The organism is Pantoea sp. X-Soil-YNGN-785, assembly GCF_059730585.1.
In genome coordinates, this window is the sequence record NZ_AP035944.1 from 115,343 (window position 1) to 173,013 (window position 57,671).

The 57,671-nt window shown below is 52.7% G+C and carries 50 protein-coding genes and 1 pseudogene (1 of these 51 cut by a window edge); 24 read left to right on the plus strand and 27 right to left on the minus strand.

Annotated features, from left to right (window positions below; genetic code table 11):
* The 4 genes from AC6I8E_RS22215 to AC6I8E_RS22230 form a co-directional block, all read left to right on the plus strand.
* Nucleotides 1–408, plus strand: partial view of an FAD/NAD(P)-binding protein gene (locus AC6I8E_RS22215; protein ID WP_497824922.1) — the 3' portion only. The gene continues 1,005 nt to the left of window position 1, outside the view; 408 of the gene's 1,413 nt are visible here — the last part of the coding sequence; its start codon lies off the left edge, out of view; the stop codon is at nt 406–408.
* Between the two features lie 68 nt (nt 409–476).
* Nucleotides 477–1,889 carry an LLM class flavin-dependent oxidoreductase gene (locus AC6I8E_RS22220; protein ID WP_497824923.1) on the plus strand — a complete coding sequence of 471 codons (1,413 nt, stop codon included), beginning with the start codon at nt 477–479 and terminating at the stop codon, nt 1,887–1,889.
* 263 nt (nt 1,890–2,152) lie between these two features.
* The gene (locus AC6I8E_RS22225; protein ID WP_147789929.1) at nt 2,153–3,613 is read left to right on the plus strand and encodes an MFS transporter; all 1,461 of its coding nucleotides are present in this window, start codon (nt 2,153–2,155) and stop codon (nt 3,611–3,613) included.
* Nucleotides 3,606–4,823: an acyl-CoA dehydrogenase family protein gene (locus tag AC6I8E_RS22230; protein WP_497824924.1), complete on the plus strand. Its 1,218-nt coding sequence runs from the start codon at nt 3,606–3,608 to the stop codon at nt 4,821–4,823. The genes AC6I8E_RS22225 and AC6I8E_RS22230 overlap by 8 nt, the downstream gene beginning before the upstream one ends.
* 34 nt (nt 4,824–4,857) lie before the next feature.
* On the opposite strand, the gene AC6I8E_RS22235 is transcribed toward AC6I8E_RS22230, so the two are convergent.
* The 7 genes from AC6I8E_RS22235 to AC6I8E_RS22265 all read right to left on the minus strand — a co-directional run bounded on the left by AC6I8E_RS22235 (nt 4,858) and on the right by AC6I8E_RS22265 (nt 11,934).
* Nucleotides 4,858–5,508: a methionine ABC transporter permease gene (locus AC6I8E_RS22235; protein ID WP_497824925.1), complete on the minus strand. Its 651-nt coding sequence runs from the start codon at nt 5,506–5,508 to the stop codon at nt 4,858–4,860.
* Nucleotides 5,492–6,592, minus strand: coding sequence for a methionine ABC transporter ATP-binding protein (locus AC6I8E_RS22240; RefSeq protein ID WP_497823849.1), 1,101 nt, complete (start codon nt 6,590–6,592; stop codon nt 5,492–5,494). The genes AC6I8E_RS22235 and AC6I8E_RS22240 overlap by 17 nt, the downstream gene beginning before the upstream one ends.
* Before the next feature lie 2 nt (nt 6,593–6,594).
* A complete protein-coding gene (locus AC6I8E_RS22245; protein ID WP_095708254.1) occupies nt 6,595–7,404 on the minus strand; it encodes a MetQ/NlpA family ABC transporter substrate-binding protein in 810 nt (269 codons plus the stop codon).
* A gap of 33 nt (nt 7,405–7,437) precedes the next feature.
* Nucleotides 7,438–8,787, minus strand: a complete 1,350-nt coding sequence (locus AC6I8E_RS22250; protein WP_095708253.1) for an LLM class flavin-dependent oxidoreductase — start codon at nt 8,785–8,787, stop codon at nt 7,438–7,440.
* Nucleotides 8,784–9,974, minus strand: a complete 1,191-nt coding sequence (locus AC6I8E_RS22255) for an SfnB family sulfur acquisition oxidoreductase (protein WP_497824926.1) — start codon at nt 9,972–9,974, stop codon at nt 8,784–8,786. The genes AC6I8E_RS22250 and AC6I8E_RS22255 overlap by 4 nt, the downstream gene beginning before the upstream one ends.
* A gap of 9 nt (nt 9,975–9,983) precedes the next feature.
* Nucleotides 9,984–11,195 (minus strand): SfnB family sulfur acquisition oxidoreductase, encoded by a 1,212-nt coding sequence (locus AC6I8E_RS22260; RefSeq protein WP_497824927.1) that lies wholly within the window; start codon nt 11,193–11,195, stop codon nt 9,984–9,986.
* A gap of 271 nt (nt 11,196–11,466) precedes the next feature.
* Entirely contained in the window at nt 11,467–11,934 is a 468-nt protein-coding gene (locus AC6I8E_RS22265) for an SgcJ/EcaC family oxidoreductase (RefSeq protein WP_013356539.1), read from the minus strand.
* 889 nt (nt 11,935–12,823) lie between these two features.
* Between AC6I8E_RS22265 and AC6I8E_RS22270 the strand changes: the two genes are divergently transcribed.
* On the plus strand, nt 12,824–13,861 hold the full coding sequence (locus tag AC6I8E_RS22270; protein WP_497824928.1) for a tyrosine-type recombinase/integrase: 1,038 nt from the start codon (nt 12,824–12,826) through the stop codon (nt 13,859–13,861).
* Nucleotides 13,862–14,216: 355 nt separating this feature from the next.
* On the opposite strand, the gene feoB is transcribed toward AC6I8E_RS22270, so the two are convergent.
* The 4 genes from feoB to AC6I8E_RS22290 form a co-directional block, all read right to left on the minus strand.
* Nucleotides 14,217–16,544: a Fe(2+) transporter permease subunit FeoB gene (gene feoB, locus AC6I8E_RS22275; protein WP_497824929.1), complete on the minus strand. Its 2,328-nt coding sequence runs from the start codon at nt 16,542–16,544 to the stop codon at nt 14,217–14,219.
* Complete coding sequence (locus AC6I8E_RS22280) at nt 16,544–16,768, minus strand: FeoA domain-containing protein (protein ID WP_013356535.1); 225 nt, start codon at nt 16,766–16,768, stop codon at nt 16,544–16,546. Before AC6I8E_RS22280 ends, feoB begins: the two co-directional genes overlap by 1 nt.
* A gap of 714 nt (nt 16,769–17,482) precedes the next feature.
* Entirely contained in the window at nt 17,483–17,863 is a 381-nt protein-coding gene (locus AC6I8E_RS22285; protein WP_095708248.1) for a YgiW/YdeI family stress tolerance OB fold protein, read from the minus strand.
* Nucleotides 17,864–18,523: 660 nt separating this feature from the next.
* Nucleotides 18,524–18,919 carry a DUF1090 family protein gene (locus AC6I8E_RS22290; protein WP_497824930.1) on the minus strand — a complete coding sequence of 132 codons (396 nt, stop codon included), beginning with the start codon at nt 18,917–18,919 and terminating at the stop codon, nt 18,524–18,526.
* Nucleotides 18,920–19,325: 406 nt separating this feature from the next.
* Between AC6I8E_RS22290 and AC6I8E_RS22295 the strand changes: the two genes are divergently transcribed.
* The 3 genes from AC6I8E_RS22295 (at nt 19,326) to AC6I8E_RS22305 (ending at nt 20,583) form a co-directional block, all read left to right on the plus strand.
* Entirely contained in the window at nt 19,326–19,562 is a 237-nt protein-coding gene (locus AC6I8E_RS22295) for a YgdI/YgdR family lipoprotein (RefSeq protein WP_081917246.1), read from the plus strand.
* 62 nt (nt 19,563–19,624) lie between these two features.
* The gene (locus AC6I8E_RS22300; protein ID WP_013356529.1) at nt 19,625–20,167 is read left to right on the plus strand and encodes a YfaZ family outer membrane protein; all 543 of its coding nucleotides are present in this window, start codon (nt 19,625–19,627) and stop codon (nt 20,165–20,167) included.
* 110 nt (nt 20,168–20,277) lie between these two features.
* Nucleotides 20,278–20,583 (plus strand): hypothetical protein, encoded by a 306-nt coding sequence (locus AC6I8E_RS22305; protein ID WP_013356528.1) that lies wholly within the window; start codon nt 20,278–20,280, stop codon nt 20,581–20,583.
* 44 nt (nt 20,584–20,627) lie between these two features.
* Here the strand turns inward: AC6I8E_RS22305 and AC6I8E_RS22310 are convergent, their stop codons facing one another.
* Nucleotides 20,628–20,813 (minus strand): DUF2256 domain-containing protein, encoded by a 186-nt coding sequence (locus AC6I8E_RS22310; RefSeq protein WP_013356527.1) that lies wholly within the window; start codon nt 20,811–20,813, stop codon nt 20,628–20,630.
* A gap of 1,213 nt (nt 20,814–22,026) precedes the next feature.
* Here AC6I8E_RS22310 and AC6I8E_RS22315 point away from each other — a divergent pair.
* Complete coding sequence (locus AC6I8E_RS22315) at nt 22,027–22,428, plus strand: H-NS family histone-like protein (protein WP_013356526.1); 402 nt, start codon at nt 22,027–22,029, stop codon at nt 22,426–22,428.
* Nucleotides 22,429–22,649: 221 nt separating this feature from the next.
* On the opposite strand, the pseudogene AC6I8E_RS22320 reads toward AC6I8E_RS22315, so the two are convergent.
* Nucleotides 22,650–23,085: pseudogene (locus tag AC6I8E_RS22320) on the minus strand (VOC family protein).
* Nucleotides 23,086–23,139: 54 nt separating this feature from the next.
* Nucleotides 23,140–24,711, minus strand: a complete 1,572-nt coding sequence (locus tag AC6I8E_RS22325) for a sensor domain-containing diguanylate cyclase (RefSeq protein WP_013356523.1) — start codon at nt 24,709–24,711, stop codon at nt 23,140–23,142.
* A gap of 274 nt (nt 24,712–24,985) precedes the next feature.
* Between AC6I8E_RS22325 and AC6I8E_RS22330 the strand changes: the two genes are divergently transcribed.
* Entirely contained in the window at nt 24,986–25,387 is a 402-nt protein-coding gene (locus tag AC6I8E_RS22330) for an H-NS family histone-like protein (RefSeq protein WP_147789869.1), read from the plus strand.
* A gap of 20 nt (nt 25,388–25,407) precedes the next feature.
* Here the strand turns inward: AC6I8E_RS22330 and AC6I8E_RS22335 are convergent, their stop codons facing one another.
* The 5 genes from AC6I8E_RS22335 to AC6I8E_RS22355 form a co-directional block, all read right to left on the minus strand.
* Nucleotides 25,408–26,400: a GlxA family transcriptional regulator gene (locus tag AC6I8E_RS22335; protein WP_147789868.1), complete on the minus strand. Its 993-nt coding sequence runs from the start codon at nt 26,398–26,400 to the stop codon at nt 25,408–25,410.
* A 71-nt stretch (nt 26,401–26,471) separates the two neighbouring features.
* A complete protein-coding gene (locus AC6I8E_RS22340) occupies nt 26,472–27,251 on the minus strand; it encodes an MBL fold metallo-hydrolase (protein ID WP_095708242.1) in 780 nt (259 codons plus the stop codon).
* 272 nt (nt 27,252–27,523) lie between these two features.
* Nucleotides 27,524–28,540, minus strand: coding sequence for an NADPH-dependent aldehyde reductase Ahr (ahr, locus tag AC6I8E_RS22345; RefSeq protein WP_013356519.1), 1,017 nt, complete (start codon nt 28,538–28,540; stop codon nt 27,524–27,526).
* A 104-nt stretch (nt 28,541–28,644) separates the two neighbouring features.
* Nucleotides 28,645–30,618, minus strand: coding sequence for a methyl-accepting chemotaxis protein (locus AC6I8E_RS22350; RefSeq protein WP_147789867.1), 1,974 nt, complete (start codon nt 30,616–30,618; stop codon nt 28,645–28,647).
* A 446-nt stretch (nt 30,619–31,064) separates the two neighbouring features.
* Nucleotides 31,065–31,358 (minus strand): hypothetical protein, encoded by a 294-nt coding sequence (locus AC6I8E_RS22355; RefSeq protein ID WP_013356516.1) that lies wholly within the window; start codon nt 31,356–31,358, stop codon nt 31,065–31,067.
* A gap of 201 nt (nt 31,359–31,559) precedes the next feature.
* Between AC6I8E_RS22355 and AC6I8E_RS22360 the strand changes: the two genes are divergently transcribed.
* Nucleotides 31,560–31,736, plus strand: coding sequence for a con-10 family general stress protein (locus AC6I8E_RS22360; RefSeq protein ID WP_009093122.1), 177 nt, complete (start codon nt 31,560–31,562; stop codon nt 31,734–31,736).
* Nucleotides 31,737–31,965: 229 nt separating this feature from the next.
* On the opposite strand, the gene AC6I8E_RS22365 is transcribed toward AC6I8E_RS22360, so the two are convergent.
* Together AC6I8E_RS22365 and AC6I8E_RS22370 are read right to left on the minus strand one after the other, a co-directional pair.
* Nucleotides 31,966–35,070, minus strand: a complete 3,105-nt coding sequence (locus AC6I8E_RS22365; RefSeq protein ID WP_312217294.1) for an efflux RND transporter permease subunit — start codon at nt 35,068–35,070, stop codon at nt 31,966–31,968.
* 77 nt (nt 35,071–35,147) lie between these two features.
* Nucleotides 35,148–35,312 (minus strand): hypothetical protein, encoded by a 165-nt coding sequence (locus AC6I8E_RS22370; protein ID WP_156105749.1) that lies wholly within the window; start codon nt 35,310–35,312, stop codon nt 35,148–35,150.
* Nucleotides 35,313–35,355: 43 nt separating this feature from the next.
* Between AC6I8E_RS22370 and AC6I8E_RS22375 the strand changes: the two genes are divergently transcribed.
* Together AC6I8E_RS22375 and yajD are read left to right on the plus strand one after the other, a co-directional pair.
* Complete coding sequence (locus AC6I8E_RS22375; RefSeq protein ID WP_497824931.1) at nt 35,356–35,523, plus strand: hypothetical protein; 168 nt, start codon at nt 35,356–35,358, stop codon at nt 35,521–35,523.
* Between the two features lie 234 nt (nt 35,524–35,757).
* Entirely contained in the window at nt 35,758–36,105 is a 348-nt protein-coding gene (gene yajD / locus AC6I8E_RS22380) for an HNH nuclease YajD (protein WP_013356513.1), read from the plus strand.
* A 44-nt stretch (nt 36,106–36,149) separates the two neighbouring features.
* On the opposite strand, the gene AC6I8E_RS22385 is transcribed toward yajD, so the two are convergent.
* Nucleotides 36,150–36,887: a 2-phosphosulfolactate phosphatase gene (locus AC6I8E_RS22385; RefSeq protein WP_497824932.1), complete on the minus strand. Its 738-nt coding sequence runs from the start codon at nt 36,885–36,887 to the stop codon at nt 36,150–36,152.
* Nucleotides 36,888–37,088: 201 nt separating this feature from the next.
* Here AC6I8E_RS22385 and AC6I8E_RS22390 point away from each other — a divergent pair, with 201 nt between their 5' ends.
* The 4 genes from AC6I8E_RS22390 (at nt 37,089) to AC6I8E_RS22405 (ending at nt 42,512) form a co-directional block, all read left to right on the plus strand.
* Nucleotides 37,089–37,427 (plus strand): cupin domain-containing protein, encoded by a 339-nt coding sequence (locus AC6I8E_RS22390; RefSeq protein ID WP_497824975.1) that lies wholly within the window; start codon nt 37,089–37,091, stop codon nt 37,425–37,427.
* Nucleotides 37,428–37,950: 523 nt separating this feature from the next.
* Nucleotides 37,951–40,278: an FdhF/YdeP family oxidoreductase gene (locus tag AC6I8E_RS22395; RefSeq protein WP_497824933.1), complete on the plus strand. Its 2,328-nt coding sequence runs from the start codon at nt 37,951–37,953 to the stop codon at nt 40,276–40,278.
* A gap of 240 nt (nt 40,279–40,518) precedes the next feature.
* Nucleotides 40,519–41,634 carry a metallophosphoesterase gene (locus AC6I8E_RS22400; protein ID WP_497824934.1) on the plus strand — a complete coding sequence of 372 codons (1,116 nt, stop codon included), beginning with the start codon at nt 40,519–40,521 and terminating at the stop codon, nt 41,632–41,634.
* A 77-nt stretch (nt 41,635–41,711) separates the two neighbouring features.
* Nucleotides 41,712–42,512: an MBL fold metallo-hydrolase gene (locus tag AC6I8E_RS22405; RefSeq protein ID WP_497824935.1), complete on the plus strand. Its 801-nt coding sequence runs from the start codon at nt 41,712–41,714 to the stop codon at nt 42,510–42,512.
* 52 nt (nt 42,513–42,564) lie between these two features.
* On the opposite strand, the gene AC6I8E_RS22410 is transcribed toward AC6I8E_RS22405, so the two are convergent.
* On the minus strand, nt 42,565–44,490 hold the full coding sequence (locus tag AC6I8E_RS22410; RefSeq protein ID WP_497824936.1) for a methyl-accepting chemotaxis protein: 1,926 nt from the start codon (nt 44,488–44,490) through the stop codon (nt 42,565–42,567).
* Between the two features lie 615 nt (nt 44,491–45,105).
* Nucleotides 45,106–46,764, minus strand: a complete 1,659-nt coding sequence (locus tag AC6I8E_RS22415) for a methyl-accepting chemotaxis protein (RefSeq protein ID WP_497824937.1) — start codon at nt 46,762–46,764, stop codon at nt 45,106–45,108.
* A 644-nt stretch (nt 46,765–47,408) separates the two neighbouring features.
* Here AC6I8E_RS22415 and AC6I8E_RS22420 point away from each other — a divergent pair.
* Entirely contained in the window at nt 47,409–47,738 is a 330-nt protein-coding gene (locus tag AC6I8E_RS22420; protein WP_013356504.1) for a hypothetical protein, read from the plus strand.
* Between the two features lie 79 nt (nt 47,739–47,817).
* On the opposite strand, the gene AC6I8E_RS22425 is transcribed toward AC6I8E_RS22420, so the two are convergent.
* On the minus strand, nt 47,818–48,051 hold the full coding sequence (locus AC6I8E_RS22425; protein ID WP_147789859.1) for a DNA polymerase V subunit: 234 nt from the start codon (nt 48,049–48,051) through the stop codon (nt 47,818–47,820).
* 946 nt (nt 48,052–48,997) lie between these two features.
* On the opposite strand from AC6I8E_RS22425, the gene AC6I8E_RS22430 reads away from it, so the two are divergent.
* The 3 genes from AC6I8E_RS22430 (at nt 48,998) to AC6I8E_RS22440 (ending at nt 51,561) form a co-directional block, all read left to right on the plus strand.
* Nucleotides 48,998–50,212, plus strand: coding sequence for a diguanylate phosphodiesterase (locus tag AC6I8E_RS22430; RefSeq protein WP_147789858.1), 1,215 nt, complete (start codon nt 48,998–49,000; stop codon nt 50,210–50,212).
* A gap of 173 nt (nt 50,213–50,385) precedes the next feature.
* Complete coding sequence (locus AC6I8E_RS22435) at nt 50,386–50,595, plus strand: CsbD family protein (protein WP_010256969.1); 210 nt, start codon at nt 50,386–50,388, stop codon at nt 50,593–50,595.
* Between the two features lie 201 nt (nt 50,596–50,796).
* Entirely contained in the window at nt 50,797–51,561 is a 765-nt protein-coding gene (locus AC6I8E_RS22440) for a MerR family transcriptional regulator (RefSeq protein ID WP_013356501.1), read from the plus strand.
* A gap of 73 nt (nt 51,562–51,634) precedes the next feature.
* On the opposite strand, the gene AC6I8E_RS22445 is transcribed toward AC6I8E_RS22440, so the two are convergent.
* On the minus strand, nt 51,635–52,123 hold the full coding sequence (locus AC6I8E_RS22445) for an Hsp20 family protein (protein WP_033785196.1): 489 nt from the start codon (nt 52,121–52,123) through the stop codon (nt 51,635–51,637).
* 174 nt (nt 52,124–52,297) lie between these two features.
* Nucleotides 52,298–52,537 carry a hypothetical protein gene (locus AC6I8E_RS22450; protein WP_013356499.1) on the minus strand — a complete coding sequence of 80 codons (240 nt, stop codon included), beginning with the start codon at nt 52,535–52,537 and terminating at the stop codon, nt 52,298–52,300.
* 371 nt (nt 52,538–52,908) lie between these two features.
* Between AC6I8E_RS22450 and AC6I8E_RS22455 the strand changes: the two genes are divergently transcribed.
* From AC6I8E_RS22455 to AC6I8E_RS22465, 3 genes are all read left to right on the plus strand, one after another.
* A complete protein-coding gene (locus AC6I8E_RS22455; protein WP_013356498.1) occupies nt 52,909–53,133 on the plus strand; it encodes a DUF3606 domain-containing protein in 225 nt (74 codons plus the stop codon).
* Nucleotides 53,134–53,646: 513 nt separating this feature from the next.
* Entirely contained in the window at nt 53,647–55,431 is a 1,785-nt protein-coding gene (locus AC6I8E_RS22460; protein WP_013356496.1) for a GGDEF domain-containing phosphodiesterase, read from the plus strand.
* Between the two features lie 306 nt (nt 55,432–55,737).
* Nucleotides 55,738–56,925 (plus strand): diguanylate phosphodiesterase, encoded by a 1,188-nt coding sequence (locus AC6I8E_RS22465; protein ID WP_041456342.1) that lies wholly within the window; start codon nt 55,738–55,740, stop codon nt 56,923–56,925.
* Nucleotides 56,926–57,671: the final 746 nt, after the last annotated feature.

Below are 57,671 nucleotides of genomic sequence, written 5' to 3' on the forward strand. Positions count from 1 at the left end.
CGCCTTATCGCCGCTGAATCGGATGGCGCAACGCTCCGGCTGACGCTGCGCCTGCGTGGTGGGCAATCACACATGCTGGAGGTGGAGAAAGTCATTGTCACCACCGGCCCTGCACACAACGCGCTGCTTAACAGCAATGCGCTGCTGCGTCAGCTCCATGGCGATGGCGTTATCCAGCCTGACCCGCTGGCGCTGGGGATCCAGGTTAATGCGCTGTCTCAGACGCTGAATGTGAACGGTGAAGCGAATCCCGGACTGTATGTCGCCGGGCCTGCCGCACGGGGTCGCTTTGGCGAGCTGATGGGATTACCGCAGGTGGCGGAACATGCTGAGTCTGTTGCACGGCAACTGCTGAATGCCCTATCCCTGCCTGTCAGCGAGCGATGTCCCGGCTCACTCACTTACTGAATCTTCCTTATAAAACACATATTAAAAGGTGGGCGGCAAGCGATTGCCGCATCCGCTCAGGAGTCGCTATGTCATCGCAACGTGAAATTCGCCTGAATGCTTTCGATATGAACTGTGTTGGTCATCAGTCACCCGGCTTGTGGGCGCATCCGCGTGACCGCTCATGGCAGTATAAAGATCTGGCGTACTGGACCGATTTAGCGCGCCTGCTGGAACGCGGTAAATTTGATGGGCTGTTTATTGCTGATGTGCTGGGTGTCTATGACGTGCTCAACGGTAATAACCATGCCGCCATCCGTCAGGCTACACAGGTACCGGTAAACGATCCGCTGGCGTTAATCACGCCGATGGCCATGGTGACGGAACACCTGGGCTTTGGCCTGACCGCCTCGCTGTCGTTTGAACACCCCTACCCGTTTGCGCGGCGGATCTCGACCCTGGATCATCTGACCAAAGGCCGTATTGGCTGGAATATTGTCACCTCCTATCTGGAAAGTGGTGCGCGCAATATCGGGCATCAGGCTCAGACCGACCACGATGCACGCTACGACTACGCCGATGAGTATCTGCAGGTTATCTACAAGCTGCTGGAAGGAAGCTGGGAAGACGACGCTGTCCTGCGTGATCGTGAACGTCATATTTTCAGCGACCCCAGTAAAATCCATCCGATTAACCATCAGGGAACGTTTTTCCAGGTGCCGGGTATTCATCTTTGCGAGCCGTCACCGCAGCGCACGCCGGTGCTATACCAGGCCGGTGCCTCCAGCCGCGGTAAGGCCTTTGCAGCGGAGCATGCTGAATGTGTATTTGTCGCGGCACCGTCGAAAGTACTGCTGAAGAAAACTGTGGCAGATATTCGCCGCAGGGCCGCTGAGGCGGGACGTGACCCGCGTTCCATCCTGATCTTCAATCTGCAGACGGTGATTGTGGGTGAAACCGACCTGGCGGCGCAGGCGAAATGGCAGGAGTACAAAAGCTATGTCAGTTACGAAGGCGCGCTGGCGCTCATCTCGGGCTGGACCGGTATCGATTTCGGGCAGTATCAGCCGGATCAGGTACTGAAGCATCTGCATACCAACGCCATTCAGTCGGCGGTCGAGACCTTCTCCACCGCCGATCCCACTCGTCAGTGGACGGTGCAGGGGCTGGCTGACTGGGTGGGCATTGGCGGTTTTGGCCCGTTGCTGGTGGGCAGCGCCGAAACCGTAGCGGATGAACTGCAGAGCTGGGTTGAAGAGACCGACGTTGACGGATTTAACCTCGCCTACGCTGTGACGCATGAAACCTTCACTGACGTGGTGGAACTGCTGGTGCCGGAACTGCAAAAGCGCGGCGTCTACAAGCAGAACTATCAGCCCGGCACGCTGCGTGAAAAGTTGTTCGGAAAGGGACCGCGGCTGGCGTTGCCACATCCGGGTGCCGGTTACCGCCGCCATGCTGACGCAGAAACGCAGATAGATAGCGCTGAAATATCAGGATGAAATCTGCCGGTTAATAGTCTCAGTCATCGCTTTACAGATTTATTAACGACTAAAGAAGCGCGCCGGTTTCAGGCCAGGTAAAGAAAAATGCTTTAATTCGTACCGGATGAATCCTGCTATTCATCCGGCTTCTGTCGTGGTCATCTTTTAATGATTAACTTATTGAATATATTGAAATAGTTATCGTTATTTGTTGGTTGTTAACTATGCCTTAAATGCCTATAAAAACCTCGTTACCTGCTGAATATAATAACGAGGATATGATGAGTACATTAGAGATTGACAACACCCTGACCGCCCCGCCGCCTCACTCCACGCCGGTTCGTTCGGTGAGTGATGTGGCCCGGCTAATCAACAGTAATACGGAGAAAAACAGCTACGCCCGCTGGATTGTGTTCCTGGCGCTGGGCGGTGTATTTCTTGACGCCTACGATCTCACCACGCTCTCCTATGGTATTGACGATGTGGTGAAAGAGTTTGGCTTAACCCCGGTACTGACCGGACTGGTGACCTCTTCAATTATGATCGGCACCATCGTCGGCAATCTGGTCGGCGGATGGCTCACCGATAAATATGGCCGCTACTCGGTGTTTATGGCGGACATGCTGTTCTTTGTGGTCTCTGCCATCGCGGCGGGTCTCGCACCCAACGTCTGGGTGTTGATTGGGGCGCGTTTTCTGATGGGCATCGGGGTCGGGATCGATCTGCCGGTTGCCATGGCCTACCTGGCGGAGTTCTCTAAATTCTCCGGCAAAGGCAATAAAGCGTCGCGCCTCGCGGCCTGGTGCCCGATGTGGTATGCCGCATCATCTGCCTGCTTCTTTATTATTTTTGCGCTCTATTTCCTGCTGCCAGCTGAACACATCGACTGGTTATGGCGCGCCTCGCTGCTGTTTGGCGCGGTACCGGCCCTGCTCATTATCGCGGTGCGCAGCAAGTTCATGAATGAGTCACCGCTGTGGGCAGCCAATCAGGGAGACCTGAGCGGTGCAGTTCGTATCCTGCGCGACTCCTACGGCATTATTGCGCATGAAGAGCAGCCTGAAAAAACCGAAACCGTGAAAGCGGCCCCGAAAGTGAGTTTCCGCGTGCTGTTTCAGAAGCCTTACCTAGAACGCACGATCGTCAGCGCAGTAATGAACGTCTGTATCGCATTTGAGTACACCGCCATTGCTTTCTTCCTGCCCTCTATCCTGGCGCAATTCCTGGGCGCGGGCGTGTTTGAAACCATCTCCGCCTCACTGGGGCTGAACGCGCTGTTCGCCTTTACCGGCGGCCTGCTGGGGATGCGACTGGCATGGAAGTTCCCTTCCAGGCATGTGGCGATTGCGGGTTTTGCCCTGCAATTTATCGCGCTGATCTCGCTGGCGCTGATCGGTCATCCACAGGCCACTGCCGGTGTGGTGTTTGCCGTGCTGATGCTGGGACTCTGGCTGTTTGCCGAAGGGTTCGGTCCCGGCGCGCAGTTGATGATCTATCCGGCGCTCTCCTATCCGACCCACATTCGCGCGACCGGTGTTGGCTTCAGTCGCTCGCTCTCTGGTATCGGCAGTGCACTGGCGCTATTTATCCTGCCCATTTTGCAGGCCCGTTATGGCACCAACATGTTCTGGATCGTCTCTCTCGCCGCCCTTATTCCGATTATTTTCCTGTTGATTATCCGGTTTGAACCGACCCGACAGGACATTGATGAACAACCTGCAACAGGAGAAGATCATGTCTGAATTAACCCGTACTGAATTTGCCGCGCTGACCGAACAGTTCCGGCCACTCTTTAACCGTATTGCTGAAGGCGCCGCCGCGCGTGAAATCGATCGCACTCTGCTGCATGAGCCGATCCGCTGGCTGAAAGAGGCGCGGTTTGGCACCCTGCGCATCCCCAAAGAAGAAGGTGGCTTCGGCGTCTCGCTGCCGCAGCTCTTTTCCCTGCTGACCGCGCTGGCCGAAGCGGATTCGAATCTGCCGCAGGCACTGCGCGCGCACTTTGCCTTTATCGAAGATCGTCTGAACCAGCCGGAGAGTGAGGATCGGCGGCGCTGGTTCCGCCGTTTTGTGGATGGCGAGCTGGTGGGCAGTGGCTGGAGTGAAATTGGGGCGGTTAAGCTGGGTGAGGTCAACACCCAGGTCTCACCCGATGCGGGAGAATGGCGGATCAGCGGTGAGAAGTTTTACAGCACCGGCACGCTCTATGCGGACTGGATTGATGTCTATGCGCAGCGCACGGACAACGGCCGCGACGTCATCGCGCTGGTGAACACGCATCAGAATGAGGTGGAACGTGATGACGACTGGGATGGTTTCGGGCAGCGGCTGACCGGCAGTGGCACCACACGCTTTCATCATGCCCGTGTGGAGCAGCCACACGTTTATGATTTCAGTGAGCGCTTTCGCTATCAGACCGCATTTTATCAGCATGTGTTATTAGCCACGCTGGCGGGTATAGGCCGGGCCGTAGTGCGCGATGCGTCACAGGGGGTTGCGCAGCGTAAACGGATTTACAGCCACGGCAATGCGCCTCAGGTTAAGCAGGATGTGCAGGTGCTGCAGGTGGTTGGTCAGATCAGCAGCTGGACCTGGGCCGCTGAAGCCGCCGTTGATCGGGCGACTCACTCACTGCAACGGGCATTTGAACTGCAACTGAGCGGTGCCAATGAAGCGGAGCTTCACGCGGCGAACGTTCAGGCCGAGGTGGAGTCCGCCCGGGCGCAGGTAGTCGCGGTGGAGTTAGTGACGCGTGCCGCCACGGAGTTCTTCAATGCGCTGGGCGCGTCCGATACCCGCGTCAGCAAGGCGCTGGACCGACACTGGCGCAACGCCCGCACGGTGTCGTCACACAATCCGGTGATCTACAAAATCCGCAATGTGGGTGACTGGGAGGTAAACGGCAACGATCCGACGTTTATCTGGCAGATCGGCAACGGCGAAGCGTCATAATACAGCAAGGCCGGGTGATCCCGGCCTTACGCGTTTAGCGGTGGTTCAGCCGTCGCGACAGCCGGTCACCGCACAACTGAAGCAACGTCACCAGCGCGACCAGCACCACAATAACTGTCACCATTACCTGCATATCAAACCGCTGATAACCATAACGATACGCCAGATCCCCCAATCCTCCTGCACCGATGGCGCCGGCCATCGCTGACGCGTTAATCATCGTCACCAGCGTGATGGTAAAACCGCTGACGATGCCAGGCCGCGCTTCCGGCAGCAGCACATGCCAGATAATATGCCAGCGATGAAATCCCATGGCCTGCGCCGCTTCGGTCAGCCCTTTATCAACTTCACGCAGGCTGACCTCCGCAATACGGGCAAAAAACGGGGTGGCCGCCAGGGTAAGCGGTACGACGGCTGCCCAGACGCCATAGGTGGTTCCCACAATCCAGTGGGTAAAGGGAATAAACGCCACCATCAGGATCAGAAATGGGATGGAGCGAAAGAGGTTAACTACCCAGCCCAGCACCCGATTAAGTAGTGGGCTGGGAAAAAGATCGCCGCGTCCGCTGACCACCAGAATCACCGCCATGGGTAAGCCCAGCGCAAGCGCGAGCGCAGAGGAGAAGCCTACCATCAGCAGCGTATCCAGAAAGGCGACCCATAAACGTTCAATAGCCGGTGACATAACCTAATACCTCCAGTCGATCGGCGATGTGCGCCAGTTGAGTTGTCACGGATTGCGCCTCGTGTCGGGCATCCAGCAGGAGCAACAACTGGCCGGTGGGTTTGCTGTCAACCCACTCGATAGCGCTGTAAATCAGGGTGATTTCGCCCGCGATCTCTGCACTCAGCGCACCGATATCGGGTTGTGCACCCTGCCCGGTGTAGCGTAACCGCACCAACAGACGGGATTGATGATGTTGCCGGTGGACAGTCAGGCGTGTGCCGACCGACTCTGGCAGAGCCTGGTGATTGGGGTTCAGCAGCTGGCGCGTCGTCTCCTGCTGCGGGTCGCTATAAACCTGCCAGACCGGGCCGCGCTCAATAATTTCACCCTGATCGATTACCGCAACGTTGTGGCAGAGGTCATGAACGACGTCCATCTCATGGGTGATCAGCACAATGGTAATATGGCGTTGCTGATTGATCTTTTTAAGCAGCGCCAGAATTGAGCGTGTCGTTTCGGGGTCGAGTGCTGATGTCGCTTCATCGCACAGCAGCAGTTCCGGATCGTGGACCAGCGCACGCGCAATACCGACGCGCTGTTTTTGTCCACCGGAAAGCTGTGCGGGCCAGGCGTGTTGCCGTGCCTCCAGCCCGACCAGCGCCAGCAGCTCATCCACTTTGCGCGCCCGCACGGCAGCAGGCACGCCTGCCACTTTTAGCGGTAGCTCAATATTCTGCCGTACGGTTTTGGCCGACAGCAGATTGAAGTGCTGGAAAATCATGCCGGTGCTGCGCCGCCATTCGACCAGCTGCCGCGCGTTAAGCGCGCTGATATCGATGCCATCGATCACGATGCGTCCGGCAGTCGGTTCTTCCAGACGATTAAGGCAGCGGATGAGCGTAGATTTTCCCGCGCCGCTGCGGCCAATGATGCCGAATATTTCTCCGCGATGGATCCCGAGATTAATATTACGCAGTGCATCCACAGACTGGCCGGGATAGCGTTTACTTAATGCTTCAATGATGACGTGTGAGGCACCGCTGGTATGGCGCGTAGCGGCATCGGACAATGCCGACGTCTCAGGGATGCTCAGGCTGACCATGATTACTGGCTCCAGCCTGGCTGATAGAGTTTGCCATAGAAATTGTCGAGGCTGGCGCGGACTACCGGAGAGTGCTGATAGATATCAACAAACTTCGCCAGTCGCGGATCGTCCTGATGACCCTGACGGATTACGAACTGAATGACATATTCCGGGTGCTCCAGCCCGTCGAACAGCAGTGCCTTATTGGGATCAATCGTTTTTGCCAGACGCAGATAGTGTGGATAACCCTGCGCCAGGTCGACTTCTTCAAGCGAGCGCGAGAGCTGTACCGCTTCTACTTCGATAATTTTCAGCTTTTTAGGGTTACTGACGATGTCATCAACGGTTGCTTTCAGTCCCACACCCGGTTTGAGCGTAATCAGCCCCGCCTTCTGCAGCAGCAATAATCCGCGTGCGCCATTAATCGGATCGTTGGCGATAGCAACGGTGCCGCCTTCGGGAACCTGATCAATAGCGCTGTGTTTTTTGGAATAAAGACCAATGTTATTGATGATGGCTGGCGCATAAGCGACCAGGTGGAAGCCGCCGGACTGATTAGCATTCTCCAGAAAAGGCTTGTGCTGGAACAGATTGACGTCGATATCGCCATTTTCCACGCTGACATTCGGGGCAGTCCAGTCGGTAAATTCGACCAGTTCAACATCCAGGCCCTGCTTCTTTGCTTCGGCGACGGCGGTCTCCAGCGGCGGGGCAAACGCGGCGGTGGTGCCCACTTTGAGCGGGCCGGAATAGTTCGCTGCGGTCGCAGCGGCACTAAGGGTCAGCAGCAGACCGCCCAGGGCGGCGCGTAGTGTTTTTGAGCGTGTCATGGTGATTCCTTGAGGTTAAATAGATCAATGAGGTCAGGCGGGATGACGCCAGCGTGCCGCCGGGTGACGTTCGGGCAGGCGATCCTGCTGGAAAATTTTGTGGCGCAGTGAACCGGGTTGGTAAGCCGTTTTATATCGCCCGCGCTGCTGGAGTTCAGGTACAACTAAATCGATAAAGTCGCGATAACTCTGCGGGTTCAGAATGCGGGTCAGATTAAAGCCGTCAATGTCGCCTTCATCCATCCAGTGCAGCAGCGCGTCCGCGACCTGCGCGGGATTACCAATTATGAGTGGATAGCGACTGCCCATCGCATGCTGCTCCAGCAGGCGACGACGGGTCCAGCCGCTGTAGGCTTTACTGACCGATTCGATAGCCCGGGTCTCCCCGCTGTTAATGGGTTCGTCAAGCTCAAAGGCGGCCAGATCGAGACCAATGGAACTGGAGAAATGGGCAATCCCCGCTTCCGGGCTGGCATATTCAAGGTAACTGCGGTGTTTCTCCTGTGCTTCCCGCTCTGTCGGGGCGACGATGACGCCGACACCCATGAAGATGCGCAAATCATCTGCACGTCGACCTGCTTCAACTGCGGCCTGTCGCAGCCGCTGTGTCTGCTCTCGCATTGCTGTGGGTGTCGCTGCATTAACAAAAGTGCACTCGGCATGACGCGCAGCAAACTGAATCCCGCGTGCAGAGGTGCCGGCCTGAAACAGTAACGGCGTGCGCTGGGGTGACGGGCTGCTGAGGTGATAGCCTTCAACCTGATAAAATTCACCCTGATGCCTGACCGGATGAATTTTCGTGGCGTCTGCGTAAAGACGATTCGGGCGATCGACAACCAGCGCATCATCCTGCCAGCTTCCTTCCCAAAGCTGATAACTGACATCGAGAAACTCATCTGCCTGTGCATAGCGCTCATCGTGTGCCAGCAGCTGTTTGTTTCCCATGGCACGGGCGGCGCTGTCCAGGTAGCCGGTGACGATGTTCCAGCCTATCCGTCCCTGAGTCAGATGGTCGAGTGTGGAAAGACGGCGGGCAAAAGGAAACGGTGCTTCATAACTGAGATTCGCGGTCACGGCGAAGCCAAGATGCTGCGTGACGCCCGCCATAGCCGAAACCAGCATCAGCGGATCGTTGACCGGTAACTGAATCGACTCGCGTGCCGTTAGCGTAATACCCTGCTGATAAACGTCATAGACGCCCAGAATATCCGCAATAAAGAGTCCATCGAACAGTCCGCGTTCCAGCAGGCGTGCCAGATCAGTCCAGTAGGCCAGCGTATTGAACTCGGTTGAACGGTCTTCAGGATGCGTCCACATACCGTGATGAATATGGCCGACACAATTCATGTTAAACGCGTTGAGCAGAACCTGTTTCTGAGTCATAGCGTGCCCCGGCGCGGTGGCAGCACGCCATTGAGCAGGTAATTCCCTATCGCGGGATATTTCCAGCGTACCGGATCTTGCAGGGTATGGGTGCGTGCGTTACGCCAGTGGCGATCAAGGTTATATTCACGCAGGCTGGCGCGTGAACCACCCAGTTCAAACAGCAAATTAGCCGCTTCCAGTGAGACTTCTGTGGTCCAGGCACGCGCTCTGGCCACCTCCACCGAGGCCAGCGCCACCGTCGCGGCGTCAGACTGCTGTTGCGCGGCGTCGATGGCTGCCCCTGCCTCGGCTAACAGGGCGTCACCGGCGCTCAGTCGCGCCGCCAGACGTCCGGTGCGATCGAGCGTTAAGGGGTCATCAGTGGCACGCGTTACCCCGCTGTCGGGCCAGGGTCGGGCACGCTGGCGCAGAAAATCGAGCATGTCGTTAAATGCGGCGCGTGCAATTCCCTGATCGATAGCGGCGTGCATAATCTGCGCAAAAGGGCCGACGGTCGTCGGCCGCTCAAATGCTGTCTGAAACGGCACCACATCTGCAGCATCCACCGTGACGTTTTCGAAGAGGACGCTGCCGCTGCCTGTGGTGCGCTGACCAAACCCGCTCCAGTCATCAATAACGGTCACACCCGCCTGATGACGTGGCACAAATACCAGTTGCTCTTTATCCTCTTCATCGCGCGCAGCCGTGGGAATGCGGTCAGCAAACAGCGCACCGGTAGCGTAGAACTTGCTGCCGTTGAGAATATTGCACCGAATCTGCGTGGTCCGCTGATGTGCGGCACGGGAGGAGAACTCTGCCAGCGCATTGCCCAGATGCACGCCTGTCAGGACTTCCCGATACAACCGTTGTTTTTGTGATTCACTGCCGTTAACGCGCAGCACTTCCAGCGCGTAGTAGTGATTTTGCGGAACCTGACCAATCGCTGCATCAGCCTCGCTAATCAGCGTGATCACAGAGACGAGTGTGGCGGTTGATACGGCAATGCCTCCATAAGCCTGCGGTACGGTAATCGCCCCTAATCCTGATTGAAACAGGGTCTGCAGAGGGGAATGCGGCAGTTCACGTTCACGATCTCGCGCTGTGGCCCCCTCACGGAACTGCTGCGCCAGTTGCGCAGCCACTTCCAGCGCATGCTGCTCGCTGCGAATACGGGAAGCGTGCTGTTTGGGCTGAACCTGACTCATTCTTTCTCCTTAAATCCATGCATGACGCGCGGGGTTGATCGCATTGAGGTAGTAATTGCCGATAGCGTGTGTTTTCCAGCGCACCGGGTCGTGCAGCGTGTGAGTGCGCGCATTGCGCCAGTGGCGATCCAGCCCATGCTGCAGGAGCGTGGCGCGACTGCCGCCCCACTCCAACAGTTTTTCACTGGCACGCAGCGCGATGTCAGTGGTCAGCACTTTGGCTTCCGCTACGGCAATAGAGGCGGCTGCGCTGTTTTCCGCTGTCAGTGCCTGCTGATCGAGTGAATCAAGCACCTTTGCGGCCCGGCGCAGTAGGGCATTTGCGGCGTTCAGTTCAGTACTGATACGACCGATGTCAGCAAGGATGTAGGGATCGTCAGCGTTGCGCTCCACGCCTGCGTCCACCCAGGGGCGTGAGCTGCTGCGGACAAACTCCAGCGCATCGTCCAGCGCGCCCTGAGCGATACCGGCATCGATCGCCGCCTGAATCAGTTGCGAGACAGCCCCGCGCAGGGTCGGTTTTTCTTCTGGCGGCAAGGGGATAAGCAATGCAGGATCTACGGCAACCCGATCAAGCCTTACTGTGCCGCTGGCCGTGGTACGCTGACCCATGCCTGACCAGTCATCAATAATCTCTACGCTGTTGGCAGGCAGCGGGATAAAAGCCATTGCAGGCTGGTCACTCTCCTGCAGAGCGGTGGTCACCAGAATGTCTGCGAACAATGCACCGGTAGAATAGAATTTCTCTCCGGTCAGACGGTGTTCCGGACCGTCACTGACCAGCCGTGCCTGAATGTCCCGCGTATGACGGGTGTTCTTCTCGGGGCCCCCATTGCCCAGCCGTTTGCCACTGACCACCGCCTGCAGCAATGTTGTCTGTTGTTGCGGGTTGCCTTCGCCAAGAATGAACTGAATCAGACCAAAGTGATTTTGCGGAATCTGGCCCAGAGAGGGATCGCTGGCTGAGATGATGCGGAATACCTCCGCCACTGTCTGAAAATCCAGTCCCCCACCACCAAAGTGGCGTGGAACACTGATGCTGCCCAGTCCGAGCCGGGTAAACCTGTCGAGAAGGTCGCGGGGGTAAAGTCGTTGCTGATCGCGTTCAATGGCACCAGGTTTCGCCTGTTCAGCCAGCGAATGGGCAGCCTGAATAGCCTGATCTCGTCGGGTAATGACGGCTGCCAGGCAAGTCTCGGGAGGATCTGAGATGAGTTTCATAGCGCTTCCGGAAAAAGAGACAGGCGTCAAAGCAGACTGGCTGATATTGAGCGCGTCACATTTATTTACGATGAAAGCGATAATAGGCAGTTGGTCAGAACGAAGTAAATAGCGTGGTTATTACAATATTCGCAAAGCTAATTCATAATATGGCTTTGGCTTTTTCAGGTATTTCTGGCTGAGGCAATAAAAATATTTTTTGACCATAAAAATTAGCCCCTGAAATATTCAGAGGCTGATTTTAAAAAGTCAGTACTAATGTGAAAGAATATTACTTGTTCACTGGCTCTGGCATAGCTGAAGAGTGATGGGTTGAGATTTTCCAGCCCTTGCCATCCCAGACGTAAGTGAAGGTATAACGTGCAGTGACGTGCGTATTATCTTTGAAGGTAAAGGTATAAACGCCGGCATCAATCGCTTTATTACAGCCAATCCGGATAGTGCGGGAATCAATTTTACCGCTCGGACCTTTTTTCAGGAAGTCTTTGAAATAGTCAATGCGTTCCTGGTCTGTCAGGCGCACATGGTTTGAAATAGTTGGCAGCAGCACGGCATCGCTGACATATAATTCAGAGACTTTAGTCGCATCGCCGGTTGCCAGCGTATTATTCCAGGTATCAAACAGGCTGGCTACATCCTGCTCAGACGCTTTGACACAGCTAACCGGCTGTTGTGCCAGTGTAATAGCCGGCGCGCAGGAAAGACCTAAAAGACACAGCGATAATAAACTTTTTTTCATGAAAAAATCCTCTTTTTACCCTGATGAATGCCGGTGTTACTTCAGACGCCGGCATAAAAATGCGCATAATTGATTAGTTCTCAATGACCCCTATATCATCTGATTCATTATTAATCTGCTTCGGTCAGTTCATTAACTGTCCGTCTTATTTTGATTAAAAGCGGATAAAAGGGTGTCACTGCTTCCCATATTCAGGAGTGCAGGATAGCGGCTTGTAATTGCAAAGTGATATTTAAATCTTTAAAGTATTAATATTTAGTTTTTTATTCTGACAAATGCTTTCAGAACACTTTTTGATAGTAGGGATGTGGGGTTATCAGTTCGTGACAATAAAGATAATGGTGGGAAAATCTGCTCAACTTACAGGCTAACGATAAATAATGGTCATGCTCGTCCGGAACGTGAATATCATTTGGGATCTTTTCTGGTTTATTTTCAGGCGAGCTTCGTGTTCGATTATTTATGAGCCATTGAAAAGCGTCTTATCAATTCAATTCACTATTGCCATTATTTAAGTGAGTAATTTTATTAAGCTGAAGTTGAGAAGGGTTATTCAGACGTCTGGTTCAAATCTCATGCTCTGCACAGCCTGTGTCCTTATGCTAACGCAACCGGTAAATGCGTGGTCAGGATGACAGCCTACCCCACACGATTCTGCGCCAGACCGGTCGGCAAAGATCTTGCCGAAAGACTATGGATTTATAACTTCGTATAATTGTTCTTATACGAAGTCATGACACAGGAAAATTGACGGGTTATGATAATGGGCAGCAAAGGTAAGGCTGCAAAATGGCAACGCTACGTAAATTCTGACCGGTAATCCCCCTGCTGAATTCTCAGAATTCACGTAGCGCGATCATCGCGTTTTATGATTAATAAGCGAGCAAAGATGAGTGAGATAGTGCCGTTAACCCGTCTGACGGTGATCCGGAACAGTGATATCACCGAGCGGCTCAGACAGTTCGTTCAGGACAAAGAGGCCTTTTCCCCCAATACCTGGCGACAGCTGCTTAGCGTCATGCGAATCTGCAATCAGTGGTCAGAAGATAACCAGCGTACATTTCTGCCGATGAGCGCAGAGGATTTGCGGGACTATCTCTCTTTTCTGGCTGAAAGCGGACGGGCTTCTTCGACCGTCACGTCCCATGCAGCGTTGATTTCGATGTTACACCGTAACGCCGGGTTGCCTGTGCCGAATGGTTCTCCGCTGGTTTTCCGTACCATGAAGAAGATTAACCGGGTTGCCGTTGTGAATGGCGAGCGTGCAGGCCAGGCCGTGCCCTTCAGGCTGACAGACCTGATGGTGCTGGATAAACAGTGGTCAGGTTCTGACAATCTCCAGGTGCTTCGTGATCTGGCTTTTTTGCATGTCGCCTATGCAACGCTACTGCGTATCAGTGAACTGTCACGGTTGCGGGTGCGTGATGTTATGCGTGCCGGTGATGGCCGTATCATTCTGGATGTGGCGTGGACAAAAACGATTGTGCAGACCGGCGGATTGATCAAGGCGCTCAGCGCTCATTCAACCCGGCGACTTGAAGAGTGGATCGAGGCGTCCGGCCTTTCCGGTCAGCCTGATGCCTGGCTGTTCAATGCCGTGCACCGCTCAGGCCGGGTACTGATTACAGAAAAACCGATGAGCACCCGGGCACTGGAACAGATTTTTAATCGTGCCTGGCGAACGGCTGGAAAAGGCAGCGCAGTAAAGGCCAATAAAAATCGCTACACCGGCTGGAGTGGCCACAGTGCCAGGGTGGGCGCAGCTCAGGATATGGCAGATAAAGGCTATCCTGTCGCCCGCATCATGCAGGAAGGCACCTGGAAAAAACCGGAGACACTAATGCGTTATATCCGTCATGTGGATGCGCATAAAGGCGCTATGGTGGAGTTCATGGAACAATATGCGGAACCCGATATTCCCGGCTGATGGCTTCATAAAGCGCGAATTTTGTCGGTTTTCAGGCCAGAGTTATCCACAGAAAAAGTGGACAGCCTGTGTGTAAGCCGGTACGGATTATCGCTGCTGTAAGTCTGTGCCGGGTTCAGGTGGCTGATTTCATTGCTTTCTTGGTGCTGCCATACCACCTGCTGCGAATCTGTCTCTGTGGCAGCCGCTGCCAGTTTAAAAGGAATGGCCGAAACGCGCGGTGTGCCAGGCGAGATTAACCAACACCCTTCACTGATGTTTCTGATCGATCACTGTCAGTTACAGGACGATCGCGTAACTATCCGCAGCGTCGCTGATAAATCAGCATCGCAACGGATAGCATCGGTGCTTATCGTTACTGCGCGAAGCCTTTCTGTTTATCACAGCTTCCGTGGCAGCCGCGACAACCCCTATTTTCCTCTGTGAGCATAACCGGTATTGCCTGCACCCTGTTTCCCGCTTTACGCAGTGTCAGCAGGATGATTCCATTCAGCACCAGCACACTTATCAGGCAGACTGCACTGAATGCAGGATGCTCGTTAAACGTGACTGTCTGATAAAAGAGTGTCGCCATGGTATAGGCGATATTAAGCCCCCATAAGAATGAGAACATCATCCACTTTTTCCCGGCCTCACGCGCGATCGCACCCATGACTGAGACACAGGGAACGTAGAGCAGGACAAAGATTAAGTAGCTGTAAGCGGCAAAGCCGCTGCCAAACTTGGCTGACATCACGCCCATCGAACCGGATGCCATCTCACCATCGCCTTTACTGGCATCGATGGGATGGGCCAGCGCATCAATTCTGAATGCAGCCGTCAGGCCCGCCCAGGTCTCTGTCAGCGCCTCTTTCAATTCGTCCGCCAGGTTAAAAGCCTGCGGATCAAATACGCTGCTCTGAATCGCCTCAGTGGTGTAAAGGCTGTTAAGCGTACCGACCACGACCTCTTTTGCCATAATGCCGCTCACCAGCCCCACTGTCGCCTGCCAGTTATCCTGCGTCACTCCGATTGGCAGAAGCACAGGCGTGATGGCTTTACTGGTCGCCGCCAGCGCTGAGTGGTTTATGTCATCAACCAGCTGGCCATTGAATGCAAAGCTGCTCAGCACACCAATCAGCATACTTACCAGGATGATGACCTGACCGGCACGCACTACAAACATTTTCAGCCGTTGCCAGGTCTGCAGCAGCAGGCTTTTAAGATGAGGCCGGTGATAGACCGGCAACTCCATGATAAACGGTGAAGCTTCGCCACCCAGCAGGGTATGCTTGAGCACCAGTCCGGTCGCAATCGCCACTGCAATGCCCAGCAGATAGAGGGAGAATACCAGGCTGGAGCTGTGAGCATCGAAGAATGCCGCGGCGAACACCGCAAAGATTGCCAGCCGCGCGCCGCAGGACATAAAAGGCGCAATGAGAACTGTAAGCAGACGCTCACGTGGCGTGTCCAGCGTCCTCGTACCCATTACCGCCGGCACATTACAGCCAAAGCCGACAATCAGCGGCACAAAAGATTTTCCCGGCAGGCCCAGTGACTGCATCAGCCGATCCATCACAAAGGCGGCGCGCGCCATATAACCTGAATCCTCAAGGAAAGAGAGGAACAGGAACATCAGGCCAATTTGTGGAATGATTGGCAGTACGGTATTGATGCCGGCGCCGAGTCCCTGCGCCAGAAAAACCGTCAGCCAGGCCGGGAAGTGACAGACATATCCCAGCCATTGTGCGCCATGAATGAATATCGCCACCGAACTGCCGTCGAACAGCGGCTGAAACGCGGCACCAATGTTAATTGAGAGCACAAACATCACATACATCACTGCCAGGAATATCGGAATGCCCAGCCAGCGGTCCAGCACAATGTTATCAATCTGGCGGGTAAGACTGGCCGGGATGGCCTGATGAATGTTACTGACGGCTGCGCAGACCGCGTTAATGGCACGATAGCGATAATCGGCAATCTGTACACCCGTATCGCCGCCCGCCCGCTGCATAATCTCAGGCAGGGATGGAAGCAGTTCCGGGCAAAGTTTCTGGCTGTTGATATCGCCTTCAAGCAACTGCAATGCCAGCCAGTATCTTTTCTGCGGAGCCAGCGTCGCGGACATCTGCAGGCTGAGCAGCTCAATCGCAGTTTCAATCGCGGCCGGATATTGCACCCTTTCCGGAGCGCGATAAATATGCGGCTGGTCAATCAGTGCTTTTAGCTGAGCGATACCGTCGCCTTTGGTTGAGGTCAGTGAAACCACCGGACATCCCAGGCGGGCTGACAGCGCTGCGGCATCATTAGTGATGTTCTGACTTGCGGCAATATCCTGCATGTTCAGGGCGACAATACAGGGTACCCCGAGCTCAAGCAGCTGAAAGGTCAGGAACAGGTTACTTTCCAGACTGGAGGCATCAACGACGTTAATCACCACATCGGCGTGATCCTGATAGAGATACTGACAGGCGATGCTCTCATCAATCGAGCTTTCAGCGGATAGCGTAGTCAGCGAGCGAGTGCCAGGCAGGTCGATGAGCCGGACGTCAGACTGTGCAGTAAAAAACTGGCCCTCTTTACGTTCAACCGTGACACCAGCCCAGTTACCGACCCGCTGGCGGGCACCGGTCAGCTGATTAAACAGCGTGGTTTTGCCGGTGTTGGGATTGCCTATCAACCCGATGGTGATCTTTTTCATCAGACGATCTCCTCCAGAATGATGTCGGCCAGATCACGCTGTCGCACCGCCAGGCTGACACGGCGGGTACGAATCTGAACCGGATCGCCCATAGGTGCCACGCGAATAACCTCCACCACTGCCCCAGGCAGCATGCCCATTGTCAGTAATTTCTGCCGCCAGGCGGAATTTACCGATGGCTGATAACCAAGAATCCGGTAAGTGCTACCCATGTTAATTGCCATACGACGCTCTGCCTCTGATAAAGAAGCTATCATTTTATAAATGATAAGCGTTTCGGTTTTTGATCTGGGATCGCACAGGTAGGGGAAAACCGCTGTTATTGTCAACAACAGCTCAACAGGCAGTTAACTCGTGGATTACCGGAGAGGGTTCAGAAGTCCGTCTTTGTCTTGTACCCGGGTGAGAGCAATATTTTCACCATCTGACGCCTCGCCTGCCGGTGTGTTCATTCGATACGAGCTCAGACGAAAAGCGAGCTGGTCAGCAGAAGGGATGTCATTCTGTTTTGGTGTTTATAAAGCCCGTAACAGAATAGCTTTTTAGTTACATCATTCAATTAAGCTAAAACAACAATTACGGCCCTTTGGGCCGTGCGGGGCGGCTTGTCAATGAGCACTCGGATTTTCAGAACAGCTCGGTTAGTTTTGACTAAAACGCGCATACTTCACAGGAAAACCGGCGATTCAGCTGACAGCATAGAAGTGTGTTGTAACTAATATATAATTTTTCCAGAACTGACTCTGCACCAGCTTTTTTAAGCCGTGAATCCACTGTCTAATCCGGTGTTAAGCCTTGAAGATTTTGTCATCGCTATCTTGCCGGGCAGGTTCCGTAGATATTTATCGCTTACCTTAGAATATCTGCCTGGGAATGTGCATTATAGAAAAGACAGTGACCCGGCTTCAGGTCACTGCCATATCAGTGGTAAATACAGGTTACTTCATGACACGAACAGTTTTCACATCAATTTCAACGCTGTTCCAGTCTTTGTCGACTTCGCCTTCAATGCGCACTTTGTCAGCGGGTGACAATGATTGTCCCATCCAGCGCTTATCGTCGATATCGACATAAATTGTTCCGGTACTATCTTTAAATTCGTAAAGCTCATGCCCAACCTGTCTGATGATATTGCCTTCCAGAACAACCCATGCATCATCCCGCAGTGTTTTAGCCTGGGCGACTGAAGCGACACCCGGTGTCGGGCCTTTAAAACCACCCTGTGAAGAACCCTGCCCTGCCGGATTAATAAATCCTTCCTGCGCAGAAACACCCAGACTCATACCTGCTAATAACACCGCTAATATAATCTTTTTCATATTTTTATCTCCGTTAAATTTCCAGGGTAATTTACATCGCAGATCTTAACGGGATCTTAAGAAGCTTTATTGTCTGCACGTGTTTTGAAAATATCACCAGTAATGTGAGCACACTATAAAACTATCAAAGTGGCAACCAAAGTTAAATTAATGTTGCTTTCAAAAAATAGCCATCCAAAAACCTTTTAACGAACTCGCTGTAATTAACACCTTATGCAATATGACAATGTCTATAATTAATCCATTCATCCTTCCGCACAAATTACTTAGCCCGCCTGCATATTAGCGGCTATCCTTTGCTGGCATAGATATGTCCCAGTATTAATTTATTCTGTATCGCAGCTTTGCTCATGAAGTATTTTGTACTACTTATAACCACTCTTTTGAGTGGTTTTTTATGCCTCATGGACGGCGGTGTAAAGCAACTGCAGTACACCACCTAATCAGTTTTTCATAACCTTTCCACCCAAAGGTACAGGTAACAGAAGCCGTGAATGGCGTCAGGACCTGCCTGCATAAGCAGAATATTAAAGAGTTAATCGCCATGTATCGCATTGCGACGCTTATCAACAACGTGGTTGTAAGCGCTTGCCAGTGATACAGGCAGCGATGAATGCAATTTTCTCAGGCTCACAGTGTAAGCCTGAGAATTAACGGATCTTAGTTCAGTCTCTGAGCATCAGCCTCAGCTTCTTTTAACTCCATTTTTTCAGATTCAAGCTTCAGCTTCTTCTCGTCTACCCTTGTAGTTTTTTTCCTGATCTTATCGCTGCGGCCATCCGCTTCGGCTTCAGCCAGCTCCTGCTGAGCTTTCTGAAGTTCAAGTTCTGCCTTTTTGACCTTCATCTCGCGTTTACTGACCTCATGAGAGGCACGCGTTGCCTGACGTTCATCAGTGCAATAGGTCTCAATTTTGTCGCGGGCAATATCGAGTCGTGCTGATTCAGCGCTATTCCCCCGGCTTTTGGCCACCTCAATTTTTGCTGAAATATCTGCCAGCTGATCTTTGCAGGAATCAGTTGCAGCAAATACTGTTAATGGTGACGTGATAAACAATAAAGCAACAACTGCTTTTTCATAGCCATATTAAATCCTTGTTAAAACAGACTAATCAGAGTGATATTGCCGGTTTACTATAGTGAAGCGATCCAAAGCCACAACATATAATTTGAAACATGAAATTATCACGTCATCAGGGAGTCGTTGTTAAATTGCGGTTTAAATCTCAATAACTTCAGCGGAAATGGCATCATTAAAAATCCAGCATTGCAGCGCAGCTTTTTAATGCCTTAACCTTTCAAATAACGAGAAGAATTTTAACAATCCCCTGAGTATCCTGTGAAAATGATCCAGATCATTTTTTTACGCATTCGGCGCGGGACTCCCTGATTGTTATCATATCGTTTAACAAACACAGCTAATAATGCCGCATCTTCTTAAAGAACAACGACTGGAAAGTAAAATGACCTCTTTCAAACATGGCAGAAAATTCGCCAATGCTTTCGTGATGATGGCTGCAGTTATGTCCATTTCCGCCTGCTCTGGCAATTATATCATCTCGACCAATGACGGCCACATGATAACGACGCAGGGTAAACCCGTCAGAGATAAAGAAACCGGCATGCTCTCCTATAAAGATGCAGACGGAAACATACATCAGTTGCAGCAGCGCGATGTTAAAGAAATGGTACAAAAGTAAATCCTTTTAAGCAACGATCCTGATTAATTTCCTAAAATTTCCTGATGTGGAAGAAATAAGCAATGAAAATTTCCTTAATTAGCCTTGGCTTACTGCTGTGTATCTCTTCATCTGCAATGGCCATTGGCCTGAATGCTGAACAAGGTAAAAACACCTCTGCACTGGATGCTGAAATTGGCCGTTCATCCGGCGGACTCTATCTGGACAGCCAGTGGATCAAAAATACGGCAGATGGTGTGCAGATTGGTCAGGCGGGTACCGGTTATAACCTGGAAATCGGTCCTGTGATGCTGACCGCTGGCGTGAAAGCGACTTATATCGGTGGCAAAAAAGGGGATAACGGCGTCGCATTTCCTGTCGGAGGCGGTGTGAAACTCAATCTGCCTGCCGATTTTGCGATTTATGGTGAAGGGTATTCCGCGCCGGAACAGCTGACCAACAGCGTTAAGAATTTTGTGGAAGCAAACGCCGGCGTCAGCTGGTCACCTCTGGGTCCGCTGGTTTTAAAAGTGGGCTACCGTTACGCGGGTGTCGACGGTAAAGATGGACGTCCGGGTCATACGCTGATCGATGGTCCCTACATCGGTGGCGGTCTGACATTTTAATGTCAGATAAAAATTTCTTTTTGGCTGGTGAGGAAGCCTATTCAGATAATTAGACTGGCTTCTTTACTGAACAACTTGCCTGAACGCTGGCGGGTATTGCTGAGAAACAGATGATGAAACCTCTAATGCTGATGTTGTTCACTCTTTGTCTGACCGGATGCGTGCAATACAAATGGGTTAAGCCCGATGCATCTGAGCAGCAGGAAACCATAGCGGAAACAGCCTGTCAGGCTCAGGCGCTGCGGGATTTACCGCCTGATAATATCGTCAGCGGTAAATACACCTCGAAAGACAGTAAATATAAAACGACTGATACCGACTACTCAACCAGTGACGCCAATGAAAGTCAGCGCGAGATACTGGTGAAAGATTGCATGTTTAAAAAAGGCTGGCAACAGATTGAGGTTCAGCAATAGCGGTCTGTGAGGCCAGGTCAAAACCTGGCCTTTTCCTGTGAGTTTTACTTGTTCCACTCAGCGTTTATTTCTGCATCATCTTTATGCTGCGCAGAACGCTGACGCCGGCAACGCTCTGAGCAATACAAAACTTCATTCCAGCACTTCTCCCACTTTTTACGCCATGACATCGGTTTGTTACAGGTTTTACAGTAACGAACAGGTAATGACTTTTTATTGCCTTTAAACACTTCAGACCTCTGCAGAAGTAATCATCGCGCTGACGTAAACGCATCAGTTGTCAAGTGTAGCTTAGCCTGCGGTAATTCCTCCCCATCTCTGCGATAGCTACGTGCATGGTGTTCAGATCAGGCAATGCGGATGCCTGTCCTTACCCGCCTAACCCCAGAACGGATTTACAGTGCAAATTTATCATTAGCAACTATTTAAACTTGCGTTGCTCTGCAACCTCAGAATGAACCCTGCATAAGTGAAAATCCACAGGGTTAATTACACCAGGCAACAGTCCAGCGCAGTTCATACCCGCACTGGTCAGGCCGGTTATTGATTACTCTGTTCATCTATACGTTACGTGGTGGACTTGAAAAAAGAAGAGGTTGTCAAACCAATTATAAAACTGGCCGGGATTGTGCAAATAAATGCTTGATTTAATGAGACTTAAGCAATAATCCTGGAGAAAAATGGCATTCAGGCTTGAATCCACAGCATGTCGTGGGCTTATTAGCTGCAGATGCTGAATGAACAAAGGGTAATTATTACCGTAAATAATCATTTTAATGGCAGCAGGCAGGCGATGATTCTGCTTAACCCGTATCCATCTGTGTGAGTGCACGGCATTTTTCACGCATATTTAAACCAATCGGCAGACAATTTCGCAGCACTGCTATGCGTTATGTTACGTTCCTGAAAAAAACAGGGAGGTATAAATAAATTAAACTATTATCATGAACTTACCACTATGATGCTGAATCAGCTTTTTTGACAATAAATTAGCGAAATAATTCATAGCAGGATTTTTACAGCGAAATTACGCACAGCATCATTGCTCTGAGCAGTAGCTGCGTGTGAGCTTTGCAGCTGACGTTATCCTCTTTCTCAGGAAAAGCATGCGAATAGCGAAGCGACTCCGCTGACACTGCACAAAAACCAGCACGATTAATCCATAACCCTGCTAAATTACCCCCCACGTCTCAGGTAATACGGGTTTTAGCCATTTGAGTGAAGTGAGTAAAAAAATGGCGTAAATTTACTTTTGTTTAACCAGCATGCGTTAAATAGAGTTTCAACTCTCTCAGAAACAGATTAATATGTTAAGGTTGAACTATTGGTTCTGTATTATGATTCTTCGAAGGCAAGCATTTTAAGAAAAGCAGGTCCGACGAAAAGCATCAGCGTGAATCCGCTCTGTATTTTTATTATCTGAACATGACTATGGTGACTTTGATGAGTGACACTCTCAACAGCTTGAATAATATCCGTACCCTCCGCGCAAATGCTCGCGAGCTTGACCTTGCTGCCCTGGAAGAAATGCTGGAAAAACTGTCGGTTGTGGTCAGTGAGCGACGTGAAGAAGCTCAGGCTTCTGAAGCGGCTAATCGTGAAAAAGCTGAGAAGCTGGCAAAATACCGTGAATTACTGTTGCAGGAAGGTATCGACCCTAACGAACTGTTAAATGGTATGCCGACTACTCCCGCTGAGAAGAAAAAACGTGCGCCTCGTCCGGCTAAATATCAGTATACCGACGAGAATGGTGACGTTAAGCAGTGGACAGGTCAGGGCCGTACCCCTTCGGCGATTAAATCAGCCATCGATGCAGGTAAATCGCTGGACGATTTTCTGATCTAATTCAGGATGCCTGGATGAGAACCGCCTGACGTTGCTCAGGCGGTTCTTTATCAGCAACAGACGAAAAACACTAACTTCATACTTCCCCTGCCTGTACATACGCTGCTTATCCATCTTTATACACAATCATGCACAGAAACTAACCTGAATGTAATTTCCGAAATGCTCTGCGCAATTTCGCTGCAGATAAAAGGTTTCATTCACTTACCTTAGCCGTTTTATCAATTTACAACAGACCGGGAAACACGTGCGATGATGATTTCCAACCCGTTCTGCTGGCCAAATGAAAGTTCGGGCGTATTACCATCAGGGTCGCCAAAGAATGCCCGGTAACTAACGGTTATTTCAGACTGCTGCGTAATACCCCTTCGCGACGCGAAATTGCCACCTGTTCATCTATCTCTTCGCGACGGCCGCAGGCTAAGCCAATACGACCCAAAGGCCCCAGCGGCGTACTGTTACTGTTATCTGATTGCACCAGCACCAGAGCAAAAGGTCCGGTCAGTTCTGACAGCCATGCGATTTTCTGCGCGTCCGCAACGCCCGATTCTCGCCGATGTATTACCCGCATCCGGCATAACGGCGATAAAAATCCACGCTCTTTACTGAATCGCGTACCAGTGCAAGATGAGTGGAACCGGTATCGTCTGACATGATCGCTCCCTGTTGAAGTTGAGCGATCATCGTGCCACAGGGCAGTTCAGAATTTCATCATGCGTGCTTAGCCGGACGTTCTTCACACATTACCCGATTGCGCCCTGCCCGTTTCGCACGATACAAAGCCTCATCCGCGCGCTTTATAAGCCCCTGTTTCCCATGCTGTAAATCAGTAGCGAAATACATGGCACAGCCAGCACTCAGGGTGACGTGCTTTTGCGGCAGCTCAGTAGTCATATGCGGAATAGCGAGCCGATTAACGGCTGCGATGATGGACTCCGCCAGGTCTACTGCAGTGGACAGCGGTTGTTCAGACAGAATGATGGCAAACTCTTCGCCGCCATAGCGGGCGGTGAGCTCGTTTTTGCGCCGGGCGGCGTGCTTCAGAACGGTGGCGACTTTTTTCAGGCAGTCGTCACCGGCAACATGGCCATAAGTGTCGTTGTAACGTTTGAAATAGTCGATATCAAACAGAATCAGTGACACGGGCAGGCCACTCAGTTCCGCATTCAGCAGGCTTTCTGTCAGCATGTGGTCGAAATGGCGACGGTTAGCCACTCCTGTCAGCCCGTCACTCTGTGCCTGATTTTCCAGGGAGCGATTCGCTGCAGTCAGCTCATCACGTAACCGTGTCAGTTCACGCTGATAACGCAGCGTATGGCGCGCCTGACGCAGCACAAACGTACCCAGTAAAAGAATAACAAGTAGCAGAGCGAGGCTCAGAATCAAATCCTGTACCCAGCTCTTTAGCCAGTGGTTAAACAGCGCTCGCTTGTCGTAACCCGCGGCTACCACCAGCGGATATCGCTGTGAACGGACAAAGCCGAAGATGCGTTTTTTACCATCAAGCGCAGCCGTCCACTGACCGCTGCCTTTATCCGAATTCGCCAGGATCTTCATGAACAGCGGACTCACTGAAAGATTTTTGCCGATATAGCTATCGGGCATTGGCCGGGCGTAAAGGACCGTACTGTCTGCCAGCATCAGCACCAGCACATCCCCATCGCTGAGTTCGTAGTAGCTATAGAAACGGCGAAAGTAGTCCACTTTGATGGTGGCGAGCAAAACACCCTTAAAACCGTTGTAAGCATCATTGACGCGCAGGGTAACCGGAATGACCAGCTCGTGCGTAGTACGGCTGCGAATGACCGGGCCGATATGCAGGTTATTGCGCGGGCTGGCGCGATGATAATCGAAATACTCACGATCGGAATTATCAACGCCTGGCGGTATTCTGCTCATCGAGGTGGCTATCCATCGGCCCCGCTCATCATAGTAGAACAGGCCGTGAAGTTGCGGCAGGCGGCTCTGCAACAGATGCATTGTCTGACTCAGCGCCTTACCCTCTGCGCCGGTGGTGGCGAGCTGCTTTTCAAGCTCGCGTTGCACTTCGCGCAATGAAAGTTCGGTTTGCAGAAACGTATCGTCAGCCTGACGCGCCTGCGACAGTGAAAGATTCACGGCCGTATCCTCAGCTTTACGGACGGTTTCATTCCAGTCTTCCCGCAGCGTCCAAAGATTCAATCCAATTACCGCCACGGTGAGCAATACGCCTGAGAGCATAATGCTTCTCAGCAGCGGCGAAATTTCTGGCGCAGAACCATCATTTTTACGGCGAAACTTCATGCCTGTCCTTGATAAACCCTGTTGACTGATTTAAGCACAGTTAGTCAAAAGCAAGAATGCAAATCCCGCAATACCGCTTCGATAATGACAATCCCTATTAAACCAGCATAATTTGCTTAAATCCTCTCCTTAAATGGCTCAACCGGTATCCATAATGCAGGATTTATAGCGAATTAACCCACATTTAAGCTTCAATTCTCAGGCAGGTAAATGTTACCCTTGGTGGCTGAATAATTTGCACTTTATTGATTAACTTGAGTATTTGAGGAATTTTATGACTAAGAACCTGAGCAGCCTGAATAATATCCGCACGCTTCGTGCAGAGGCGCGCAATATGGCTTTGGATATGCTCGAAGAGTTGCGCCAGAAATTAGAGACCGTGGTAAATGAGCGTCGTGATGAGGAAAACGCACGAGCGGCAGAAGCCCGTGAAAAAGCGGAGAAACTGGCTTTTTATCATGAGCTGTTAATGGAGGAAGGGATCAATCCGGCGGAACTGGTGAATAGCGATGCTATTGCGGTATCCGGGAAAAAGAAACGCGCGAAACGTCCGGCGAAATATCGTTACACCGATGAAAATGATCAGGTACGCGAATGGACGGGTCAGGGCCGTACTCCCTCCGTCATTAAGGCGGCGATTGAAAATGGCCAGTCGCTGGATGATTTCCTGCTTTAGTCGCAAGAATTCCTGCCGGATCACACATTATCTTCCGCAACTCTCGCGTTGTTCATCTCCGGCTGTGGACCGCGAAACGTCCGGCGCCACTCACTGGGAGTGACGCCAAACCGGGATTTGAAACGCTGCCGGAATGAAACAGGCGAATCAAAACCTGCCCTTGCTGCCACGCTTTCAATACTGATACCGGTGGTTTCGAGTAACTGCTGACTATGCTGCAGACGCTCAGCAGTCAGCCACTCACCCAGTGACATGCCCGTCGCCTTGTGAAAATGGCGCGTCAGCGTCCGCCTGCTCATACCAAGCGACTGTGACAGGGTGTCGAGATCCTGCGGCTGATGGATAGTCTCTCGCAGGGAGGCCAGCAGCGCATTGATCCTGCCGTCGCGGGTCGTTTCCGGAACCGGCCGCTCAATAAACTGCGCCTGCCCACCTTCACGGTAAGGCGGCACCACCATACGCCTGGCGACCCGATTCGCTACAGCGCTGCCATAGTGCTGACGAATGATGTCCAGACAGCAGTCGATACCCGCCGCGGTGCCGGCAGAGGTGATCAGACGATCGTCCCGGGTATAAAGGGCATTGCTGTCGAGGTGAACCTGTGGAAAGCGTTCGCTGAAATCGCGCTCAAATTCCCAGTGAGTAGCAGCACGATGCTGATCAAGCAGGCCTGCATAAGCCAGTACGTAAGTCCCCAGACAAAGTCCGACCACCTCTGCGCCACGCTGCCAGGCAGCTACCAGCTTATCCAGCAGCGCCTGCGACGGTTTTTCAGCCGGATTATGCCAGTATGGCACAATAATGATATCGGCCCGATCGAGCAGGCCGAGCCCGTTTGCCTCCATGATTGACAGCCCCATATCTGAGTTCACCGGGCCTTTTTTTTCTGCGCAGATATCAATCTGAAACAGACCCTGCTGCGGGAGAGCAGAGCCGAACAGAATGCAGGGAACTGAAAAATGAAACGGACTAAAACCGGCCGTTGCCAGCACCGCGACGTTCAGAGCAGTCATCTTATCCCCTTTTTATGAAACGCATGATTTAGCCCTTACCGCGTAGCTGTGCCGGTTCAGGACGACGATGCTCAGAATGTCATTGCTTCACCATCTTCCGGGATCAGTACCCGGTCAGCAATACCCTGTTCCAGGGTGTAAGCGCGCAGTTCAGCGCGTGTCAACAGACAATGGTTAATCGCTTCCATGTGCGAAGTCACCAGAGTCGCTTCAGGCAGAATATTGAGGGTGCGCAGCGTATCCTCCTTTCCCATAATAATGGGGCCATAGAGATCGTTAGTCGCATTGCCGGCATTGATTACCACGACCTGCGGCTGAAAACGTTGCAGCGTTCTGACATAAGGTTTAACCCAGACGGTATCCCCGGCAATGTAGAGCGTTTTTTCGGACGGATGGGTAAACACCAGACCGCAGGCATCGCCCAGAATATCGCCCATGACTTTGTCGGCATACAACGCATTGCTGCCATGCTGACCCTCCGTTTTGTGGATCGTCAGGCCGTCAACAAACGGATTTTCATCCTGCAGCACCCGAACATGTGCAAAACCCTGCGAACGAATCAGCGCTGCATCACGTTCATTCTGGCTATAGATCATCATCGTCTTTGGTATCAGCTGCTGCGCGGCCTCGTCCCAGTGGTCCATATGTGTATGGGTGACAATCACTGCGTCTACCGCCAGCAGTGCCTCAACCGGGAGAGGCAGTTCAGCCATGGGATTGCGCAGATGGGGACGGGCATTACCGGCAAAGCCAGGCCACGCGTCTTTATCTGCCAGCATCGGATCGATCAGGAATTTTTTGCCTGCATACTCCAGCAGCAGTGTGGCGTTACGAATCTGGGTCAGTTTCATTTTGTGCTCCGCAAAGGGTCTCTTTGACACCAGCCAGACTTACAGGCTGCGATAAATTCACTTTACGGCACTTTCTGACCTGCGCGTGACAGGCTCAAAGGACAGTGTTCGATGGATTCGGGCCACTTTTGAATGTATCGCTGACTGGAGTCTGAGGGTGATGGAAAAATGGGCATGACCTGAGTGTGAAACGAATTTTCAGTATCAGGGCTGACAACATGAGGACAAAAAAATGCCGCAGCAGGCTGCGGCATGTTCATTTCAGGTTCGCATCAGAAATCGGCTTTCAGAACCACACGGTAATTGGCTTTACCGGCGCGGACGTGATCCAGCGCTTTATTGATGTCTGACATCGGGAAGAACTCAACCTGTGGCGCAATATCTGCACGCGAAGCGAGTCGCAGCAGCGAACGCAGCTGGCCTGGTGAGCCGGTTGATGAACCGGTTACCGCTTTGTCACCCAGGATCAGATCAAACGCGCTGACTTCAATCGGCTTCATCACGGCACCCACGGTGTGGAATTTACCCTGAGGCGCCAGCGCGGCGAAATAAGGTTTCCAGTCCAGGTCGACTGCCACGGTGCTCAGGATCAGATCAAAACGACCCGCCTGCTTCTTCAGGGCTTCAGGATCACGGCTGTTAACCACTTCATCCGCACCCATATCCAGAATCGACTGCTTCTTATCCGGCGTTGAGCTGAAGGCCACGACTTCGGCACCCATCGCGTGCAGGAGTTTGATCGCGATATGGCCCAGACCGCCGATACCGATCACGCCAACACGGCTGGTCGCCGTAATGTTGCTCATCAGCAGCGGTTTAAATACGGTAATACCGCCGCACAGCAGCGGACCGGCGCTGGCCGCATCCAGTTTTTCCGGCAGCGGGATAACCCATTGCCAGTCGGCGCGCAGCTTCTCGGCAAAACCACCCTTATTCATGATGGTTGGGATGCTGCCCTGCTGACAGTTAACCTGCTCGCCGTTGATACAGGCATCGCAGTGCTGACAGCTTTTAGCTGTCCAGCCGATTCCTACACGCTGGCCGATTGAGAGACCTTTGCTTTTAGCCGCTTCGCCAAGGGCAGAGATGCGGCCGATCACTTCATGTCCTGCAATCACCGGGAACTGAGAGATGCCCCACTCGTTATCGATCATCGACAGATCTGAGTGGCAGACGCCACAATATTCGACCTGGACTTCGACTTCTTCGGCTGCCAGTTCGGCGGCATCGTACTCATAGAGTTCAAGGGCCTGGCCAGCCTGCATGGCTGCATAACTTTTGATTTTCATTAGTACCTCTGCGTGGTTAATCACCGACAAGTGTAACAACTGAAAGCCTGCCTTGCCTGGCCGTTACGCTTACACCGCACTTTTTTGTCTTTTATGCTGATAAATCAGCCTTTAACCTGCGCCCCGGAAAGCGTTTGTAACACTTTGAGCTGCGCGACCGCTTCCTGCATCGCATCCATTCCCTGCGTCAGTTCACGCAGGCTGCCGAGATGCTTCGCAATGTCGGCGCGCTCATGTCGGGTCTGCTGATTCATGGCCGCCAGCGTATCGGCCGCGCTGATACTGCGCTCCGCCATCTGTGCAGCCGTCTGCGCCGAGTCACTCGCCACCAGCCGGATACGTGAGATGGTGGTGACCGCCTCGCCAATGTTACTCGCCGTGGCTTCGGCCTGCTCTTTCGACGAATGTGCCAGACGACGAACTTCACCCGCGACTACCGCAAAGCCGCGGCCGGCCTCGCCTGCGCGTGCTGCTTCGACGGCGGCATTCAACGCCAGGATGTTGGTCTGGAAAGCAATATTGCTGATGCCATGTGTAATCTCATTAATGCCATTCGAGATTTTTTCCAGATCGTCCAGCCCTTCATCCAGCCGGCCCTGCGCCTGCTGACTCTCAGTGGCGATGTTGCTGATGTTACGGATACTGCTTTCTGCAAGGCTCAGCGTTTCTCCCTGGCTGTGCGTCGCCGTTTCGAGTACCGGTAGCGCCTCCATCAGCGGCGTCAGCGCCTGCTGATAGTTGATAACCCGATCCAGCACCCGCGTCTGAATGGTGTTCAGCGCTTCCCAGCGGCGTAACGCGCGCTGCGCGTAATGGGCCGCATAGCCGGCATACTCCACCGGGAACTGGCTCATCGCTTTGACGTCATGATTGAAAAACACCAGCGCAGAAAGCGTCTGGTTGATAGGCACGCCCAGGATTTCACCAAAGCTGGAAAAACCGGCGGCGGCAATCCCTTTGAAGAAATGAGCATTGTGCAGCTTATCGGCATTACCGACACGACGCAGGATACAGTCGTTCATCAGAATCGCCGCGGGTTTGCCGTGCCGGGCGGTAAAAGCCTGCCATTCCTGCTGTGTCGCCTGTTTAAAGTCTTTTTCTTCCATCAGGAACAGCCGATCGCCAAACTCAAGGTCACAGAAAAACTGCACGCCACCCGATTCAATTTTGGCGATTGAGCGAATAAAGTATTCGCCGCCGACTTTGACACCAAAGGTCAGCCCCTTCAGGCGTTCAGTCAGCTGCGCCTCGGTGCAGTTAAGATGCTCACACAGCGACGCCACAAACGGCTGCTGCTGTCCCTGGCGGTTAAACACGGAAGTGACCGTACGCGCAATCGGATCGGCTTCAGCAATCAGCCAGCTCTGCTCGCGTGGCGTGAAGTTCTGGCTTTTGAACGGTGCAAAGGATTTTCCTGCTGCTATCTGGCAGAACACGATGACGGCCTTGCCCTGCAGCACCCTGCCACCCGCACCAATCCAGGTGCCATCAAAGGTAATTTTGCCACCGGCTGAACCGCCAATCGCCAGGCACGGGAAGCGCCCGCTGTTATACCAGGCCTGCATCAGAAAGCCTTCTGACGCCGACAGGCCGTCGCAGTAAATCATCGCAAAAGTCCGATCGGCCGAGAGCGGCATCCGCACCTGTAACCGCATCAGCTCCTGCTGGATGGCGGTGATACGCTGACTGGCGGTCTGCGTATCGGCAACATGCAGATCGACAATGTGCGTTTCATGGCTGGCGATCAACGTGTCGGGCAGCCAGAGATAGCTTCCTTCCGGGCCATTGCCATCACAGTAGGTGCTTTGTGATCGGCTGCTGCTCAGCGCACCATTGGAGGAAAGCGTCAGTACCGTCAGATCGGGGGTGTTAAAGCGCTGCCAGGCCTGGCTGACCCGCTGAAAATCGGCTTCAGGCGGAACAAATGTCATCAGAATGCCGCCCGCGCGCGAGCTTAAACCAATGGAGGAGAGTGAATCTGGCAATGCACGACAATCCCAGGTGCCATTCGCTGGCTGGCTGCTACGCCTAAGACGGGCAACAGGCAGGCGTCTTTTGATCGTCTTAATGATCGACATATTATTATTTTCACTTTTATATTAGTAACTTGCGCTTAAATTCGCGCTTTCTGGTGTGTAGAAGGAGGGCTAAATGCAGGTCCGTTCGCGTTCAGAACTCGGCGCTGAGTGCCGGGTTCATCATTGAGTGGCGCGCTCAACGCCATTGGGTTATCGCCACCAGCGGGAAAACCTTTAGCGATTGCTGCAGTTGGTTTAATGAATGAAGTTGTTACATTTTAGTAGCATAAAATAAGCCGGGACAGGACTGTGGCGGGCAGATGTAAAGCTGTGCTGGTGACTGATGATTACTTTTTGCGATGCAGACTCATCCGTTTTTAAGGACCTGGGTCTCTTTTATTGTGGCTGTCGGAAAAAGAGAGCGCTCAGAAGGTTATTCTGCCGCCTTCACGCGTCTCTCTTCATCAGGCCACTTCACCGCTAAAAAATGAGCAGCGCTCTACTCATTATGCACTCTGCTCCTGCCAGTGCCGCTCGCAGCGCTCCCGTGCTTCCGCAGGCAAATCGCGTAAATCGGGCAGCGTATCGCCGGAACCGTAGCCCATTGATCCCGTCGCTTCCTGCTGTTCATCCTGCGCGGCGAAGCTGATTTTTTCCTCCAGTTTCTGCCAGCCATCGCCCTGCTGTCGTGAGATCACAGCAAAAGTGGGCGTCTGTGCATCATCGCCGTAGATTTCATATTTCTGCTTCTGCTCGTCAGAACCAAACTCAAGCGTGTCGATTAATGTCGCGTCGCTCATAGCATTCTCCTTTTTCGTCAGGCCTTTAAGCGTAGTTCATCGGTCTTTGCCCTGCTGCGGCGAACAGGCAGCCGAAGTTTAATCTCTGACTTATCAAGGTATTAACGCTGTGCATTTGCATAAACGAAGCGGTCGACTAAGCTTCCTGGTGTGACTAGCTAGTCCTTTTTATCTAATGGAACATTGATATGAGGTCTTCCTATGACACAACAGAAATACAGAGGTGGTGCCGGTAATTTTGCCAACGATCCAGAACGTGCGAGTGAAGCTGGCAGTGCAGGAGGCAAGGTCAGTGGGGGCAATTTCAAAAACGATCATGAAAAAGCCAGGGAAGCCGGTCGGAAAGGAGGCAAGATTAGTCGCCGCCCTTCTAAGTAATTCTGAATAAAGCGCTTTAGGACGTTTTACGCCATGGAGTGGCATCTCTTCTGAATGAATTCACGACGATGTTCATCCCTTATCTCTCTCTGCCATTAAATACTTTTACGCTATTTCACCTCTCCGTTATTCGTGACCCGAATAGCAGGTCTGACGGAACGCTTTATTTTCAGTCGCAGGAGCCGTAATTTCAGCCCGCCGGTCCTGTCCGACAGACGAGCTGAGAGGGTTATTTTGCGTCACGATGCCGGGTCAGGTAGTGCTTCACCAGCACAAAGAACAGCGGAACGAAAAACAGAGCCAGCACGGTACCCGCCAGCGTGCCGCCAATGATACCGGTACCGATGGCGATGCGGCTGTTGGCACCGGCACCGGTCGCCACCGCCAGCGGGATCACCCCGGCGATAAAGGCCAGTGAGGTCATCATAATCGGTCGCAGGCGGGTTCGCGCCGCCAGCAACGCCGCAGCACTCAGCGAACTGCCCCGACGCACCGCATCCTCGGCAAATTCGATAATCAGTATCGCATTTTTGGACGTCAGCCCGACCGTGGTCAGTAACGCCACCTGGAAGTAGATATCGTTGCTTAATCCGCGCAGCGCCACGGCCAGCACCGTACCCAGTACACCGAGGGGCACCGCTAACAGCACGGAGAACGGCACCGTCCAGCTCTCATACAGCGCCGCCAGACAGAGGAAAACCACCAGAATCGAGATCGCATAAAGCGTGGTCGACTGCCCGCCGGCCTGCTTCTCCTGCAGCGAAAGTCCGCTCCACGCACCCGTCGTGCCTGCCGGTAGTTCATTCGCCAGCCGCTCAATGGTGTTCATGGCATCACCAGAGCTGAAGCCTTCGGCGTTCTGTCCCTGGATTTCATAGGAGGCAGAACCGTTGTAGCGGTTAAGACTTTCCGGCCCCATGGTCCAGCGGGTCGAAGCAAATGCGGAGAACGGCGTCATGGTGCCTTCACTGTTACGGATGTACCACTTATCCAGATCCGATGGCGCAGAGCGATACTGACCATCGCCCTGCAGATAAACGCGTTTCACCCGGCCACGATCGATAAAGTCATTAATGTAGGCTCCGCCCCAGGCGCTGGTCAGCGTGTCGGTCACATCATCCAGCTGAAGTCCAAGCGCCACCGCTTTGCTGGTATCGATATCAATCTGCAGTTGCGGTGTCTGTGGCAGGATATTCGCCCGCACACCGATCAGATCCGGGCTTTGTGCGGCGCTCTGTAACAGCTGATCGCGCAGGCTGCCCAGCTGCTCACGCGTAGTGCCACCACTGGCCAGCAGCTCATAGGTGAAACCATTATTCTGCCCCAGCCCCGGCACCGACGGCGGCGTCAGCGCAAAGATCTGTGCATCCCGAATCGATGCAAGCGCATAGGTGGCGCGTCCGGCAATCGCTTCAGCAGAGTTCTCACTGCCGGGTCGCTGGTCCCAGTTTTTAAGCTTGATAAACGCCATACCGGCATTCTGCGCTGCGCCGCTGAAGTTAAAGCCGTTGATGGTAAAGACCACATCAATGTTCTGTTTCTCCTCCGTCAGAAACCAGTCAACGATCTGCTTATTGACGGCCTCGGTGCGGCTGGCCGTAGCGCCCGCCGGCAACGTCGCCTGAAGCATAATGCTGCCCTGATCTTCAGTCGGCAGGAAACTACCCGGCAGTCGGGTGAACATGACAAACAGTACCACGCCCATTGCGGCGTAGAGTGACACCATGATGAGCGGACGACGCAACGTTCTCACCACTTTGTGACGATACTGACGCTCGGTGGCAGCATAAAAGCGGTTAAATCCGCCAAAGAAGCCTTTGCGATGGGGTGCTGTTGGCCGCAGCAGCATGCCACATAGCGCAGGCGTCAGGGTCAGCGCCACCACCACAGAGAAGGTCATGGCGGCTATGATAGTCACGGAGAACTGCCGGTAGATCACGCCAGTTGAGCCTGCGAAAAAGGCCATAGGCAGAAAGACAGCGGAAAGCACCAGCGCAATAGCCACCAGCGCACCGGAGATCTCTTTCATCGACTTTTCCGTTGCCTCACGCGCTGGCAGACCTTCGTCATGCATAATGCGCTCGACGTTTTCCACCACCACGATCGCATCATCCACCAGCAGGCCGATGGCCAGCACCATCGCAAACAGCGTCAGAGTATTGATGGTATAGCCGCACAGCGCCAGCACGCCAAAGGTGCCAAGCAGAACGACCGGCACCGCCAGCGCCGGTATCAGCGTGGCGCGGATGTTCTGCAGGAACAGGTACATCACCACCACCACCAGTGCGATCGCCTCGATCAGGGTGATGACCACATCCTCAACGGAGATTTTGATGAAATCGGTGCTATCGAGGGCATAGGCCACTTCGTAACCTTCCGGCATAGAATGGCGATATTCTTCAACTTTGTTTTTGACCAGCGTCGCCGTGGCCAGCGCATTCGCACCCGGAGCCAGCATTACGCCGACCCCCGCCGCAGGATGCCCGTTGAGTCGGGTGGTCATGTCATAAGATTCGCCGCCCAGCTCCACCCGCGCCACATCCCCTACCCGCACGATGGCACCGCTTTTATCACTTTTAACAATGATGTTGCGGAATTGCTCAGGTGTCTGAAGTCGCGACTGCGCTCTGACCGTGGCGGTAAGTTGCTGATTGTCGGGCGATGGCAGACCACCAATTTTACCGGCTGAAACCTGAATGTTCTGCGAGCGTATCGCCGCAGACACGTCGGAGGGCTGCAACGCAAAGGCGTTAAGTTTGAAGGGATCGAGCCAGATGCGCATCGCATACTGGCCGCCGAACACCTGGATGTCACCGACGCCTTCGGTCCTGGCCAGCGGCTCCTGCATATTGCTGACCAGCCAGTCGCCGATATCGGTGCTGTTGCTTTTGCCTGTCGTGTCATACAGCCCCATCACCAACAGGAAGTTCGACTGCGATTTGGTCACGGTGACGCCAAGCTGCTGCACCTCGCTGGGCAGACGGGAGAGCGCCTGCTGTACCTTGTTCTGCACCTGCACCTGCGCGGTGTCCGGATCGGTGCCCTGACTGAAGGTGACGGTGACCGACACATTCCCCTGCGAGCTGCTGCTGGAGGTAAAATAGAGCAGATTATCCAGCCCGGTCAGCTGCTGCTCAATCACCTGAGTGACGCTGTTCTCCAGCGTCTCCGCAGAGGCACCGGTGTAAGTTGCACTAATATTCACCGAGGGCGGTGCAACATCGGGATATTGTTCAACCGGCAGCAGCGTAATAGAGAGCGCGCCAAGCAACATAATTAAAATGGCAACAACCCATGCGAAGACGGGGCGATAAATAAAAAAGCGAGAAAACATCAGCGGGATCTCTTCCTTTGGGGCGGGTACAAGACCTGCATTCCTGCAGGTCAACAAACTGCGTTGATTATAGGTTGTCACATCCGGTTAAACATCCTGACGTTATCTTTTCCTGAACCGGGCCGATCGCGACACTGTGCCGCCAGTTCGCTTTGTAGCAGCCAGAACGGGTCACTTCCGGCGTGGTTGCCAAAAACCTCGGTGTGGAATGCATCTGATGATGCACTGAGCAAAATGGTCATCCCTAACTATCCTGAAATAAAGGATATTAACCAGGAGAGAACAATGAAATTTTTCTACTTCGTTTCACTTATCGCCTCTGCTGTCTATTTACTGATCTTCCTGCCCAAACTCCACACCCGCCGTGAACCTATTGCCTACTGGGGATGCTGGATTTATCTGGGAGCTAACGCGATTTTCTGGGCGGTTTATGGCGTGCGGCACTACATTTAGCGTGGAATTTAAAGCAAAGCGGTAAATAATCATGTTTCTTACGCCATGCTGCTGATAGGTAAGGCTGGCGCGGGCAACAGGATAAGTTTTCAGTCGCGGGTAGTTGCCGGTGATCGCTTTAAGCTTGTCAGCCTTTCTTCCCACGTAACAGGAGAATTTCTCCTCGGGTTCCGTTGTGGGATATAGTGGCTGCACTATCGTGAACACACCTCTGCAAAACAGGTAATAACGGCAATGGCTCTGATCCCCAAAAACTATTCGCGGCTGGAAAGCGGCTACCGTGAGAAAGCACTTAAAATCTATCCGTGGGTGTGTGGGCGCTGCTCACGAGAATTTGTTTATTCAAATCTGCGCGAGCTGACGGTTCACCATATCGATCACGACCACACTAATAATCCGGAAGATGGCAGCAACTGGGAATTGTTGTGTCTCTATTGTCACGATCACGAGCACTCAAAGTACACTGAGGCTGACCAGTATGGCACCCGCGTGGTGGCTGGCGAGGATGCACAAAAAGATGTGGGTGAAGCGACCTACAATCCGTTTGCTGACCTGAAGTCGATGCTGAATAAGAAGAAGTAACCGCTGAATGTTGAGCCTGTCAGGACAACAACGAGCTGACAGGCTCAGCCCCGTTCCGGACCTGCCGCATAAAAATCGCCCTGCAACCGGCAGGCCCGCGTTGCGCTATCCAGATCCAGACAGAGATCGACATCCTCCTGAAATCCGCGCTGTTGAAGTTCCAGGGCTGAAGCGCATTCGCGAAGAGATAACAGATTCAGCTGCCGCCAGGCGGCAACCGCGCCTGTTGCTTCAGGGGAGCAACGGTCATGCCCGATGGCTGCAATAATGCCACCGGCTGCAGCATAGTCCTCTATGGCCGGGCGAAGCGTGCCATCGGGCCAGCGCTCTCCACAGGGGATAACCAGAATACGCCCGAAGTTGCGACAGGCCTTTGCTGTCTGCGTGAGATTCCTGAAACAGCCGCTGAATACAGTGACGCCCGCAACCCTATCACGGGCCAGGAATGAAATCGCTGATCCATTGGGAGACGGCAGAACCAGCTTCTCGCCCTGTTCTATTTTCTGAATCGAGGCCGGAGAGAGACTAAAACCGCCTGCGTCAGACAGTCTGTCGTAGCTGGCGAGTCGTGCGCCGATGTTGTTTGCAAAACCGATGGCAGATGCATCTTTCCATGGATAAGGATAAACCTGTGCTCCGTTATCGACCGCCAGGCTGACACAGGTAGAGAAGGACATCACATCGACGATAATGATGCACTCCACGTCTTTTGCCGCGTAGCGGACAGCAGCATCGCCCCACTCAAGACGAACGTTAAATCTCTCCTGATCCCACCATTGCATATCTCATCCTCCGTTACAGCCTGTCAGGTGTGCGCCGCTCAATCCACGACACGCCATTGGCGGGTCATCCCCAGTTAAGTTATCAGCAGAGTTAAAGTACATTGAAGTTATTACCGACACTAAAAATTGAGGGCCAGTAACCTGGCCTTGTATAGTTAGTCAGGGCTTCAGACTTTTCAATAATAACCAGAGCGCAGAATGATGATTTCAAAAGAGAATGCAGAACACTATAGCTGGGGGGACGGGTGTGATGGCTGGTATCTGATGAACCGCAAAGATATGTTAGTCATTCATGAAAAAATGCCGCCCGGCACCCGTGAAAAAAGACACTATCATGCTTCATCCCGGCAGTTTTTCTTTGTTCTTCAGGGCGTGCTGTCGATGGAACTGGAGGGCGAAGTGCATGATATCAGTGCGCAACAGGGAATCGAAATTCCGCCACACGCTAAACACCAGGCCAGAAATAACAGCGATGCGCCAGTAGAATTTATTGTAATTTCTCATCCAACAACACGAGGCGATCGTGCTGACCTCTCCTGATCGGCCAGCAGCGCCGGGCAATGGCGCTGTCTCATGATGTGTACAGATACCGGCTGAACGATAGTTTAAATACCAGAACGGCTTATTAATTTGTGCGGTAATAACGACCCGTTATATTTACCCGACTCCCGCTACGCTAATAATACCGTTGTGAATATTTTTTTTAGCGTACAGATGGAAATATTAACCGTAATGACTTTACCTGCAAGAAATCAAATTATTTAGATACCACAGAATCACCACCGCATTATTATTCTTTTATAACAATAAGTTACTTAAAATCCATTTATTGCCAGTCATAACAGCTTTGCTGTTCCTGATAAATTTCCCAGGGGATCGCACACGGCCGTCTCGTTTATTATTGCGTGACCCTCACGCTTATTTCATATCAGAAAAACAGAGCGCACGGACACACCGAAACATTTTGAGAAAAAATTTCGCTGAATAATAGCCAGAATCCACGTTGCTGTTCCTTTTTATGTACCAGGCTTAGCCAATAACAATAGAGACAATGTGGAGCATTATGAAAGAGCAAAATCGCACAAATGGCATCGCCCCTTATGGTGGTGCCGCCGGTGGCTGGGGCGCACTAAAGGCGGTTGCCGATGCGATCCGTGGCCAGATGTCAGTAAAGCAGGATGTGATTGCCCTGTTTAAAGTTAATCAGCCGCAGGGCTTTGACTGTCCGGGCTGTGCCTGGCCCGACCCGCAGCATGCCTCATCCTTTGAGTTCTGCGAAAACGGCGCAAAAGCCGTCTCGTGGGAAGCCACCAGCAAGCGCACCACTCCGGAATTTTTTGCTGCTCATACCGTGACCGAACTGTGGAAGCGCAGCGCACTGCATCTGGAGGGCGAGGGACGGCTGACCCATCCCATGAAGTACGATCCCACTACCGACACCTATCAGCCCATCGAGTGGGAGACGGCGTTCCAGGAGATTGGTGAGCATCTGCGTAGCTATGAGGATCCCGATAGCGTGGAGTTTTATACGTCGGGCCGCGCCTCAAATGAAGCGGCGTTTCTGTGGCAGCTCTTCGCCCGCGAATATGGCACCAACAATTTCCCCGACTGCTCAAACATGTGTCATGAACCGACCAGCGTCGGACTGCCGGAGTCGATTGGCGTCGGCAAAGGTACGGTAGAGCTGGAGGATTTTGACTACTGCGATCTGGTGCTCTGCATCGGTCATAACCCTGGCACCAACCATCCACGCATGCTCGGCACGCTGCGGGAAGTCTCTAAGCGCGGTGCCACCATTGTGGCGATCAACCCGCTGCGTGAGCGCGGGCTGGAACGCTTTACCTCGCCGCAGAGTCCGATTGAGATGCTCTCAATGAGCTCTACTGAGCTGGCTTCGACCTATTACAAAGTGCGGGTGGGCGGCGACGCGGCGATGCTCAAAGGCGTGATGAAGATCCTGCTCACCCTGCACGAGGAGGCATTGGGCCATGGCAAACCCGGCGTCATCGATGAAGCGTTTATTAACGAGCACACAGAAGGCTTTGATGCCCTGAAAGCTGACCTGGAAAGCACCGACTGGGCGCACATCCTCAAAGTCTCCGGCATGGCGCGTGAGGAGATCCAGCATATCGCCCGGCTCTACGCCAGCGCTGAACGGACCATCATCTGTTATGGAATGGGCATTACCCAGCATCAGTACGGCACGCAGAACGTCCAGCAAATCGCGAACCTGCTACTGATGCGCGGCAACATCGGTAAGCCGGGTGCGGGGATCTGTCCGTTACGCGGTCACTCCAATGTTCAGGGTGACCGCACAGTGGGCATCACTGAGATCCCGCCGCAGTCGCTGCTGGATAGCATTGAAAAGGTCTTTGGTTTCCGTCCGCCACAGGAACATGGTCACGGCGCTGTCGAGGCGATCAAGGCGATGCGCGATGGTAAAGCCAAAGCGCTGCTCTGTCTGGGCGGTAACCTGGCAGAGGCAATCTCCGATCCACAGGTGACATTCCCGGCCATGCGTAATTTAGATCTGGTAGTGCATATGGCCACCAAGCTGAATCGCTCACACCTGTTACTCGGAAAACATAACTATCTGCTGCCGGTGCTGGGCCGGACTGAGACCGATGTTCAGGCGACCGGCGCGCAAAGTGTGACCGTTGAAGATTCCATGTCGATGGTACACGCCTCGCGCGGTTCGCTGAACCCGGCTTCACCCCATCTGAAATCTGAACCGGCGCTGGTCGCCTCACTCGCTAAGGCAACCCTGCCAGACAGCGTGGTTGACTGGTCAGCCATGGTCGCCGATTACAGCCGTATCCGTGATGCCATTGAAGCCGTGTTCCCGGCTTTCGAAAACTTCAACGAGCGGATTAAGCATCCGGGTGGTTTCCGGCTCCATAACGCCGCATCAGAACGCGTCTGGCTCACGCCTTCCGGTCGTGCGCAATTTAAAGTAATGCAGGGCATCAACGAAGATCCCCGCTCGCTGAAGTGCCATGATCTGGTGCTCACCACCCTGCGCAGTCACGATCAGTACAACACCACGCTGTACGGACTGAATGACCGCTATCGTGGCGTGACAGGCCGCCGCGATGTGCTGTTTATCAATGCGGAAGAGGCGGAGAAACGAGAGCTGCGGGTGGGTGACCGTGTCGATCTCATGGCGCTGGATCCGGAGGGTAATCCCACCTCGCGTCAGATGAAAAACCTGACCATCGTGATTATTGATATGGCACCTGGTTCAGTCGGCGCTTACTACCCGGAGGCCAATGTGATGGTTCCGCTCGATAGCCACGATACCAAAAGCGGCATTCCCGCCTATAAAAGTATTCCGATTGCTATGACGCGCGTAACCGACGAGACGCACACCACCTCAGGTATTCTTCGCTAGTCTGACTTGCAAGAGAGTTAATATTGCCAGCGTGGCCGGTGTGCCGGTCACGCTGTTTTTGCTTGTCGGCCTGCCGGCACCCTTTTTTCGGCCCTCCAGCTGTTTTATCATCCGTAAAGCACCCCGCGCGAAGTAACCCGAACGGCAGCATCGTATACACTGATGTGCTGAAAACAGCTCTATAAACGATCGTCTCTTTTTTGCCTGCGCTGACGTTCAGCGCCCTACCGGAAGACTGCCATGTTTCACCTGATTTTCAGCTTACCCAGCTGGTATGTTATTGCGCGCGTCATCATTCCCTTATCCCTGCCACTGGCCATCAAGATCCTGCTCTCCGCACTGGTTTTACTGGCCTCACAATATCTGCTGGTAAGCCGCTTTACGTCGGGCGGTATTTTCTCCGCCGAAATGCCCCGCATTATTATCATCCTGTTTAACTGGGCGTACAGCACCGTGCTGCTGCTGGCGCTGCTCCAGATGCTGATGGATGCGGTAATGCTGATCGCGCTGCTGTTGCGGCATCCGCTGGAGCTGGTGCCCGGTGTTCGCTATCTGGCTGTGGTGCTGGCGATGGTGCTGGCTGCCGTTGGGGTACAGCAGGCGATACGCGTGCCGCCAGTCAAAGAGGTAACACTGGTCCTGCCCAACCTGCCCGCTGAGTTCGAGGGCTATCAGTTGTTGCAGCTGACTGACCTGCATATCACCCGGTTGTTTAATGCGGCCTGGACCGCCGCGATGGTTGAGCGCGCGATGTCTCTCAACGCCGATCTGATTGTGGTAACGGGCGATGTGATCGATGGCAGCCTGGAACACAGGCGGCATGACGTCGCGCCGCTGCGTGGGCTGGCAGCCCGTGATGGCGTATGGGCTATTACCGGTAACCACGAATATTTCTTCCATCAGACAATCTGGACGGCCCACCTGGCGTCACTGGGGCTGCAGCCGCTGCTCAACAGCCATACCGTCATCCAGCGCGGTACGGAAAAGCTGGTGATTGCCGGTCTGCCAGATGCCTCCGCACCCGGCAGAAATGCAACCGGCCCCGACCTGGCCCGCGCGCTGGCGCAGGCACCTGAAAACGCACCGGTGATCCTGCTGGATCATCAGCCGCGCAATGCCCGTCAGAACGCGGCGCAGGGCGTGGATGTGCAGCTTTCAGGGCATACGCATGGCGGGCTGATTATCGGACTGGACCGGCTGTTTGCTAAACCCAACGCCGGGTTTGTGTCCGGGCTTTATCAGGTTGGCGGAATGCAGCTCTATGTGAATAACGGCACGGCACTCTGGCCGGGCATGGCGGTCAGGCTGGGCCGCCCCTCCGAACTGACGCGGATTACGCTGCGCCGCCAGCGGTAATCGCGTGACGAAATTACGTCAGGAAAGTGCGGTTTTCGCAGGTGTGCATAAGCTTGAGTGAGACAAAGGAGATCACCATGACGATGTTATGTACCGCCTGCGGGACGGCTTATCCCTCTGATGCCCCGAATCAGCACTGTAAAATCTGTGAGGATGAACGTCAGTACGTTCCGGCTGCGGGTCAGGGCTGGATCGCGTTTGACGCGCTGCGCACCAGCCACGCGAATAAGTGGACGGCTCACAGCGATGCGTTGTTAAGTCTTAAAACGGTGCCTGAATTTGCCATTAATCAGCGTGCCTTTTTGCTGCGTACGCCGCACGGCAACGTGCTCTGGGATTGCATCGCTAACCTTGATGACGCCACGTACACGCTAATCGCGGCGCTGGGCGGCATTGATGCTATCGCAATTTCTCATCCGCACTACTACACCACCATGCAGGAGTGGGCAGAGGCGTTTAATGCGCCCCTGCATCTGCATGCCCGCGATCGGCAATGGATTGTCCGGGAAAGCCCGTATATCCGGTTCTGGGAGGGGGATTCACTGGCGCTGATGCCGGGTGTAACGTTGTTACGGCTGGGCGGCCACTTTTCAGGTGGCAGCGTGCTGCACTGGGACGAGGGCGAAGGGGTGATGCTGGCGGGTGATATCATTCAGGTCACGCCGGGTGCGCATGGCGTGTCGTTTATGTGGAGCTACCCAAATATGCTGCCACTGTCAGCCGCCACAGTAGGCGACATCCTGCATCGACTTGATGACGTAACATTCAGTCAGCTTTATGGCGCGTTTGAAGGTCAGGAAATTCGTGAGCAGGCGAAAGAGAAAGTGATGCGGTCGGGAGAAACCTATCTGGCCTGTCTGCAGGATCATCAGGCGTAGCAGGCGTTGAGAGAATAACAGCCGCCCACAGGTGGCGGCTGTTTTAACACTATTATGCTGTCTGGAACACCGCAACCATGGTACGTAACTGCCCTGCGCGTGCGGCAAGCTCATCAGCAGAGGAGGCCGACTCTTCCACCAGCACGGCGTTCTGCTGCGTCACCTGATCCATCTGGTTCACCGCAATATTGACCTGCGAAATGCCACTGCTCTGCTCCTCAGATGAAGAAGAGATATCACGCATCAGCTGAGAGGTCTGTTCAATGGCACTGACGCTCTGCTTCACTTTGTCGCCTGCGTTCTGCGCCATCGCAATCCCTTCCTGCGCGTGACAGACCGACTGCTCAATCAGGCTCTTGATCTCTTTTGCTGCACTGGCTGAACGCTGGGCCAGCGCCCGCACTTCGGATGCGACAACCGCAAAACCTTTGCCCTGCTCACCGGCGCGCGCCGCTTCAACCGCTGCGTTTAGTGCCAGAATATTGGTCTGGAAAGCGATGCTGTCGATCACGGAGGTGATCTCTTCAATCTGACCCGAACTGCCGCGGATTTTGTGCATGGTCTGCATCACGGAATCCATCGCCGCGCCGCTTAACAGTGCCGCCTGCGTCGCTGATTCTGCGCGATCAGAAGCAAAGCGGGTGTTATCCGCATTCTGCTGAATAATTGATGCCAGCTGTTCCATACTGGCCGCTGTTTCAGCCAGTGAAGCCGCCTGCTGTTCGGTGCGCGACGAAAGATCACCATTGCCTCGCGCAATCTCTTCTGAAGAGTTGGCAATGGTGGCGGCGTTACCTTTGATATCCGAAACCAGCTGGGCAAGACGCTGCTGCATCCGCATCAGCGCATTCAGCAGTTCAGCCATTTCATTACTGCCGGAAATCGTCAGCTGTGCTGTCAGATCGCCCGCCGCGACGCGACTGGCCACTTCGACCGCTTCTTTGACCGGGCGGGTCACAGAGCGGGTGATCATAGCTGCCAGCAGGATGGACAGCACGGCAATCGCCAGCAAACCCGCCAGCAGCAGATACTGTGCCTGACGACGCGTATCAATCTGCGATTGCAGTAACGCCTGCAAACGGGCGCTGCTCTGGGTACTCAGCATGCCGTAGCGGTTGATCGCCTCAGTTAAGACCCGTACATATTCAACCGGGGTAATGCTGACTTGTCCGGTTACAATGGCACCCTCAGCCAGCTGTAATGCACTCAGGGCCTGCTGTTTCGCATTCTCCGCCAGGTCACCAAAGGTCGTCTTAAGATCGGGTTCAATCATGAACACCTTATCCATATTGCCGCTGAACTGTGATAAGGCCGTTTTGCCATTATCTATCTGAAATGCCAGACGACTGCGATCGGCATCCGATGCTTTACCGCTGGCAATTAGCGAAGCACCATTGCCGCGAATCTGACCCAGGGTTTCAGTGAGCAGCGGCAGACGGCTGTAAATACTGACGATCAACTGATAGGTGTTTAAATCGGCATCCAGCGAGAGCTGATAAAAATCCAGTACATCCTGACTGGTGTCCAGGAGCACCTGGATCAGATGAGTATGCCGCGTCAGGCTGCTCGCCAGGGTCAGCCGGCCGCCATTGAGATCTTCCTGCAGTTGACGCCACTCCTGATTAACCTGCTCAAGGCGCTTTAATGGCTGAGCCTGCTCATCGCTCTGACGCAAATCGGCAGCAATGCTGTCAGATAAGCTATTGATCTGTGAGACCAGGGCCAGGCGCGGCGGATTATCCATTTTGTTCTGGCCAATCGCTATAGCGCTTTCCGCCCGATGGCGCTGCAGCAGGTTCAGCAACTGCAGGACTTTTTTCTCAACCGGAATACCGGTGAGTTCGACTTTTTTGGTATCAATAAGCTTGTTGCCTGTCTGAATAAACAGAAAGGTAGGTAAAATAAATAACACCAGTGCAAAGGCTCCCAGTAACAGGAATTTTGCTGGCAAATTAATCCGGTCGAGTATTTTTTTCATTCTTTTCCGCTCTGATGTGTGGGGCGTGCAGGTGAGTAGTGCACAAAATTGCTCGTGTCATATTATTTTTACCCTTTCTTTGACATAGCCAGAGACGCCTCATGCAGCGCAATATCGCTATGAAGAAAGGGGTTTGGTATGAAATTTCAGAAATGCATATCGCAACAGAAAGGAGTATAGATTGCGGTACGTTATTTTACAGTGAATAAAATGACGATATTTACTGCAAGCTTCACCTAAGCCAAATCTCAAAATAATTATAAATATCAATAACATAAAATAATAATGCACATATCAGCATTTTTAGTCGTAAGCCTGACTTCAGCATCACCGTTATGAAAATAAAGAAATTCAAGTTAACGCATCTATCGCCGATAACAGACATCCGCACTGTATCGAATCAATCTCCATTACGCTATTAACCCTGACGAACTCTTTTCTTGTATATATCGATACAGTCTCACCTCACTCTAAAGAGTTAATTTGATCAGCATATTTTAAAAATGAAATCGATTTCATTTCATTTTTATTTAAATAAAAATTATTCTTATTTCGCTCATAAAAGATAAAAAAAAGCCCCCACAGTGTGGAGGCCAGGATTTTACTGCTCAGCGATTAGAAACTTTCCCAGTTCGCCTGAGTCATGTCGACGGTGTGGCGATCAGGCTGCTTCGCCTGCAATACCGGACGACGTACACCAGCAGTTTGTTGCGACTGCGCGGCACGCTGGTTGCTCTCCAGTGTAAAGGTCGCCACCAGCCCTGACAGCGTCTCTGCCTGCTCCTGCAGGGATTTAGAGGCGGATGAAGCCTCTTCTACCAGCGAGGCGTTCTGTTGCGTCACCTCATCCATCTGGCCAATCGCCTGATGAACCTGCTCAATGCCCTTGCTCTGCTCAGACGTCGCCGCGGCAATTTCATTGACCAGATCGGCTACCTGCTGAATCGCCTGACGGACATTTTCACTGTTTGATCCCACGCCGCTGGCCTGCTCTAAACCGTGCTCCACCTGTGAAACCGACGTTGAGATAAGGTCTTTGATTTCACGTGCGGCAGACGAGGAACGCTGCGCCAGATTACGCACTTCAGACGCGACCACAGCAAAGCCGCGACCATGTTCACCTGCACGTGCTGCTTCGACTGCCGCATTCAGTGCCAGAATATTGGTCTGGAAGGCGATGCCTTCGATCAGCCCGGTGATTTCAGAAATTTTGGCAGAGCTGGCGCGGATTTCATCCATGGTGTTGAGCATCTGCTTCACTGACGTGCCATTCTGGATCGACATGTGATTGGCGTTATTCGCCAGGCTGCTGGCCTGATGCGCGCCTTCTGAGTTCTGACGAACCGTTTCGCTCAGCGTCGCCATGCTGGCTGCTGTCTGCTCCAGTGATGCCGCCTGCTCTTCAGTACGCGCAGAAAGATCCTCGTTACCTGCAGCAATCTGCGTGGATCCGGCACTGACAGATTGCGCGGCGTGACTGACCGAAAGCAGCGTGCCGGAAACGCGTGACAGCAACTGGTTAAACGCCATCGCCGTTTTGCCGATCTCATCCTTACTGCTGACTTCCGCGGTATGGGTCAGGTCAAGCGTATGACTCACCTGCGTCATGGTGTTGACGATGCCTGAGAGGCTCCTTTTAATGCCAAGGATCACCTTAGCGGAGAAACCGGCCAGCAGCAGAACAAGCAGCAGCGAACCACCAGACATCGCCCACAGCGTCTGCGAATAAATGCGCTTGTTCTCAGCCCTGAGCTGTTCGCCAATATCAATATTCAGCTGAATCTGACGGGTGAAATCCGCTTCCATTTTACGGGCAGCAGCACCCACACCATTATCACTCTGGAGTAACGGAAGCGTGACAGCATCATTATGGGCGCGTGATGCGGCAAGAAATTCCGGTAATGCGCTGCGAACCGCATCCAGATTTTTATAGGCCTGCTCGGTCATCGCCTTATCTTCATCATTGGAGATGTCATTCGCCATGTAATAATCATTCAATGACTTAACCTGCTGAAGCAGATTTTCAATGCGCTCTTCCGCAGCAGGGAGTTTTGTCGCATCGTTAGTGCTCTGGTGGCGATAAAGAGCAATCCCTATCTGATTAGTCACACTGATCGATTTGTTGAGATCGCGAATGCTGGGTATCGCATTCACCTGTACGTATTCAAAACGGGATTGAAAGCCCGAAATCACTGATAAAGAAATAATCACCAGTGCAATCAGTGACATTGCAAGCAGTGAGAAAATCAATACCAGACGCTGTGTAATAGTCATAAACGTCCCCTGGAGAGAAAATAAGTGTGAACCTGGTTTGAACTGGATTATTTTTATCGGCTTTCGTCTGCAGGGCTTTAATCAATCGTGGAGGATATATTTTTTTATTTTTTCTTGCGTCTGTAACAGAGTGAACTACCTCACGATGTTCTCTGTTATCGATCCCCTTTCATCTTTCCCCTTTCATCTTTCCCCTTTAACAAGGCATGCCGACAAAAATCTGCCTGCCTGCTTACACGCTGTTTACACAACCCGATGGTCAGGATCAGGCTTGAAATGCTGTCAGTTGGGATCTGATGATTAGCCTGCTAATTCAACAGGATCGCTGACGATAATTATTGTTAAGAGGCACATTAACACCATGAGAGAGGGCAACAGATCCTGCAACGTCAGTGCTGCGAATAGCAGGCGTTGCCGGAGAGGAACATTAGAAATGTGGGCGTGTCATCAGATTAACTGATAGGTGTAAACGTGAGCGGGTGAACCCTGGCGGTACATCTCTGAGATTTTAGCTATTTGTGTCAGGGCCAGATTAAATCAGGGAATTCACTGGCGGAATGCTGATTGTGGTCTATGCTCACTGGCCCGACCAGGCTTAAGTCTGTCGCGCAGCAATAACGCTTACAATAAAAAAGGTAGTTCTCATGGATTTAGCCACATTTGAAACCAGAACCGGTCTTTGGCCACACATGCAGTTTACGGATGTTGAATATGAAGAGTGCAGTGCTGGCTTTGAAATCTACGCCATTGATGTCAGCCGCCAGACGAAGAGCAAGCTGTTTATCTGTCGCGTCACAACTGAACAGCAGGCAGCGTCGCTGACGGCGCAGTTCAAAGAGTGGCTGCCAAAGTTAAAGCTTAAAAAGCGTAAAGTTGCGCTCAACCTGGCACGCATGGCCTGCGAGAAGAGCTATCCCACTAATCCTAACTATCAGGATCGGTCAGATATGAGTCGTCATTCGCCCAGGCTCTGAAGCCATTCAGTCAGCATCTGCCAGAGCAACGTGTCTGAAATACCTGCACTGTGGTGTTATTTCCGTTCTGCGGCGCGTGTTAACCGCGCGCCGCAGGCATCTGAAACAGGCGACACTCTCCAGGCTCAACAGAGATATCACTGAAGGTTGTGATATGCATCTCGATCCAGGTATTTGCGGCTCGCAGTGTATGTGGTGCGTTGCGCTGTTGCAGCTCCGCCACAAAATCCCGGGTGCTGACGGTAAACTGACCAGCATCATCCTGTCTTGTCGCCTCTCTGAACGCCTGCCAGATCTCATCATCCTGTGACATCACATTGACTCCACAACGGCTTTTTTTTGAAATAGCACTGTATTTATGAACAGTATAATTAATCCGTCAGGCGGTCAAGTCTGCATTCACATGCTTTGGATGCCGGAATTATGGCCATTAATAGCCGTAGCCGCAGGCAGATCAGGACTTTAATCCTAATCTTAGTAATCGTTTTCATATCCAATTAACTGACTGATACTGCTCATTATTTTATATTATAAGCATTTTAATTATTTGATATCTAACTAAAAAAAGCGTTAACCGCAGCGGAAATAACAGCGGTTTTGCCCTATCTTTAAATGGCTCTGCAACGAAATCCACTTCTGTTCCAGAGTGATCTGACTCCTACCCTTGCCCCCTTTTACAGGGGGCACTTTTTCAGATACCGCAGATGTCGACACGCAGTTAACTCTGCAGGCGGATAATGTTTACGCGTACCCGTTAAACCTGCTGAAGACGTTAAGATTGCGACTGTAAAAGTGGTGGATTTGTAACCTGATAATTCAATGGCTGTGCTGATATTATCAAAAGCCCAAACCAGTTGATTGAATATCAGAGCAATTTTCTGAAATATCAGAGAAACTGATTTTTATACGCTTAATAATCCCGCCAGAACAACATGGTAAGGAGAATATAAAGCGCGTAATAATCAGGCACAACCCGAATGACCGGCGCCTCACCAGGGATGTCGTGACGTTATAATAATGCGCTATATCCGCTCTTCGCCCCCGCTTTTGCGGGGGCTTTTCTTTTATCTCAGCTTATTCGCCGGTTTATTATTGAGACGCCATCTGACATGTGTGTGCTTAATGCCTGAAGTATTACCCTGCCCTATGCCCGGTTTGATGCCGCAAGCAGAACGATATATTGGCCGCAGTTATGCCCTTAACCATCAATATTTATGTGGTATGGTTAATCAGTAACTTCCTGTCATGTGAGTCTGCTTATGCTCTCCACCCTGATTTACCGTAGCCAGCTTGCGGGTTCGGTCTCGCCAGAGAAGCTTAAAGCGCTGGTGGAGCGCGCCAGTATTAAAAACGCTGAAGCTGAAGTCACCGGGATACTGCTCTATGACGGGCAGCACTTTTTTCAGGTGCTTGAAGGGAGCGTCGAGAACGTTCACACGGTTTTCCAGCATATCAGTCGGGATGATCGGCATTTTAATCTGATTGAACTGATGCGAGACTATGCCCCTGCACGTCGCTTTGGTCATGCCGGCATGGCCTTATTTGATTTACGTGACTATCAGAAACATACCGTCGTGCAAGCCCTGCTTAAACGGGTCACCCTGACTGATGAACGAATCAGACATGACCGGGTAGTGAAGTTCCTGCGTTCTTTTGTCGAAGGCAGAGATAAAGAGACGTTTATCGGGATTGCCCCTGCCAGCGAGTGGACACTGACTACGCCCCTTACCGTCAGCGCCCTGCCACCCCTGCAGCCTGCAGCGGATCAGCGCTGTGAATTTGCGCTTCAGCCTATCGTAGACGCAGCGAATCGCCGGATTGTCTCCTGCGAAGCCCTGATACGCGGTCTTCAGGGCGCACCACCCGCAGACTACTTTTCACAGCTGCCGGAAGGCGAGCGTTATCAGGCGGATCTCCATTCCAAAACCTATGCGTTTCAGCTGGCCAGACATCTCGGCCTGCGGGAGCAGACGATCTCCGTCAACCTGCTGCCCATGTCGCTGGTGGTGATCGACGATGCGGTTGAACATCTCATTCAGCAGATCAGGCAACAGGGATTGCGCCCTGAGCAGGTGGTGGTTGAGGTGACTGAAGATGAGGTCATCTCCCGCTTCGATGCCTTTCAGTTTGCTGTGCGCCAGCTGAAAGCAGCCGGAATCAGCCTGGCCCTTGATGATTTCGGTGCCGGTTTCGCAGGCCTGTCGCTGCTGGCCGATTTCCAGCCTGACAAAGTTAAGATCGATCGCAAGCTGATTACCGATATTCATCGCAGCGGCCCGCGTCAGGCGATTGTGCTGGCCATCCTTAAATGCTGTCAGGCGCTGGAAATCACGGTCATTGCGGAAGGCGTCGAGAAAATTGAAGAGTGGCTCTGGCTGGAAGGTGCCGGGGTCCGTTATTACCAGGGCTTTCTGTTTGCCCGCCCTGCCCTTAATGCTCTGCCTGCTGTTAGCTGGCCTGCACGACGCCCGTGATTTCCCCGGCAGAAATACCTCCCTGCCTGCCCTTTTGCTCATAGTTTGAAGCGGCTCACACCGCTTCGCTGCAAAAAGCAAAAGCTGTGCCATGCTTGATCCATCTGACAGCCTTCTGGCAGGACAGATATTCATCAGGTCCCTGGATAACAACCGGAATTGGGAGAATCACCATGAACGAAGATCGCATTGGCGGCAACTGGAAGCAGTTCAAAGGTAAGGTCAAGGAAAAATGGGGTGATCTTACGGATGATGATATGACCGTTGTAGAAGGGAAGCGCGATCAGCTGGTCGGTAAAATTCAGGAACGCTACGGCTACGAGAAAGACCGTGCCGAAAAAGAAGTAAAAGAGTGGGAAGATTCCAACAAGTACCACTGGTAAAGCGTTCTTAATCGCCGGGCGTCTCTGCGCCCGGCACCTGCCCGTCAGCCCTTCTCTCCGTCTGTTCATTTACTCTCTGACACCTCTGTACCTGTTGCAGGGACAGATTATGGAAATGATTGTTTCTTTATTTATTCCTGGCGCGCATAATGCGGCCATCTTTCCCGATCATGGGATTGCAACGCTTCCCGGATATCAACTATGCCTCACCACTCTACCGACACCGTATGTGGTCTCGTCGGTGTTCTTCCTGAAACCCTGCGTCGCTGGCGCCGGGCCGGGCTGATCACACCGCCTGGCCCTGCTGGCTATTCAGATCAGCAGCTCACGCGCGCGCTCTGCGTTCGTGAAATGACATCAGGAGGCCATACGCTGTTTGATATCCATGCTGCCCTTAACTGGCCCAGCGTCACGCTGCCCGGCGGCTGGGCCTGCCGGGAAGAGGATATGTTGCAACTGCTGGCGAACAATCCGGACGCAGATGTTGAACGTGAACTGCAGATGATGAATACCGACTACTGTGGTGATGACTATGTTAATCGCTATCTGCGGCCGCTCAACCTCTGGCTGCGTTCTGACCTCAGCGAAGGAGCAGCCCAGCGTCAGCAGCGTTTTCATAGTGCCGTCATCGGCCAGTGGGAGCGCCTGTCGCTGGCCGCACGGCGACGCAGCACCGTACCACTGTTTCTTGAAGCGGTCAGCGTAACGGATGAAACCGAGATCTGGATGGAGGCGATACGGCTCAACGGACAGGGCTTTCGGGTTGAAGTCGCAGCGGCCGCATGCGGTGTTCCCGCTGTAGCGCATCGCCGCTTTGAGCATCATCTGATGTGGTGTGGCGATGGTATCAGTGCATCGATGAAGGCGGCATTTCACGCCAGCCTGGAGGCGGGTGATCCTGTTATGCTGACCGGAACAAATACTGGCGTGCAATCGCCCATCTGCCCGATGTCTGCCAGCGCCTGACGCGGTTGACCTTCTTCCCTGCCAGCTAGTTAAAAGGGCGGAAACAGCCTTAGCCGCTTCCGCCCTGTTCACATTACTGATGTTCCAGCGTTCGTGGTCCGCCGATCGCAATCGGGATACGACGCGGTTTCTCGCTCTCCGGTATTTCCTGGATCAAATCAATGCTGAGTAAACCGTCCGCCAGGCTGGCGCCGGTCACCTTCATGTGCTCCGGAATCGAAAAGCTTAGCTGGAAATCGTGCCGGGAAATGCCGCGATGGATCCAGCTGCTGTTCTCCTGCCGAGCTTCGCCGGACGACTCCCCGGATGCATCATCCCGGTGACCTGCCACGGAAAGCCGGCCGCCACGTAGTTCTATCTCCAGCTCATGCTCTTTCCAGCCGGGTACGCTGACGGTCAGCGCGTAGCGGTTATCCTCAACCCGCTGCAGATCGTAAGCGGGAACTGACGTCACCGGCTTGTCGCCAGTCAGCTGGCTGAACAATTTATCGATACGGCTAAAACGGTCTGAAAAGACAGAATCCGTCAGCGAAGGAAAAACAGAAAACTGTTGTACAGACATGGTGATAATCTCCTGAACAGGTTCATCCAAAAGTTCATCTGACCGGTATGATATTCCCGATCATCGCTAAAATAGGGATCGGTTGTCCGCTTTCAAGTAGCTTAATAGATTTTTTTTAACGTGACTGTACGGCCGGTTATCACAGAAATACATTTCAGGGTATTAACTGAGCCGTTACTTTTTGCTCTGAGGCGCAAGAGTGAAATGGGGATGGCAACCCGCCAGTAATAACAGCAGTTCATATTCACCCTGACTGAGTAGCGTCGGATTACCTGCCGCTTCTTTGGTTTGCCAGACTCTCAGGCTAAGATCAAAACGCTCAGCGGCGCTCTGTTGTGAGAGGCCAGCAGCAAGACGAAGTTCACGTACATTACTCTGGACAACCACAGGCGGCTTGGGGGGACGATTAACCAAACAAACACTCCTTCAACATGATTAAAAACGCAAAAGCACAGCGCTTCGCCAGCAATTAAAGCGAAGCGGCCTGAAAGCGCTCACAGCGAAAAGACCAGAGAATAATTGACTATTTTGCTTAAATGTCAAATTTCAGATTCAACAATTAAGCGAAATTTTTCTGTAAGCGAAGCGGCATATTTCGTCCTCACAGTACTTTTCCTATTTCCTTAGAATGCTTTATTTCTTCCGCCAGGAATTATCCTGTTATTTGACTTAAGGACCATTCAGGGATTAATCCGCTACCTCAATGCCGCTTTCTTCATCAGGATAGATGTTTAGCCTGAGGTTCCTGTTCAGGCTGCATCATTGAAACCAGAGGAGGATAATAAATGAAAAATCCCATCCAGCGTCGCTCACCCGACGATCTGTCGCATGTGGAAATTCGTGAGCAGTGGCAAATCACCTACTGGACTCAGGAGCTGAGGACAACCCAGGAAAGGCTGACACGCGCGATCCGAGAAAGCGGCGCGCGGACCGAACAGGTGCGTGACTGGCTGGAACAGAACCCGCCCCCACGCCGCCCGGCTCAATCTCTGAATGGCATCAAACGTTAAGCTGATTGCTGACAGAAACGCTGTGTTAACGCCGGCCTTGCGGTGGATTGGCCTGCATCAGCCGGGAGCACGCTGACAGGTCATCTCTGCCGGTCCGGGTTTCTGCCCGGCTTTTGCGTTGTGTTTGAAGAGGTTATCCCGCTGAGTAGTCTGCGCATAACGATCCTGCCTTCGGCATCATGACTGTTCCCCCTGAAAACCAACTTAGAAATAATAGTAACCATCCTGAATGCTTATTGATTTTCTGCCCGGGAATAAACCTTAACAGCGCTGCTGCGCCGGGCTGAAAATATAAAAGGTAAATAATCAGGCACCGCTTCGATTAAATTTTCGAATCGTAAATATCGCCTTTATGCGTTAAAGAAAATATTAAGAGACACCCGCCGCATAGTCCCTTATCATCAGGATGAAAATAAAAAAATACGCTATATTTCCTGCCGCCCGAATGAAATTTCGCTCCGGACAGTTTTCTTTTTTCGCTCCGTAATCAGCCGGTGCGGAGGTTACACACACATGCTCAAGAATCTAAACGGCGACAATGAACGCCGAAGTCGTGCTTTGCAGGCACTGCGTGACCCTGACGAAAGTCGCGATGACGTTCTGCGAAAATTTGTCCGGTTAGCCAGTCAGGCCCTGGGCATCCCGGGAAGCTTTATCTCTGTGCTGGATGACGAGTTCCAGACCGTACGGGCGTCACATAACTTTGATCTGCAACGTTCAACGCGTGGGGATTCACTCTGCCGTCATGTGGTAGACAGCGACAGCGCAGTGATCGTCCCGGATACCTATCACGATGCGCGTTTCGTGACGCATCCGCTGATCACCGGCTCACCTTTTATTCGCTTTTATGCCGGTGTGCCTCTGAAAACCCGTGACGGCATTATTCTGGGCACGCTCTGTGTTACCGACACCGAGCCGCATGCGTTTGCCGTTGAGCAGGTGACGACATTAACGCTGCTCTCCACGCTGGTCATGTCCTTTCTTGAAGCCTGGCATTCCGCTGGTTTTTGCGATCCGGTGACCGGATTGCCTAACCGTCAGCGCCTGATACGTGATTTACAATATCTGGCCGTGGCTGGTGACACCACGCCACGCCGTCTGGTGCTGATTGATTGCATCGACATGTCACGTGCTTATGAACTGGCCCGCACCATGGGAATGAATCCGGTTGAAAGCCTGCTGAAGGATATGGCTACCCTGCTGCCGCTGCGCCTGCGCCCGGCGGTGGGTGAGATGATCTACACCGTGGCCACAGGGCGGTTTGCCATTTTGACCCGTGCTGATAGCAGACTGAGTGCAGCCTGGGTCGCCGGTCGCCTGGAAGGTATCAGTGCAGACATGGATGAGGGGCTGTCAGTTGCACTGACGCCTCATACCGGTGAGGCGGCCTTTGTTGCCGGCAGCATGTCAGCGTCGGAAGTGTTACGCCGCGCGGTCAGCGCGCTGAATGAAGCTGTCGGGCGCGGACTGCCCTCTCAGCGTTTTGATATTGAGGCGGAAACACAGCGCTCAGAAGATTTCCTGCTGATGACCGATCTGAAAACCGCTTTGCGCGATAACATCGGGCTTTATATGGTCTATCAGCCTAAGATTTGCCTGCAGAGTGGCAAACCGGTGGGCCTGGAAGCGCTCATCCGCTGGCGACATCCCAGCAGAGGGGAACTTTCACCTGCCGCCTTTATTCCGCTGGCTGAGCAGACCGATCTGCTCTCGGTGCTCACCGCCTGGATTATCGATCAGGCCGTTGAACGTCTCAGACGACTGCGTAATAACTGTATTCAGTTGCCACTGACCATCAACGTCAGCGTACGCGATTTTGCATGCGAGGGATTTGCATCCGCGCTGGAAAGCAAAATGCTGAAGTCTAAGCTTCCGACTTCGCTGCTGGGCATCGAATGCCTGGAGACAGAACGTATCCTGGAAAGCCCCACCGCCCTTCGCGGACTGGAGATGCTCAGAGAACGGGGATTCACGATTTCACTCGATGATTTTGGCGCAGGCTACAGCAATATCAGCTATCTGCGCCGTATGCCGCTCGATGTTATCAAGCTGGATCGCTCTCTGATCAGTGAACTCTCTTCAGATACGGCTTCACGCATTATTGCCCGCAGCATTATCGCCATGCTCAAAGAGCTGGACTATACGGTGGTGGCAGAAGGCGTTGAGTGTCCTGACGCCGTGACATCCCTGACAGAATATGGCTGCGATCAGGCTCAGGGCTATTTCTATTCCAGGCCATTAAACGAAGAGGCGCTGGATCACTGGCTTCACTGGAAATTGCGTGGTGAGTGTCATTAAACCTGCAGGCTATACCTGTGTTGAACATTGCGCTTATGTCACTGCTGAGCTGCGGATTAACTTTCCGCTAAAGCCACAAGGCCGCCCTGATGGCGGTCTTATTTATGATGCACTGAAATGAGCTTCTCTGCGGAGATCCAGCAGCATTATTACCATTAAGGTAACTGAATTCAGATCTGCCAATTTGCCGCTTCGCTTAGTGCCACCTGCTCTGGTGCAGTCTGTGCGACAGTAACCAAGTAAAGGTGAAACATTTTTTGAACAATGTTAGCGTGTCCGCAACAATCACGTAAAACGGAGCTGCACATGCTTACCACCATAATCTATCGCAGCCATATTTCAGATGACTTTCCGGTCAGAACCCTTCCGGAAATGGTCGACAACGCCAGCAAAATCAATACTACCCACGATGTAACCGGTATCCTGTTATTCAACGGCACCCATTTCTTCCAGTTACTTGAAGGCCCGGAAGCGGGCATTCAGGCCGTTTATCAGCGAATCTGTGCCGATCGCCGGCATCATAATGTGGTGGAGTTAATGCGCGACTATGCGCCTTCCCGACGTTTTGGTAATGCGGGCATGTCGCTGTTTGATCTGCGCGAACACGATCGCTCATCACTGCTGCAGGCGGTGCTGGACAAAGGTACGTCTAAATATCGCCTGACCTATGATGATCGGGCACTGCAATTCCTGCGTACTTTTGTTGAGTCACGCGAGAAAGAAAACTACTACGAGGTTCTGCCGCCAGGTTACTGGGAGTTTATTTCAGAGCACACTAATGTGCCGGATTCCCGTCCGGAGACAGAAGGGGTAAGCTTCCGGCCGGTGGTCGATCCACTGGCGCGTCAGGTGACCGCCATTGAAGCTGTCACCCTGCGTCCGGCGCTGACCGGTGAAATTTCCGGCGACCGGCTTTATGTTGACGATCTGGAAACCGTGAAGAAAACCTTTGCCCACGCTGGCCTGGTTTGTCCCGATGGTATGACGCTCTACGTGAGTCTGCTGCCAATGACGCTGGTTGTCATACCCGACGCCGTTGAGCACATTGTGGCAGCCATTCAGCAGGCGGGTCTGGTGCCGGAGCAGGTGGTTATTGGTGTGAGTGAAACCGGCGTGATTTCACAGCTGGATGCGTTCTCTGAAGCCGTACGCGCGTTAAAAGCGTTCGGGATCAGCCTGTCTATCGACAATTTTGGAGACGGCTCCGCGGGATTGTCATTGCTGACTCATATTCAGCCCGACCGTATCCGTATCGATGCCGGTATCACCCGCGACGTTCATCGCAGTGGGCCAAAGCAGGCGGTGGTGCAGGCAATCATCAAGTGCTGCTCAGCGCTGGAGATCACCGTTATCGCGGCTGGGATCGTACAGGCTGAAGAGTGGATGTGGCTGGAAGCTGCAGGTGTGATCAATTTCCAGGGTACGCTGTTCGCATCTGCGGGCCGCTATGAGGCCCAATCGGTCGCCTGGCCGGAATATCGCGAAGCGATGTAACCGTACGCGGTCTTAATAATTTTAAAGCGGTACGCCAGCGAGCGGCCGCTTTTTTCATTTATGGCCGTGCCGACTCTCAGGAAAAGGCATGATTAACAGGCCCTCCCTACTCCCCTTTATTTATCTGCGCATTCTAAGCTTCTTTTGTAAATCCTGGACGCGATACTGCATTTTTGAATGAGCTTCTGACGCATTTCCGGCATACATTTTCTGATAACCACTATAGCGAGTAACGCTTACAGGTTAACCACTATAGGAAGTAAATCTGAGACTGAACTGCACTATCAGGGTATAGAATGTGACAAATATCCACTATAGCGAGCAAAGGTGCGCCCGAAGCGTTTATGACAACCACTGTAGCCAGTATGTTGCGCAATATTCATCCGTATTATGCCGATAAATCACTCAGGCAGACGATAAACGCTCAGATAACCACTGTAGCGAGTACCTGCTCACCTCTGTTCTCAGATGATAACCACTGTATCGAGTAAGTGATCCAGAAAGAGGAGCCTAAGATTATCTATGCTCAACAGTGCACCACGCACGATTTCCATGCGGCATAACCACTATAGCGAGTAAAAAGGTCGTGTGAGGAGTTGCATGTAGCAGGAACGGAGTGATAGCCCTGCCCTGTTTTGCGCTGTTATTCGCTAAAATAGCTTTGTTCTGTTGACGAAATCATTCTGCTCATCCTGTAACACAACCACTGTAGCGAGTGTCTGGCTGACCTTACCTGCTATGCTAAT

What these genes read in the sequence shown, in the direction of transcription:
- AC6I8E_RS22220 (WP_497824923.1), top strand. Translation starts at nt 477, where the DNA reads ATGTCATCGCAACGTGAAATTCGCCTGAATGCTTTCGATATGAACTGT.
- AC6I8E_RS22225 (WP_147789929.1), top strand. Translation starts at nt 2,153, where the DNA reads ATGAGTACATTAGAGATTGACAACACCCTGACCGCCCCGCCGCCTCAC.
- AC6I8E_RS22230 (WP_497824924.1), top strand. Translation starts at nt 3,606, where the DNA reads ATGTCTGAATTAACCCGTACTGAATTTGCCGCGCTGACCGAACAGTTC.
- AC6I8E_RS22235 (WP_497824925.1), bottom strand. Translation starts at nt 5,508, where the DNA reads ATGTCACCGGCTATTGAACGTTTATGGGTCGCCTTTCTGGATACGCTG.
- AC6I8E_RS22240 (WP_497823849.1), bottom strand. Translation starts at nt 6,592, where the DNA reads ATGGTCAGCCTGAGCATCCCTGAGACGTCGGCATTGTCCGATGCCGCT.
- AC6I8E_RS22245 (WP_095708254.1), bottom strand. Translation starts at nt 7,404, where the DNA reads ATGACACGCTCAAAAACACTACGCGCCGCCCTGGGCGGTCTGCTGCTG.
- AC6I8E_RS22250 (WP_095708253.1), bottom strand. Translation starts at nt 8,787, where the DNA reads ATGACTCAGAAACAGGTTCTGCTCAACGCGTTTAACATGAATTGTGTC.
- AC6I8E_RS22255 (WP_497824926.1), bottom strand. Translation starts at nt 9,974, where the DNA reads ATGAGTCAGGTTCAGCCCAAACAGCACGCTTCCCGTATTCGCAGCGAG.
- AC6I8E_RS22260 (WP_497824927.1), bottom strand. Translation starts at nt 11,195, where the DNA reads ATGAAACTCATCTCAGATCCTCCCGAGACTTGCCTGGCAGCCGTCATT.
- AC6I8E_RS22265 (WP_013356539.1), bottom strand. Translation starts at nt 11,934, where the DNA reads ATGAAAAAAAGTTTATTATCGCTGTGTCTTTTAGGTCTTTCCTGCGCG.
- AC6I8E_RS22270 (WP_497824928.1), top strand. Translation starts at nt 12,824, where the DNA reads ATGAGTGAGATAGTGCCGTTAACCCGTCTGACGGTGATCCGGAACAGT.
- feoB (WP_497824929.1), bottom strand. Translation starts at nt 16,544, where the DNA reads ATGAAAAAGATCACCATCGGGTTGATAGGCAATCCCAACACCGGCAAA.
- AC6I8E_RS22280 (WP_013356535.1), bottom strand. Translation starts at nt 16,768, where the DNA reads ATGGCAATTAACATGGGTAGCACTTACCGGATTCTTGGTTATCAGCCA.
- AC6I8E_RS22285 (WP_095708248.1), bottom strand. Translation starts at nt 17,863, where the DNA reads ATGAAAAAGATTATATTAGCGGTGTTATTAGCAGGTATGAGTCTGGGT.
- AC6I8E_RS22295 (WP_081917246.1), top strand. Translation starts at nt 19,326, where the DNA reads ATGACCTCTTTCAAACATGGCAGAAAATTCGCCAATGCTTTCGTGATG.
- AC6I8E_RS22300 (WP_013356529.1), top strand. Translation starts at nt 19,625, where the DNA reads ATGAAAATTTCCTTAATTAGCCTTGGCTTACTGCTGTGTATCTCTTCA.
- AC6I8E_RS22305 (WP_013356528.1), top strand. Translation starts at nt 20,278, where the DNA reads ATGATGAAACCTCTAATGCTGATGTTGTTCACTCTTTGTCTGACCGGA.
- AC6I8E_RS22315 (WP_013356526.1), top strand. Translation starts at nt 22,027, where the DNA reads ATGAGTGACACTCTCAACAGCTTGAATAATATCCGTACCCTCCGCGCA.
- AC6I8E_RS22325 (WP_013356523.1), bottom strand. Translation starts at nt 24,711, where the DNA reads ATGAAGTTTCGCCGTAAAAATGATGGTTCTGCGCCAGAAATTTCGCCG.
- AC6I8E_RS22330 (WP_147789869.1), top strand. Translation starts at nt 24,986, where the DNA reads ATGACTAAGAACCTGAGCAGCCTGAATAATATCCGCACGCTTCGTGCA.
- AC6I8E_RS22335 (WP_147789868.1), bottom strand. Translation starts at nt 26,400, where the DNA reads ATGACTGCTCTGAACGTCGCGGTGCTGGCAACGGCCGGTTTTAGTCCG.
- AC6I8E_RS22340 (WP_095708242.1), bottom strand. Translation starts at nt 27,251, where the DNA reads ATGAAACTGACCCAGATTCGTAACGCCACACTGCTGCTGGAGTATGCA.
- ahr (WP_013356519.1), bottom strand. Translation starts at nt 28,540, where the DNA reads ATGAAAATCAAAAGTTATGCAGCCATGCAGGCTGGCCAGGCCCTTGAA.
- AC6I8E_RS22350 (WP_147789867.1), bottom strand. Translation starts at nt 30,618, where the DNA reads ATGTCGATCATTAAGACGATCAAAAGACGCCTGCCTGTTGCCCGTCTT.
- AC6I8E_RS22355 (WP_013356516.1), bottom strand. Translation starts at nt 31,358, where the DNA reads ATGAGCGACGCGACATTAATCGACACGCTTGAGTTTGGTTCTGACGAG.
- AC6I8E_RS22360 (WP_009093122.1), top strand. Translation starts at nt 31,560, where the DNA reads ATGACACAACAGAAATACAGAGGTGGTGCCGGTAATTTTGCCAACGAT.
- AC6I8E_RS22365 (WP_312217294.1), bottom strand. Translation starts at nt 35,070, where the DNA reads ATGTTTTCTCGCTTTTTTATTTATCGCCCCGTCTTCGCATGGGTTGTT.
- AC6I8E_RS22370 (WP_156105749.1), bottom strand. Translation starts at nt 35,312, where the DNA reads ATGACCATTTTGCTCAGTGCATCATCAGATGCATTCCACACCGAGGTT.
- AC6I8E_RS22375 (WP_497824931.1), top strand. Translation starts at nt 35,356, where the DNA reads ATGAAATTTTTCTACTTCGTTTCACTTATCGCCTCTGCTGTCTATTTA.
- yajD (WP_013356513.1), top strand. Translation starts at nt 35,758, where the DNA reads ATGGCTCTGATCCCCAAAAACTATTCGCGGCTGGAAAGCGGCTACCGT.
- AC6I8E_RS22385 (WP_497824932.1), bottom strand. Translation starts at nt 36,887, where the DNA reads ATGCAATGGTGGGATCAGGAGAGATTTAACGTTCGTCTTGAGTGGGGC.
- AC6I8E_RS22390 (WP_497824975.1), top strand. Translation starts at nt 37,089, where the DNA reads ATGATTTCAAAAGAGAATGCAGAACACTATAGCTGGGGGGACGGGTGT.
- AC6I8E_RS22395 (WP_497824933.1), top strand. Translation starts at nt 37,951, where the DNA reads ATGAAAGAGCAAAATCGCACAAATGGCATCGCCCCTTATGGTGGTGCC.
- AC6I8E_RS22400 (WP_497824934.1), top strand. Translation starts at nt 40,519, where the DNA reads ATGTTTCACCTGATTTTCAGCTTACCCAGCTGGTATGTTATTGCGCGC.
- AC6I8E_RS22405 (WP_497824935.1), top strand. Translation starts at nt 41,712, where the DNA reads ATGACGATGTTATGTACCGCCTGCGGGACGGCTTATCCCTCTGATGCC.
- AC6I8E_RS22410 (WP_497824936.1), bottom strand. Translation starts at nt 44,490, where the DNA reads ATGAAAAAAATACTCGACCGGATTAATTTGCCAGCAAAATTCCTGTTA.
- AC6I8E_RS22415 (WP_497824937.1), bottom strand. Translation starts at nt 46,764, where the DNA reads ATGACTATTACACAGCGTCTGGTATTGATTTTCTCACTGCTTGCAATG.
- AC6I8E_RS22420 (WP_013356504.1), top strand. Translation starts at nt 47,409, where the DNA reads ATGGATTTAGCCACATTTGAAACCAGAACCGGTCTTTGGCCACACATG.
- AC6I8E_RS22425 (WP_147789859.1), bottom strand. Translation starts at nt 48,051, where the DNA reads ATGTCACAGGATGATGAGATCTGGCAGGCGTTCAGAGAGGCGACAAGA.
- AC6I8E_RS22430 (WP_147789858.1), top strand. Translation starts at nt 48,998, where the DNA reads ATGCTCTCCACCCTGATTTACCGTAGCCAGCTTGCGGGTTCGGTCTCG.
- AC6I8E_RS22435 (WP_010256969.1), top strand. Translation starts at nt 50,386, where the DNA reads ATGAACGAAGATCGCATTGGCGGCAACTGGAAGCAGTTCAAAGGTAAG.
- AC6I8E_RS22440 (WP_013356501.1), top strand. Translation starts at nt 50,797, where the DNA reads ATGCCTCACCACTCTACCGACACCGTATGTGGTCTCGTCGGTGTTCTT.
- AC6I8E_RS22445 (WP_033785196.1), bottom strand. Translation starts at nt 52,123, where the DNA reads ATGTCTGTACAACAGTTTTCTGTTTTTCCTTCGCTGACGGATTCTGTC.
- AC6I8E_RS22455 (WP_013356498.1), top strand. Translation starts at nt 52,909, where the DNA reads ATGAAAAATCCCATCCAGCGTCGCTCACCCGACGATCTGTCGCATGTG.
- AC6I8E_RS22460 (WP_013356496.1), top strand. Translation starts at nt 53,647, where the DNA reads ATGCTCAAGAATCTAAACGGCGACAATGAACGCCGAAGTCGTGCTTTG.
- AC6I8E_RS22465 (WP_041456342.1), top strand. Translation starts at nt 55,738, where the DNA reads ATGCTTACCACCATAATCTATCGCAGCCATATTTCAGATGACTTTCCG.